This is a genomic window from Terrabacter tumescens, from assembly GCF_014646815.1.
Taxonomy (GTDB): Bacteria; Actinomycetota; Actinomycetes; order Actinomycetales; family Dermatophilaceae; genus Terrabacter; species Terrabacter tumescens.
In genome coordinates this window covers 56,456-111,915 of record NZ_BMNZ01000008.1, presented here as the reverse complement: position 1 = coordinate 111,915, position 55,460 = coordinate 56,456, and the positions used below count along the sequence as shown (strand labels likewise).

Annotated in this window: 53 protein-coding genes and 3 riboswitches (2 of these 56 running past the window's edge); of the genes, 19 read left to right on the top strand and 34 right to left on the bottom strand. The window is 73.2% G+C overall.

Annotation, left to right across the window (positions count from 1 at the left end; genetic code table 11):
- The 4 genes from IEY30_RS18825 to IEY30_RS18810 all read right to left on the bottom strand — a co-directional run.
- Positions 1-539: the 5' portion of an NHL repeat-containing protein gene (locus tag IEY30_RS18825; RefSeq protein WP_052358927.1), read on the bottom strand. Its footprint begins 466 nt before the window's first position; the window shows 539 of its 1,005 coding nt (coding positions 1-539); the start codon lies at positions 537-539; its stop codon lies beyond the left edge, outside the window.
- Positions 540-755: 216 nt separating this feature from the next.
- Positions 756-1,076 carry a DUF2853 family protein gene (locus IEY30_RS18820; protein ID WP_030202442.1) on the bottom strand — a complete coding sequence of 107 codons (321 nt, stop codon included), beginning with the start codon at positions 1,074-1,076 and terminating at the stop codon, positions 756-758.
- A 115-nt stretch (positions 1,077-1,191) separates the two neighbouring features.
- Positions 1,192-2,193 (bottom strand): peptidoglycan-binding protein, encoded by a 1,002-nt coding sequence (locus IEY30_RS18815; RefSeq protein WP_030202445.1) that lies wholly within the window; start codon positions 2,191-2,193, stop codon positions 1,192-1,194.
- 57 nt (positions 2,194-2,250) lie between these two features.
- On the bottom strand, positions 2,251-3,246 hold the full coding sequence (locus IEY30_RS18810) for an ArsR/SmtB family transcription factor (RefSeq protein ID WP_052358929.1): 996 nt from the start codon (positions 3,244-3,246) through the stop codon (positions 2,251-2,253).
- A 57-nt stretch (positions 3,247-3,303) separates the two neighbouring features.
- Between IEY30_RS18810 and IEY30_RS18805 the strand changes: the two genes are divergently transcribed.
- The gene (locus tag IEY30_RS18805; RefSeq protein WP_030202455.1) at positions 3,304-4,524 is read left to right on the top strand and encodes an MFS transporter; all 1,221 of its coding nucleotides are present in this window, start codon (positions 3,304-3,306) and stop codon (positions 4,522-4,524) included.
- Here the strand turns inward: IEY30_RS18805 and mgtA are convergent.
- The 4 genes from mgtA to IEY30_RS18785 all read right to left on the bottom strand — a co-directional run bounded on the left by mgtA (position 4,451) and on the right by IEY30_RS18785 (position 11,292).
- Entirely contained in the window at positions 4,451-7,171 is a 2,721-nt protein-coding gene (mgtA, locus tag IEY30_RS18800) for a magnesium-translocating P-type ATPase (protein ID WP_081920640.1), read from the bottom strand. The genes IEY30_RS18805 and mgtA overlap by 74 nt on opposite strands.
- A 100-nt stretch (positions 7,172-7,271) precedes the next feature.
- On the bottom strand, positions 7,272-10,331 hold the full coding sequence (locus IEY30_RS22195) for a helix-turn-helix transcriptional regulator (RefSeq protein WP_030202460.1): 3,060 nt from the start codon (positions 10,329-10,331) through the stop codon (positions 7,272-7,274).
- The gene (locus tag IEY30_RS18790; protein ID WP_156035468.1) at positions 10,328-10,486 is read right to left on the bottom strand and encodes a hypothetical protein; all 159 of its coding nucleotides are present in this window, start codon (positions 10,484-10,486) and stop codon (positions 10,328-10,330) included. The genes IEY30_RS22195 and IEY30_RS18790 overlap by 4 nt, the downstream gene beginning before the upstream one ends.
- 209 nt (positions 10,487-10,695) lie before the next feature.
- The gene (locus tag IEY30_RS18785) at positions 10,696-11,292 is read right to left on the bottom strand and encodes a LysE/ArgO family amino acid transporter (protein WP_030202462.1); all 597 of its coding nucleotides are present in this window, start codon (positions 11,290-11,292) and stop codon (positions 10,696-10,698) included.
- 69 nt (positions 11,293-11,361) lie between these two features.
- Here IEY30_RS18785 and IEY30_RS18780 point away from each other — a divergent pair, with 69 nt between their 5' ends.
- Entirely contained in the window at positions 11,362-12,288 is a 927-nt protein-coding gene (locus tag IEY30_RS18780; protein WP_043417308.1) for a LysR family transcriptional regulator ArgP, read from the top strand.
- Here the strand turns inward: IEY30_RS18780 and IEY30_RS18775 are convergent.
- Together IEY30_RS18775 and IEY30_RS18770 are read right to left on the bottom strand one after the other, a co-directional pair.
- Complete coding sequence (locus tag IEY30_RS18775; protein WP_043417310.1) at positions 12,206-12,631, bottom strand: rhodanese-like domain-containing protein; 426 nt, start codon at positions 12,629-12,631, stop codon at positions 12,206-12,208. The genes IEY30_RS18780 and IEY30_RS18775 overlap by 83 nt on opposite strands.
- Positions 12,628-13,125 (bottom strand): cysteine dioxygenase, encoded by a 498-nt coding sequence (locus tag IEY30_RS18770; protein WP_052358932.1) that lies wholly within the window; start codon positions 13,123-13,125, stop codon positions 12,628-12,630. The genes IEY30_RS18775 and IEY30_RS18770 overlap by 4 nt, the downstream gene beginning before the upstream one ends.
- A gap of 256 nt (positions 13,126-13,381) precedes the next feature.
- Here IEY30_RS18770 and IEY30_RS18765 point away from each other — a divergent pair, with 256 nt between their 5' ends.
- Both IEY30_RS18765 and IEY30_RS18760 read left to right on the top strand, forming a co-directional pair.
- Positions 13,382-14,320, top strand: coding sequence for a DMT family transporter (locus IEY30_RS18765; RefSeq protein ID WP_229675093.1), 939 nt, complete (start codon positions 13,382-13,384; stop codon positions 14,318-14,320).
- 119 nt (positions 14,321-14,439) lie between these two features.
- Complete coding sequence (locus IEY30_RS18760) at positions 14,440-16,080, top strand: HNH endonuclease signature motif containing protein (protein ID WP_030202474.1); 1,641 nt, start codon at positions 14,440-14,442, stop codon at positions 16,078-16,080.
- 10 nt (positions 16,081-16,090) lie between these two features.
- Here the strand turns inward: IEY30_RS18760 and IEY30_RS18755 are convergent, their stop codons facing one another.
- Together IEY30_RS18755 and IEY30_RS18750 are read right to left on the bottom strand one after the other, a co-directional pair.
- The gene (locus IEY30_RS18755) at positions 16,091-16,483 is read right to left on the bottom strand and encodes a VOC family protein (RefSeq protein WP_030202477.1); all 393 of its coding nucleotides are present in this window, start codon (positions 16,481-16,483) and stop codon (positions 16,091-16,093) included.
- Between the two features lie 115 nt (positions 16,484-16,598).
- The gene (locus IEY30_RS18750) at positions 16,599-16,778 is read right to left on the bottom strand and encodes a hypothetical protein (RefSeq protein ID WP_030202481.1); all 180 of its coding nucleotides are present in this window, start codon (positions 16,776-16,778) and stop codon (positions 16,599-16,601) included.
- 91 nt (positions 16,779-16,869) lie between these two features.
- On the opposite strand from IEY30_RS18750, the gene IEY30_RS18745 reads away from it, so the two are divergent.
- Complete coding sequence (locus tag IEY30_RS18745; protein WP_030202484.1) at positions 16,870-17,832, top strand: GlxA family transcriptional regulator; 963 nt, start codon at positions 16,870-16,872, stop codon at positions 17,830-17,832.
- Between the two features lie 178 nt (positions 17,833-18,010).
- Positions 18,011-19,240 (top strand): lipase family protein, encoded by a 1,230-nt coding sequence (locus IEY30_RS18740; protein ID WP_030202486.1) that lies wholly within the window; start codon positions 18,011-18,013, stop codon positions 19,238-19,240.
- 9 nt (positions 19,241-19,249) lie between these two features.
- Here IEY30_RS18740 and IEY30_RS18735 read toward each other — a convergent pair whose 3' ends face one another.
- Genes IEY30_RS18735 through IEY30_RS18710 form a run of 6 tightly spaced genes read right to left on the bottom strand, consistent with a single transcriptional unit; the run spans position 19,250 to position 26,091 of the window.
- Positions 19,250-20,647, bottom strand: a complete 1,398-nt coding sequence (locus IEY30_RS18735) for a tryptophan-rich sensory protein (RefSeq protein WP_030202487.1) — start codon at positions 20,645-20,647, stop codon at positions 19,250-19,252.
- A 4-nt stretch (positions 20,648-20,651) separates the two neighbouring features.
- Complete coding sequence (locus tag IEY30_RS18730; protein ID WP_030202489.1) at positions 20,652-21,371, bottom strand: CPBP family intramembrane glutamic endopeptidase; 720 nt, start codon at positions 21,369-21,371, stop codon at positions 20,652-20,654.
- A 19-nt stretch (positions 21,372-21,390) separates the two neighbouring features.
- Positions 21,391-22,752 carry a cryptochrome/photolyase family protein gene (locus IEY30_RS18725; protein WP_030202491.1) on the bottom strand — a complete coding sequence of 454 codons (1,362 nt, stop codon included), beginning with the start codon at positions 22,750-22,752 and terminating at the stop codon, positions 21,391-21,393.
- Positions 22,752-24,062 (bottom strand): SAM-dependent methyltransferase, encoded by a 1,311-nt coding sequence (locus IEY30_RS18720; RefSeq protein WP_030202494.1) that lies wholly within the window; start codon positions 24,060-24,062, stop codon positions 22,752-22,754. The genes IEY30_RS18725 and IEY30_RS18720 overlap by 1 nt, the downstream gene beginning before the upstream one ends.
- Positions 24,059-24,814 carry a DUF1365 domain-containing protein gene (locus tag IEY30_RS18715; protein WP_043417311.1) on the bottom strand — a complete coding sequence of 252 codons (756 nt, stop codon included), beginning with the start codon at positions 24,812-24,814 and terminating at the stop codon, positions 24,059-24,061. Before IEY30_RS18715 ends, IEY30_RS18720 begins: the two co-directional genes overlap by 4 nt.
- On the bottom strand, positions 24,811-26,091 hold the full coding sequence (locus IEY30_RS18710; RefSeq protein ID WP_030202500.1) for an NAD(P)/FAD-dependent oxidoreductase: 1,281 nt from the start codon (positions 26,089-26,091) through the stop codon (positions 24,811-24,813). The genes IEY30_RS18715 and IEY30_RS18710 overlap by 4 nt, the downstream gene beginning before the upstream one ends.
- 147 nt (positions 26,092-26,238) lie before the next feature.
- On the opposite strand from IEY30_RS18710, the gene IEY30_RS18705 reads away from it, so the two are divergent.
- From IEY30_RS18705 to IEY30_RS18685, 5 genes are read left to right on the top strand one after another with little or no spacing between them, the layout of a single operon-like run.
- Entirely contained in the window at positions 26,239-26,703 is a 465-nt protein-coding gene (locus IEY30_RS18705; RefSeq protein WP_030202502.1) for an SRPBCC family protein, read from the top strand.
- 3 nt (positions 26,704-26,706) lie between these two features.
- Positions 26,707-27,642, top strand: coding sequence for a MerR family transcriptional regulator (locus IEY30_RS18700; RefSeq protein ID WP_030202503.1), 936 nt, complete (start codon positions 26,707-26,709; stop codon positions 27,640-27,642).
- A 2-nt stretch (positions 27,643-27,644) separates the two neighbouring features.
- Entirely contained in the window at positions 27,645-28,382 is a 738-nt protein-coding gene (locus IEY30_RS18695; protein WP_030202505.1) for a cobalt-precorrin-6A reductase, read from the top strand.
- A gap of 29 nt (positions 28,383-28,411) precedes the next feature.
- Complete coding sequence (locus tag IEY30_RS18690) at positions 28,412-30,220, top strand: SulP family inorganic anion transporter (RefSeq protein ID WP_156035469.1); 1,809 nt, start codon at positions 28,412-28,414, stop codon at positions 30,218-30,220.
- 9 nt (positions 30,221-30,229) lie between these two features.
- Positions 30,230-30,694, top strand: a complete 465-nt coding sequence (locus tag IEY30_RS18685; protein WP_052358934.1) for an MOSC domain-containing protein — start codon at positions 30,230-30,232, stop codon at positions 30,692-30,694.
- Here the strand turns inward: IEY30_RS18685 and IEY30_RS18680 are convergent.
- The 7 genes from IEY30_RS18680 to IEY30_RS18655 form a co-directional block, all read right to left on the bottom strand.
- Complete coding sequence (locus IEY30_RS18680) at positions 30,660-31,619, bottom strand: cobalamin biosynthesis protein (protein WP_052358936.1); 960 nt, start codon at positions 31,617-31,619, stop codon at positions 30,660-30,662. The two genes, IEY30_RS18685 and IEY30_RS18680, sit on opposite strands and share 35 nt — an antisense overlap.
- Positions 31,616-32,626, bottom strand: a complete 1,011-nt coding sequence (gene cobA, locus IEY30_RS18675) for a uroporphyrinogen-III C-methyltransferase (protein ID WP_030202515.1) — start codon at positions 32,624-32,626, stop codon at positions 31,616-31,618. Before cobA ends, IEY30_RS18680 begins: the two co-directional genes overlap by 4 nt.
- Positions 32,616-33,686 (bottom strand): Rv2231c family histidinol phosphate aminotransferase CobC, encoded by a 1,071-nt coding sequence (cobC, locus tag IEY30_RS22025; protein WP_229675092.1) that lies wholly within the window; start codon positions 33,684-33,686, stop codon positions 32,616-32,618. The genes cobA and cobC overlap by 11 nt, the downstream gene beginning before the upstream one ends.
- Positions 33,683-35,107 carry a cobyrinic acid a,c-diamide synthase CobB gene (locus IEY30_RS22020; RefSeq protein WP_229675091.1) on the bottom strand — a complete coding sequence of 475 codons (1,425 nt, stop codon included), beginning with the start codon at positions 35,105-35,107 and terminating at the stop codon, positions 33,683-33,685. Before IEY30_RS22020 ends, cobC begins: the two co-directional genes overlap by 4 nt.
- The gene (cobO, locus tag IEY30_RS18665; protein ID WP_229675090.1) at positions 35,104-35,715 is read right to left on the bottom strand and encodes a cob(I)yrinic acid a,c-diamide adenosyltransferase; all 612 of its coding nucleotides are present in this window, start codon (positions 35,713-35,715) and stop codon (positions 35,104-35,106) included. The genes IEY30_RS22020 and cobO overlap by 4 nt, the downstream gene beginning before the upstream one ends.
- Positions 35,715-37,817, bottom strand: a complete 2,103-nt coding sequence (locus IEY30_RS18660; RefSeq protein WP_030202524.1) for a VWA domain-containing protein — start codon at positions 37,815-37,817, stop codon at positions 35,715-35,717. Before IEY30_RS18660 ends, cobO begins: the two co-directional genes overlap by 1 nt.
- A gap of 57 nt (positions 37,818-37,874) precedes the next feature.
- Positions 37,875-38,000, bottom strand: a riboswitch (cobalamin riboswitch).
- 81 nt (positions 38,001-38,081) lie between these two features.
- A complete protein-coding gene (locus tag IEY30_RS18655) occupies positions 38,082-38,741 on the bottom strand; it encodes a hypothetical protein (protein ID WP_030202527.1) in 660 nt (219 codons plus the stop codon).
- 174 nt (positions 38,742-38,915) lie between these two features.
- Here IEY30_RS18655 and cbiE point away from each other — a divergent pair, with 174 nt between their 5' ends.
- The 5 genes from cbiE (at position 38,916) to IEY30_RS18630 (ending at position 42,630) form a co-directional block, all read left to right on the top strand.
- A complete protein-coding gene (gene cbiE, locus IEY30_RS18650; RefSeq protein WP_229675089.1) occupies positions 38,916-40,205 on the top strand; it encodes a precorrin-6y C5,15-methyltransferase (decarboxylating) subunit CbiE in 1,290 nt (429 codons plus the stop codon).
- Complete coding sequence (locus IEY30_RS18645; RefSeq protein ID WP_030202533.1) at positions 40,202-40,975, top strand: cobalt-precorrin-4/precorrin-4 C(11)-methyltransferase; 774 nt, start codon at positions 40,202-40,204, stop codon at positions 40,973-40,975. Before cbiE ends, IEY30_RS18645 begins: the two co-directional genes overlap by 4 nt.
- A 50-nt stretch (positions 40,976-41,025) precedes the next feature.
- Positions 41,026-41,201: riboswitch (cobalamin riboswitch) on the top strand.
- A 31-nt stretch (positions 41,202-41,232) separates the two neighbouring features.
- A complete protein-coding gene (locus IEY30_RS18640; RefSeq protein ID WP_030202535.1) occupies positions 41,233-41,439 on the top strand; it encodes a CbtB domain-containing protein in 207 nt (68 codons plus the stop codon).
- A gap of 1 nt (position 41,440) precedes the next feature.
- Positions 41,441-42,226, top strand: a complete 786-nt coding sequence (locus tag IEY30_RS18635; RefSeq protein ID WP_043417314.1) for a CbtA family protein — start codon at positions 41,441-41,443, stop codon at positions 42,224-42,226.
- On the top strand, positions 42,223-42,630 hold the full coding sequence (locus tag IEY30_RS18630; protein ID WP_052358940.1) for a hypothetical protein: 408 nt from the start codon (positions 42,223-42,225) through the stop codon (positions 42,628-42,630). The genes IEY30_RS18635 and IEY30_RS18630 overlap by 4 nt, the downstream gene beginning before the upstream one ends.
- 9 nt (positions 42,631-42,639) lie before the next feature.
- Here IEY30_RS18630 and IEY30_RS18625 read toward each other — a convergent pair whose 3' ends face one another.
- A complete protein-coding gene (locus IEY30_RS18625; protein WP_030202545.1) occupies positions 42,640-42,930 on the bottom strand; it encodes a DUF1905 domain-containing protein in 291 nt (96 codons plus the stop codon).
- Between the two features lie 29 nt (positions 42,931-42,959).
- Here IEY30_RS18625 and IEY30_RS18620 point away from each other — a divergent pair, with 29 nt between their 5' ends.
- Entirely contained in the window at positions 42,960-43,331 is a 372-nt protein-coding gene (locus IEY30_RS18620) for a hypothetical protein (protein WP_030202548.1), read from the top strand.
- Positions 43,332-43,351: 20 nt separating this feature from the next.
- On the opposite strand, the gene IEY30_RS18615 is transcribed toward IEY30_RS18620, so the two are convergent.
- From IEY30_RS18615 to IEY30_RS18605, 3 genes are read right to left on the bottom strand one after another with little or no spacing between them, the layout of a single operon-like run.
- Positions 43,352-44,878 (bottom strand): precorrin-2 C(20)-methyltransferase, encoded by a 1,527-nt coding sequence (locus IEY30_RS18615; RefSeq protein ID WP_030202550.1) that lies wholly within the window; start codon positions 44,876-44,878, stop codon positions 43,352-43,354.
- Positions 44,875-45,525: a precorrin-8X methylmutase gene (locus tag IEY30_RS18610; RefSeq protein WP_030202552.1), complete on the bottom strand. Its 651-nt coding sequence runs from the start codon at positions 45,523-45,525 to the stop codon at positions 44,875-44,877. The genes IEY30_RS18615 and IEY30_RS18610 overlap by 4 nt, the downstream gene beginning before the upstream one ends.
- Positions 45,522-46,481 carry a 4Fe-4S domain-containing protein gene (locus IEY30_RS18605; RefSeq protein WP_229675088.1) on the bottom strand — a complete coding sequence of 320 codons (960 nt, stop codon included), beginning with the start codon at positions 46,479-46,481 and terminating at the stop codon, positions 45,522-45,524. Before IEY30_RS18605 ends, IEY30_RS18610 begins: the two co-directional genes overlap by 4 nt.
- 210 nt (positions 46,482-46,691) lie before the next feature.
- Positions 46,692-46,825: riboswitch (cobalamin riboswitch) on the top strand.
- Positions 46,826-46,865: 40 nt separating this feature from the next.
- Between IEY30_RS18605 and cobN the strand changes: the two genes are divergently transcribed.
- Positions 46,866-50,534, top strand: a complete 3,669-nt coding sequence (gene cobN, locus IEY30_RS18600; RefSeq protein WP_030202556.1) for a cobaltochelatase subunit CobN — start codon at positions 46,866-46,868, stop codon at positions 50,532-50,534.
- Between the two features lie 6 nt (positions 50,535-50,540).
- Here the strand turns inward: cobN and IEY30_RS18595 are convergent, their stop codons facing one another.
- Positions 50,541-50,999, bottom strand: a complete 459-nt coding sequence (locus IEY30_RS18595) for a DUF2510 domain-containing protein (protein ID WP_052358942.1) — start codon at positions 50,997-50,999, stop codon at positions 50,541-50,543.
- Between the two features lie 159 nt (positions 51,000-51,158).
- The gene (locus IEY30_RS18590) at positions 51,159-51,752 is read right to left on the bottom strand and encodes a helix-turn-helix domain-containing protein (protein WP_030202558.1); all 594 of its coding nucleotides are present in this window, start codon (positions 51,750-51,752) and stop codon (positions 51,159-51,161) included.
- 61 nt (positions 51,753-51,813) lie between these two features.
- Here IEY30_RS18590 and IEY30_RS18585 point away from each other — a divergent pair, with 61 nt between their 5' ends.
- The gene (locus IEY30_RS18585; RefSeq protein ID WP_030202561.1) at positions 51,814-52,389 is read left to right on the top strand and encodes a dienelactone hydrolase family protein; all 576 of its coding nucleotides are present in this window, start codon (positions 51,814-51,816) and stop codon (positions 52,387-52,389) included.
- Positions 52,390-52,399: 10 nt separating this feature from the next.
- Here IEY30_RS18585 and IEY30_RS18580 read toward each other — a convergent pair whose 3' ends face one another.
- The 3 genes in view from IEY30_RS18580 to IEY30_RS18570 are tightly spaced (at most 9 nt apart) and all read right to left on the bottom strand, a layout consistent with a single transcriptional unit that may run on beyond the window.
- Positions 52,400-53,038 carry a hypothetical protein gene (locus IEY30_RS18580; protein ID WP_030202562.1) on the bottom strand — a complete coding sequence of 213 codons (639 nt, stop codon included), beginning with the start codon at positions 53,036-53,038 and terminating at the stop codon, positions 52,400-52,402.
- A gap of 9 nt (positions 53,039-53,047) precedes the next feature.
- The gene (cobF, locus tag IEY30_RS18575) at positions 53,048-54,430 is read right to left on the bottom strand and encodes a precorrin-6A synthase (deacetylating) (RefSeq protein WP_081920642.1); all 1,383 of its coding nucleotides are present in this window, start codon (positions 54,428-54,430) and stop codon (positions 53,048-53,050) included.
- Positions 54,427-55,460: the 3' portion of a cobyric acid synthase gene (locus IEY30_RS18570; protein ID WP_052358944.1), read on the bottom strand. Its footprint extends 517 nt past the window's final position; 1,034 of the gene's 1,551 nt are visible here — the last part of the coding sequence; the start codon falls outside the window, past its right edge — the gene reads right to left on this strand; it ends in the stop codon at positions 54,427-54,429. The genes cobF and IEY30_RS18570 overlap by 4 nt, the downstream gene beginning before the upstream one ends.

The window sequence follows — 55,460 nt, the reverse complement described above, 5'->3', positions numbered from 1 at the left end:
GTCGCGTGGTCGTGCGTGATGACGGTCAGCCGGTCGACCCTCGAGTCCGTCACCCAGACGGCCGAATCGGTGACGACGAGGTCGTTGAGGAAGCCCGCTCCCGGGACGACGACGTCGTGCATGACCGCGCCCGTCGTCGCGTCGACGCACCACACGTGGCCCTCGGTGACCGAGCCGGTCGTGATGCCGCCGACCGCCCAGACGACGCCGCATTGGTCGTCGTGGAAGAGCCCGCGCAGGGCGCGCCCGGCGGCGCCCGGCAGCAGGGTGGCCACGGTGCCCGCGAGCAGGTCACCCGTGACGATGCGGCCGTCGGCGAGCGACCCGACGTAGTAGGTCGTCCCGGGACCCGACGTGATGCCCTCGGGGCGTATGCCGTCGGGCAGGGCCACCGTCTCGGGCGCGGGCGAGCGCCCACCGGCGGCGGCAGACACCGCCGGGGCGGTGAGGGCGACGAGGGCGCCGGCGGCTGCTGTCGTCAGCACGGCACGGCGGGTGGGGCGGGGCAGTGGTCGGGGGCTGGGCGTGTGAGTGTCCATTCCCCATCCTGCGCACACGACCGCCGTCCTCGGAAGGGGCGCTCGGGCGTTGTCGAGGGTCGCGCCGCGCTCGGCATCGAGGTCGGCGTCGGGGTCGCGTCTGCCTCACAGCCCTCGTTCCGTGTTCCGTTGGCGGCCCCTGACGGTCACCACGCGCGGGTATGCCGCCGGGCTCGGACCGGCGGCATACGTGCTCTCGCGTCCTGCGAGACGGGATCAGCGGAAGAGGTCGAGCTTCCCGTGCTTCTCGGCGAGCAGGTAGTAGACGGTGACGCGGTTCTTCGTGCGGTCGCCCTTGAGCGTCTGGCCGACCTCGGCCAGCGAGGCGTCGAGCTCGGCGTCGGAGTCGGTGAGGCCGAGCTTCTTCTTCATGAATCCGTCACGCACGCGGTCGGTCTCGCTCTTGTCGCTGAACGACACGAGTGCCGAGTCGCGCTTCTGCAAGGCGATGCCGCAGTGTCGGACGATGCCCTTGATGGCTGCGTCGTCGGCGTCGGTGGAGTACTTCTTCACGTCTGCTGCCCAGTCTTCTGCCATGTGCCGTGCCCCTCTTCGTTGATTGGCTGGAACACGAGCGACGCTAAACCCGCGCGGCGCCGATGAGAAGAGCCTCGGGGTGGGCGTTCACCCCGAGGCTCCTGTGCGACCGCTGTCAGGCGGTGAGCTTGGCCCACGTCCGGGCGCCCACGACGCCGTCGGCCGTCAGGCCGCGGGACTGCTGGAAGGCCTGCGTCTTCGTCGCCGTCATGGCTCCGAAGACCCCGTCGGCGGTGAGGGAGTAGCCGCGATGGGTCAGCAGCTTCTGGGCCGCGACCACCGCCTGGCCGTTCGACCCCCGCTTGACGGTGACGACGAGGGCCGACCACGTCTTGGCGCCGACGATGCCGTCCGCGCCCAGGCCCTTGGCGCGCTGGAAGGAGATGACCTGGCTCTGCGTCGTCGGGCCGAACGAGCCGTCCACCGTGAGGCTGTAGCCGCGCTGGCGCAGCAGGTGCTGGATCGCCGTGACCCGGAAGCCGCTCGCGCCGCGCTTGACCGTGGTCCAGGCGACCGGGGCCGGCGCCGGTGTGCCGCCGCCTCCGCCGCCGATGCGCTTGGCGAGGGCCGCGAGCCGCGCGTCGCCCGGACGCACGTTGATCTCGAAGTGCATCTCGTCCTTGCGGCCCGAGTAGTCGCCGCCCCAGCGCACGACCCCGTTGCAGGAGTTGAGGATCGAGCGGATGTGCGAGCGCTGCGTGGCGCTGAAGGTGCCGGACTTCCCGAGCGGGTGGCGCGGTGCGTTGAGGTCGATGGCGGTGCCGCTCGAGTGGTTCGACAGCGAGGTGCTGCCCGAGATGACGCGGTAGCTGTGGCCCCAGCACCATCCCTTGACGAGGGCCTCGACCTCGCGGTCGAAGCGGCGGGCGACGTAGCCGAGGACGATGTGGACGTCGCCGCGGCGCACGCCGGCCGGGAAGGTTGCCGCACCGACGGACAGGGTGCTGAGCGGCACGACGGACGACGAGCCGGCGGACCAGCCGTTCTGCGAGGTGGCGGCCTGGGCGGCCGTGGCGGTGGCGGCGACGAGCCCGCCACCGATGAGGAGGCCGCTCGCGCCACGGATCAGCGTGCGGCGGCCGACGGAGGGACTGGTGGTTTCCTGGAGCTCACACATGACGACCCCTGATCGCGTGTCGATGGCGTGGACGCGGGCGCGTCCGCAGCGCCGACGCTAGGGCCGGGCGCCGTTGCGGTACATGGGGAGAACTCCCCGGCCCGATGCCACGAGCGCGTCGCCCAGCGCGGTGCGCCAGTAGAGCACCTCGCGCCCCGAGCGCCGGCGCAGCACCGTGCCGGCCGCGAGCAGCACCTTGAGGTGGTCGCCGACCGAGCCCAACGGCATACCCGTGCGGGCGACGAGGGCGCTCGTGCTCGACGGTTCGTCGATCGTGCGCAGCAGGGTGGCCCTCGCGCTCCCGACGAGCCGCTCGAGCCCGTCGTCGGCCTGCCCGTCGACCTCGGCGAGCGCGCCGGTGACGGGGTAGTAGATGGCGTAGCGGCTCGGCAGGTGCCAACCGACCCACGTCGCGGTGCCGTGGGCAGGCACGAAGTAGAGGTCGGCGTCGTCATCCAGCACGCGCGAGGGCAGGTCGTAGCGGTTGATCCGCAGCTGCCCGTCGCCGAGCCACTCACGGTCCCGACCCAGGTCGCGCAGCACCGCCGCCCAACCGTGGGTGGCGAGTCTCGCTGTGCGAGAGACGATGTCGGCGCGCAGGATGCGTTCGCGGCGGGCCCAGTCGGTGGCGAGCGCGTGCGTCCACACCCACTCGAGGAGCTGAGCCGCGTGCTCTGCGACGCCCGGTCGGGTCAGGCTGTGCGGCAGGGCTTGCTCGGGCGTGCTCTCCCTCAGGTGGGCACGAACCTGCTTGTCCCCCAACGCCCGCACGTCCTGGATCTCTTCGGCGAAGGTGCGTCCCGGACCGTCGGGCGGCAGCGCGAGCCAGTCGGAGATCCAGCCGGGGCGCCAGCTGTGCTCGAGCACGGCACGGCGTCGAGGGTGCTCGGCGAGCATCGCCTCGAAGGACTCCCGGTGTGCGGCGGCGAAGGCACGTCCGGCCGCGTCGCTGGGTCGCACGAGGTCGTTGAGGGCGGCCACGGTCTCGATGCGTGGGGACACGACGAAGCGGCTCCGCGCCAGCAGGTCGGCCGAGATCCGCCACGTCCCCATGTTTCGCCTCCGTCCGAAACATTAGCGTGGGTGACGTCAGGCCGTCAGGGTGACCGGGTGAAGACCTACCGCCAGCTGTTCGCCGTCCGTGAGTTCCGGGTCCTCTTCGTCGTCCAGTGCCTCAACGTCGGGTCGTATGCCGTCGCGTCCCTCGCGCTGGGCACCATCACCTTCGCGGCCACCGCGTCGCCCGTCCTGACGGCGCTCGCGATGTTCGGCGCGCCCCTCATGCGCCTCGTCGGGCAGACGCTCTTCGGCTCCGGGTCCGACCTCGTGCGGCCGCGCACCGCCCTCGTCCTCGTCGCCAGCACGACGATGGTGACCGACCTGCTCCAGGCACTTCCCGGGCTCGGATGGGGCTGGCGTTTCGCGCTGCTCGCGGTCGGTCCGCTCATCACCTCGGCGCTCGGCGGCAGCATGATGGCTCTCGTCTCCGACATCCTCCCGCCGGACGGCTTCATCCTCGGCCGAGCCACGATGAACATCGCGGTCGGCGGCATGCAGATCGTCGGCTACGGCATCGGCGGCCTGCTCCTCATCACCTTCACGACGACCCAGCTCTTCCTCGGTGCGGGCGCAGCCCTCTTCGTCGCGGTGCTCCTGCTGCGCCTCGGCCTCTCGGACCACCCTCCGCGCCACGCGGGAGCCTCCCTCGTCCGCCGAACGCGCGAGGTGAACCGCGCCCTGCTCGGCTCGCGCGTGGTCCGTCCGCTCCTGCTGACGATGTGGGTCCCCAACGGCCTGATCGTCGGCTGCGAGGCGCTCTTCGTGCCGTTCGCGGGGGAGGGCGCCGGCTACCTCTTCGCCGTGACCGCAGCCGGCATGCTCATCGGCGACGTCGTCGTCGGCCGCTTCCTCGACGTCGGGGTGCGCGACCGACTCATCGGCCCGTTGCGCCTGCTGCTCGCCGTACCCTACCTCGCGTTCTTCCTCGTCCCGTCGCTTCCGTATGCCGCGTCGCTCGCCTTCGTGGCGTCCGTGGGCTACTCGGCGAGCCTGCCCCTGCAGGAGCGGCTCGTCTCGCACACCGACGGTCAGGCCCGAGGGCAGGTCTTCGGTCTGCAGGGCACCGGCCTCATGGTGGGCCAGGCCCTGGGCGCCCTGCTGGGTGGCGCGGTGGCGAGTGGCCTGGGGGTCGGCCCTGTCGCTGCGGCGCACGCGATGGGGGTCATGGCCGTGGCGTCCGTCGTCGTGTCTCTCGCCGTCACGCCCGGGCTGCGTCGTTCGCGCCCGGGGGCCGGGGTCCTCGTGGGTGCCTCGACCTCAGCGGTCGGCTGAGCGGTCGGGTCGGGGTGGCGGCGACGCTGAAGCGTGCGGCGCGGCGCCGGACGAACCGGTTGCCCAGGTCGGTCGGCACTCCCGAACGCGGCGGCGCGGCGGGCCGGTAGAACCACCGTTTGCCGAGCTCGACGAGCACGAGGTAGGCGACGACCATGACGACGAGCGCCGCGAAGAAGCCGCCGGGCAGGGGCGCGAAGCCCAGGGTCGCCGCCAGCGGGGTCGCCGGCAGCACCGCCCCGACGAGGACGACGCCGAGGGCAGCGAGGGTCAGCGGGAGGCTCGGGTGGCTGCGGAAGAAGGGGACCGCGCGCGTGCGGATCGCGAAGATGACGAGCGTCTGCGTCGCGAGCGACTCGACGAACCAGCCCGACCGGAAGAGGTCGGGGCCGGCCTGGAAGACCCAGAGCATGACGCCGAAGGTGAGGAAGTCGAAGAGCGAGCTGAGTGGTCCGAAGAGCAGCATGAAGCGCCGGATGAAGGCGATGTCCCAGTGCGACGGCCGTCGCAGCTGCTCCGGGTCGACGTGGTCCGTCGGGATGGCGAGCTGGCCGGTGTCGTAGAGCAGGTTGTTGAGCAGGATCTGCGAGGGCAGCATCGGCAGGAACGGCAGGAAGAGCGAGGCCCCGGCCGCCGAGGCCATGTTGCCGAAGTTGCTCGACGTGCCCATGAGGACGTACTTCAGCGTGTTCGCGAAGATGCGCCGGCCCTCGACGACGCCGTCCGCGAGCACGTCGAGGCTCTTCTCGAGCAGGATGACGTCGGCCGCGTCCTTGGCGACGTCGGTGCCCGAGTCGACCGAGATCCCCACGTCGGCGGCGTGCAGCGCGACGGCGTCGTTGACCCCGTCGCCGAGGAACGCGACGCCCCCTCCGCCGTGTCGGTGCGCCCGGACGATGCGCGCCTTGTGCTCCGGGCTGACCCGGGCGAAGACGGTCGTGGCGCTGACGGCGTCGATGAGGTGCTCGTCGTCGAGGGCGTCGAGGTCGCTCCCGGTGAGGACCGCGTCGCCCGGCAGGCCCAGGTCCCGGCACACCTTGGCCGCGACGACGGCGTTGTCGCCCGTCACCACCTTGACCCGGATGCCGAGGGAAGCGAGCCGGCCGAGCGCCGCCGCGGCGTCCGGCTTCGGCGGGTCGAGGAAGACGAGCAGTCCCCGTAGGCGCAGGTCGTGCTCGTCCGCGGGCTCGGGGGCGCGGGGTGAGCTGACCGGACGGCTCCCGACGGCGACGACGCGGTTGCCGGCCGCGAACTCCGCGTCGAGGGCGGCACGTGTCTCGGGCGCGACGTCGACGCAGCGTTCGAGCACCGTCTCTGGTGCACCCTTCGTGACGAGGTGCAGGTCCCCGGCCCCGTCGCGGACGACGACGGAGAGCATCCGGCGCTCGTGGTCGAAGGGCAGCGCACCGAGCACCTCGTGGGCGGTCAGAGACTCCCGGACCGCGGCCGTGGCGGGAGACTCCCACAGGGCCTCGTCCAGGGGGTTGCTCCCGACGGCCACCGTGCCGCCGGCGCCTGCCGGAGCGCTCTCGGCGCAGAGCAGGCCCCACCGCAGCACGTCGTCCGAGCGCTGCCCGGCCGCGGGCACGGCACGTGCGTAGTCGATGCGGCCGGCCGTCAGGGTGCCGGTCTTGTCGGTGAAGAGCAGGTCGATGTCGCCGAGGTCCTCGATGCAGACGAGCCGCTTGACGAGGACCTTGCGCCGGCTCATCTGGCGCGAGCCCGCGGCCAGGCTCGTCGAGACGACGGCCGGCAGCAGCTGCGGGGTGATGCCGACCGCGATGGCCAGCGAGAACAGCAGGGCGTCGAGGAGGGGTTTGTGGAGCAGCACGTTGATGACGAAGATCGAGGTCGTCAGGGCGCCGGCGACTCTGACGAGCAGCATCGAGAAGCGGTGCAGCCCGACCTGGAACTCGGTGTCGAGCTGGTGGGTGCCGAGGCCGGTGGCGATGGCGCCGAACTCGGTCCGCGAGCCCGTGGCCACGACGACGCCACGCCCGCTCCCGGCGTGCACGACGGTCCCCATCAGCGCGCACCCGGTGAGGTCGGCGAGCGTGGCGCTCCCGTCGACCACCTCGGTGGACTTCTCGACCGGCTGGGACTCGCCGGTCAGCACCGACTCGTCGCACTCGAGCCGCACGACGGACACGAGACGGATGTCGGCCGGCACGACCTCGCCGAGGCTCAGCTCAACGACGTCGCCGGGCACGAGCGAGGTCACGTCGACGCGGCCGAACGCGCCGCCGCGCAGGACGACCGCCTCGTGGCTGACCTGGGAGTGCAGCGACGCGGCGGCCTGCTCGGCGCGGTACTCGTTGACGAAGCCGAGCCCGACCGAGACGACGACGATGACCCCGATGATGACGGCGTCGCTCTTCTCCCCGACGAAGTAGGACGCCGTCGCCGCGACGAGGAGCAGGCCGAGCAGCGGCGAGTTGAGCTGGTGCCACAGCACGGTGAGGACTCGCGCGTGGTGAGTGGCGATCGCGTTAGGGCCGTACGTGACCCGCCGTCGAGCCACCTCGTCCGCGCTGAGACCGGCAGCCGGGTCGACCCCGAGCGAGCTCAGCACCTCGGGTGCGGGTCGGCCCGCGGCGGCCCGGACGGACGCCGCCGCGCTGCTCGGTGCCAGCACCCCGGAGCTCACCCCTTCATGGTGCTCCTCGAACCGGGGCGTGGCTCACGATCTGTGTCACACCGAGGGCGAGGTCACGTCAGCGGGTCACGTCAGCAGGCCCGTCCGCGGATCACGTCACGAGGCCGCGCCGGCGGGCGATGGCCGCAGCCTCGGTGCGACCGGAGGCGCCGAGCTTGGCGAGCAGGTTGGACACGTGGACGCTCACGGTCTTGGTGCTGATGTAGAGCTGCTTGCCGATCTGGCCGTTGGTCAGGCCCTGGGCGAGCAGCGCCAGCACCTCGAGCTCGCGCGGCGTCAGCTCGGCCGCACCCTCGTCGTCACCGACGGCCGCCCGACCCGTCCCCGTACGGCCGGCGCCCGGGCCCGGTCGCACGTCGTCGAGCTCGGCGAGCAGCGGCTTGGCCTCGAGGCGGACCGCGACCTCGCGGGCCTGCTCGGCGACCTCGCTCGACGCGGCGACGTCTCCGGCGGCTCGCAGCGCGGCGGCCAGCCGGGCCCGCGACCGGGCGGTCTCGAAGACGTGCCCGTAGCGCTCGAACGCCGCGGCGCTCTCGCGCCAGGCGTCGACGAGCTCCTCGACGGGGGGTGGGTCCTCGAGCCCGGCGACCCGCTGCAGGCGCAGCACCTCGGCCTCGAGCCGGGCGATCCACGCCCAGGTCTCGCGGCTCGTGTCCTCGAGCGACTGCCGGGCCGAGCGCTCGAACTTGGGCCGGCTCGCCTTCTCCACCGCCGGCCGCAGCTGGCCGATGCGGCGGGCCCGGTCGGCGAGGTCGTCGACGAGCGCCACGGCGCGCGCACGCAGATCAGGGTCGGCGTGGGGCACGAGGGCCGCCGCCTGGCCCGCGACGACCGCGGCGAGCCGCGCGACGGCGTGGTACTCGCCCCAGGCGGCGTCGAGGACGCTCACGGCGGCCTCGGTCAGGTCGAGCACGGCGGCGAGGTCGCCGGCCTGCCCGAGCACGTCGACGCCCGGCATCACCGTGAGCACGACGCAGAGGCCGTCGACGTGCCACCACTCGCGCAGCGCCGCTATGAGGTGGGGGTCCACGGGCTCGCCGCGACCGGCCCGCACGGACAGCGCGGCCGCCGTGAAGATCGTGCGCCCCGGCTGGGGCGCGGGTCGTCCTGCGAGGTCGAGTCGGCGCACGGCGCCGTCCCAGTCACCGAGCTCGTATGCCGTGAGGCCGCCGAGCAGGCGGCACTCCTGTCCCCACGGGGCCCACTCGCGGTGCAGGTGCCGGGCCACGTCGGCGCCGCGGTCGTAGAGCGCGAGCGACCCGGGCAGGTCGCCCCGGCGGTGCGCCAGCGACGCGAGCTGGTGCAGGGCCCGCAGCAGGAGCGGGTCGTCGGGCGGGATGTCGGCGACGACCGCGTGCAGGTGCGCCTCGACCGACTCCAGGTCCTCCTGCGCCTCGAGCACCCGGGCGAGGATGGTGCGCACCTCGGCCAGCGCGACCCCGAGGCCGAGCCGCTCGGCGAGCAGCGACACCTCGTTGCCGACGACGGCCGCCTCGACGAACGAGCCGTTGTCGACGAGGGCCTGCACGCGCGCGACGAGCACCCGGACGCGGCGCTCGTCGGCCTCCTCACCGATGAGCGAGAGGGCCTCGTCGGTCAGGGCGATCGAGTCGACGGGCAGGTCGAGGATGCGCGAGCGGATGACGAGCGTCGCGAGCAGGTCGGCGCGCGCGCCCGGGTGCTGGGACGTCCCGGGGTGGTCGAGCCGGTCACGCAGCAGGTCGATGGCGCGGATCGAGTCGCCGGCGACCATCGCCGCGCGCGAGGCGCCGAGCGTCACCTCGTCGCGCTCGAGGTCGTCCTCGCCGAGCCACGTCAGGGCCCGCTCGAGGTGGAGCAGGGCCTCCTGGGGGCCACCGACGGCCATCGCCGACTCGGCTGCCGCGCGGCTGGCCCGGACCGCCGTCGGCAGGTCGCCCACCGCAGCGGCGTGGCGGGCGAGCTCGGACGCGGGGGCGAGGTCGGGGCGCTCGGCCAGCACGGCGGCATACGCCCGGTGGAGGCGCAGGCGCTCGCCCGGGAGCAGGCTGTCGGCGACGGTCTCGCCGAGGAGGGCGTGGCGGAAGGTGTAGGCCGGGGGCCAGCGCGCCTCGAGCACGTGGTGCTCGACGGCGGCGGCGAGGGCCGCCTCGAGGGTCTCGTCGGGCAGGGCGAGGACGCGCGAGAGCAGGTCGTGGCCGATGAACTGGCCGCCCTTGAGGGCGATGGCGCGCAGCACGCGCTGAGCGGTGTCGTCGAGCTGCTCGACACGGGCGCGAAGGACGCGGCTGAGGCCGCCGGTCAGCGCCTGACCCGCCGCGGCGCTCGCGACGAGCTCCTCGGCGAAGAACGGGTTGCCCTCGGCACGTCGCGCGATCTCGGAGCTCGTGGCGGCGTCGGTCGGCGCGCCTTCGACGCCGGAGACGAGCTCTCGGACGGCGTCGTCGGTCAGCGGGGCGAGCTCGACGTGCTCGAGCCCCGCGATGCGCGCCCAGACGGCGAGCGTGTCGTGGAGAGGGTGGCGGCGGAAGAGGTCGTCGGAGCGGTAGGTCACGACGAGCCCGACGGCCCTGGTGAAGCCGCGCGTGAGCAGGAGGGTGATGAGGTCGCGCGACGAGTGGTCGGCCCAGTGGACGTCCTCGACGACGACGAGGGAGGGCTGCTCGTCGCCGAGCGCCGACAGGAGCGCGTGCACGGCCTCGGCGACCTGCCCGGGGTCGGTGGCGCGTCCGGCTCGCTCGGGATCGTGCGCGTCGGCACGTGCGGGCAGGAGGTGACCGAGGCTGGGGTGGGTGTCGAGCACGCGCTCGACGACGTCGGGGTGGCCGGCGTCGATGGTGCCGACGAGCTCGACGAAGGGGAGGTAGGCGAGGCTGCTGCCGGCCTGCCCGACGCAGTGGCCGATCGCGGTGAACCACCCGACGTCCGTGGCGTCGGTGACGAGCTGGCCGACGATGCGCGACTTGCCGATGCCTGCGTCGCCCGACAGCACGACGACGCCACCGGGCTGGACGCCCCCGGTGGGGCGCAGTCCGATGGCGTCGGCGAGCCGGGACAGGTCGGTGTCCCGCCCGATGATGGGGCCGGTGCGCAGCGGCATACGCGGCATCATCGCGTACTCCACCGACATCGGTGCGGCTGGCGGGGACACGGCCTCCGTCGCCGTGGTCACCTCCGGCGACCCTGGCCGTTCTCCTCCCGGGTGTTGCGTGCCATCGTGCGGCGGATGACCTCCAGCGACGAGTCGCGACGGGTGCGACGGCGCTGGGGGTAGCGGGACTCGATCTCGGCCTGGACTGCCCGGAGGTCGCTGTAGTGCTCGATCATGGTCTTTCCTCTGCTCGTGCCTTTCTGGACTCCTCCAGACTCGGCCGCTGAGGTAGGGCCCCACATCGGACGACCTCCCTATCCGCGCGCACCACCTACCTCAGATCCGATGGCGTATGCCGTGTGGCGCGTCTGAGGTAGGCGCTCGCCGCCGCCTCAGGCGGGTGGAAGGACCGGCGGGGCTGCGCAGGCCAACGGCCAAGTCAGTCCTAGCCGAGGACGAGGGTGGCGGCGATGGCGAACATGACCACCGCGATGGCGACGTCGAGGACGCGCCACGTGGCGGGGCGGGCGAAGAGCGGCGCCAGCAGCCGCGCACCGTAGCCGAGGGAGGCGAACCAGGCGAGGCTCGCGGCAGCGGCGCCGGCTGCGAACCACCAGCGTCCGTCGGGGCCGTGCTGGTTGGCGAGCGACCCGACGAGCAGCACCGTGTCGAGGTAGACGTGCGGGTTGAGCCACGTCAGCGCGACGACGGTGGCGAGCACGCCGCTCCGGGACGCCTGGGCGCCCTCCGCCTGGAGTGCCTTGGGGTGGCGGGCGTTTCGCAGGCAGAGCACGCCGTAGCCGACGAGGTATGCCGCGCCGACCCACCGGACGACCGTGAGCAGTCCCGGGTGGGCCGTGACCAGACCACCGACGCCGAGCACCCCGGCCATGACGAGCACCGCATCGCTGACGGCACAGACGGCGACGACGAGCCCGACGTGGTGGCGCGCCAGCCCGGTCCGGAGCACGTAGGCGTTCTGGGCCCCGATGGCCACGATGAGCGAGGCCATGGTGAGGAAGCCGGGCAGGAGGGAGGTCACCCGCCGACGGTACGGGCGGACGCTGCTTCAGTGAAGCGAAGGTTCCTACAGCATCATTAGCATGGCTTCATGCGGTTGCAGCCCGAGCACCTCGCCACCCTGCTCGCCATCGTCGATGCCGGCACCTTCGACGCGGCCGCCCGGCGGCTCCACGTGACGCCGTCAGCGGTCAGCCAGCGCGTCAAGGCGCTCGAGGCGGAGGTCGGTCAGGTCGTCGTCGTGCGCACCGCACCCTGCCGCGCGACACCGGCCGGTGAGGCGCTCGTCCGGCTGGCCCGGCAGCAGAGCCTGCTCGAGTCCGAGGCGCTCGCAGGCCTCGCCACCGGAGAGGGGGACCGGGTGGACCTGCCGATCGTCGTCAACGCCGACTCGATGTCGACGTGGTTCACCGGGGTGCTGACCGATGCGGCCGGCTGGGACGACGTGGTGCTGCGTGTCCGTGTCGAGGACCAGGATCACTCGGCCCGGCTGCTGCGTTCGGGTGAGGTGCTCGGTGCGGTCACCTCGGACCCCACACCGGTCCAGGGCTGCTCCACCGAGCCGCTGGTGACGATGCGCTACCTGCCGGCCGCGACGCCGGAGCTGCTCGACCGTCACCGTGCCGGCCGCGGGTTCGACTGGGCCACAGCGCCGCTGGTGCGTTTCAACGGCAAGGACGACATCCAGCAGCGCCTCCTCGACCGGCACGGGGTGGCCAGCGCGCCTCCGACGCACGAGGTGCCCGACGGCGCCGGCTTCGTGGCCGCCGTCCGTGCCGGCCTCGGCTGGGGTGCCCTGCTCACCACACAGCTCGCTCCGCTCCTCGAGGCGGGCGACGTCGTGCGCCTCGGCTCCCGGGACCACGTCGACGTCCAGCTCTACTGGCAGCGCTGGCGGCTGCCCTCCGCGCACCTGGACCGGCTGAGCGAGACCGTCAGGACGGCGGCGTCGTCGGCGGCCCCGCGCTCGACGGTGCGTCGTCCAGCAGAGCGCGCCACGCGGCATACCCCCCGATGACGTCGGTCGCACGGTGGATCCCCAGCTCCTGCAAGGCTGCTGCCGCGAGACTCGACGTGTAGCCCTCCTGGCAGAGGACGACGACCTCGAGGTCGTGGCTCGCGTTCGGCAGTGCGGCGTCGCTCGAGGGGTCGAGGCGCCACTCGAGGACGTTGCGCTCGATCACCGTCGCGAAGGGCAGCTCGCCCTCGGCGTCGCGCTGCGCGGCCGGGCGGATGTCGACGACGAAGGCGCCTCTGCCGCGGGCCTGCTCGGCGTCCTCGGGGGTGAGGCGGTGCAGACGACTGCGTGCCTCGGCCAGCACCTCGTCGATCGTGCGGGGACGGTCAGCAGGCGGCGTCACCAGTCGACCCCGACCTCGGCCTGCTCCTCCACCTCGAGCACGCCGTCGACGGCGCGGTAGTTGGTCATGGCCGTCAGCTTGGGCGCATAGACGTGCAGGCTCACGGCCGGGTCGGAGCCGGCGTTGGTCACCCGGTGCAGGTGACGGGTGCCGAAGGTCCGCTGGTCGCCCGGGCCGAGCAGCACGCCGGGCCCCGTGACCCGCCGGACGTCGTCGAGGTCGACCGCCGTGCGGTAGCCGGCGACCTCCTCCGTGAGCACGCCCTGGAGCACGACGAACGAGCCGGCGCTGCCGCCGTGGTCGTGCCACGGCGTGCCCTGGCCCGGCAGCCAGGTGAGCAGCCACGCCTCGTGGTCGTGGTCGGCGAGCAGTCGCGCGTAGTAGCGCGTGATGGGGTCGAAGTCGACGAGGCCCTGCCAGAGCGTGCGCTGGCGGGAGAGTCGGCGGGCGGTGTCGGCGAGGTCGACGGAGGTGCGCTGGGCGCCGCGGGACATGGTCGTGCCTTTCGGTCGGGTCGGGTCTGTTGCAGGACGTCGGGGCCGCTCGGGAGCGGGGCGCTCAGTGCGCGCACATCGTCCCGAGCAGTCGACAGCGAAGCCAGACCAAGACATAACCATGCATTGCCATAAAGCAAACGTTAACTTATGTGGTTGGTCCTCGACAACGACGGGTCTGCGGTGGCGGGAAGTCGCGGGGTTCTGGCCGAAAAGGGCGCGGCGCGGTGTCGGTCCCCACGCCTAGGGTTCGGGGGTGACCGTGGACAGCCGCACTGCCAGTGACGCCCCGACGACCGCCCGCCGCACGCGGTGGCTCGTGCTCGGGGCGGTGGCCGTCACGCTGCTTCTCTGGGCGTCGGCCTTCGTCGCGATCCGTCACCTCGGACACGACATGCCGCCGGGTGCGCTGTCGCTCGGTCGCCTGCTCGTGGCCTCGGTCGCGCTGGGAGTCCTGGTCTTCCGCCGGCCGCGCACGTGGCCCGCCCGGCGTGACTGGCCGCTGCTGCTGCTCTGCGGCGTGGGCTGGTTCGGCGTCTACAACCTCGCCCTCAACGAGGCCGAGCGCCGCATCGATGCCGGCACGTCCGCGCTCATCGTGCAGATCGGCCCGATCATCGTGGCCCTGCTCGCCACCGTCTTCCTCGGCGAGAAGATGAGCCGCTGGCTCCTCATCGGCATGGCCGTCGGCTTCGCCGGAGTCGTCGTCATCGCCCGCGGCTTCTCGTCCGGGGACTCGGGCGACATGGTGGGCGTGTGGCTCGCCGTCCTCGCCGCGATCACGTATGCCGTGGGCGTCCTCGCGCAGAAGCCTCTCCTCGGGCGGTTGCCCGGGCCGGAGGTCACGTGGATCGCGTGCATCATCGGCGCGGTCGTCTGTCTGCCGTGGAGCGGTGAGCTCGTGACCGTCGTGCGCGACAGTGATGCGAGCACCTTGTGGTGGATCGCCTACCTCGGCATCTTCCCGACGGCCATCGCCTTCTCGACGTGGGCCTACGTGCTGGCGCGGAGCGACGCCGGCACGCTGACGCTGACGACGTTCCTCGTCCCGTTCATCGCGACGCTCATCGCCTGGGCGCTGCTCTCCGAGGTGCCGCCGCCGCTCACCTTCGTCGGTGGCGCCCTGTGCATCGCCGGCGTGCTCCTGACGAGGCGCAAGTCGCCGAGCAGGCAGCGGCCTGAGGTCGACGGCTGAGTGGATCCCGCTGGGGTCCAAGCGAATCGGCTGCCACTGAGGTGTGGACAGGCCTTCCTCCCAGTTCGAACATGTGTTCTAATTGAGAAGTCGGCGACCCGGGTGGGAGGAGTGAGTTCGTGCCATTCCTCGACTCCGGGCGCTCGGCTCCCGACGCGACTGACGGCGGGCTCAACCCGCGTGTCGTCTGGCTGCTGAAGCACGCGAAGTCCGTGTCTGGACAGGTGCCCAGGGCGCGGCCGGAGCCGCGTCCACCGCGCTCGTTGCTCGACGAGGCGGAGGCGGAGCTGTCGCAGATCGAGCGACTCGAGGTCCACAAGGGCCGCCTCGAGGGCCGGATCGTCGACGCCTACGCCGCGCTGCACTCCGTCGAGGAGCAGCACCTCTCCCAGCTGGTCACGAGCTCGCCGGTACCCATCACGGCCGACCAGGTCGTGACGCAGGAGGTCGCGTGCGCGACCGGGGTGGGCGCGTCGGAGGTCGCGCGTCGGCTCGAGCTGGCGACGGCGCCCCGGCGCCACCGCGTGCTGCGCGAGCGGCTGCGCGCCGGCTCGGTCAGCCTCCAGCGGGCGCTGCGCATCGTCGTGGAGACGAGGATGCTCGACGACGACGCCGTCCCCGATCTCGAGGCGACCGTCCTCGCGCCGGCTCGCGACGGGTCGATCCCGTCGCACCGTCTCTTCGGTGAGCGGCTGCGGCGGTGCGTGCGAGCGGCGGACCCGCGCGGGCACGAGGAGCGTCGACAGGCTGCCAAGGTCAGGCGCACGGTCTTCGGCCGCCTGGTCGAGGACGGCATGGGCACGTTCACCGTCGTGGCGCCGGCCGAGCGGGTGGTCGGGGTGCTCGACCGGGTGGACGCGATGGCACGGGCCGCCCGTGCGGCCGGTGACGCCCGCACCCTCGACCAGCTGCGCAGCGACCTCCTCTGCGACCTCGTCCTCTTCGGCATCGTCCCGGACCCCGAGGGCAACCCGTCCGCGGGTGGCCCGTCCGCGGGTAACCCGTCCCGGGGTGGCCCGACCCGGGGTGGCCCGTCCGAGGGTGGCCCGTCCGAGGGTGGCCCGTCCCAAGATGGCCCGTCCGCGAGCGGCTTGGGCTGGTCCGGCCTCTCGGACGCCCCGCCCGCGGCGGTTCGCATCGTCGTCCCCTTCGAGGTGGCCGTCGGTCTGTCCGACGCACCGTGCGAGCTGACCGGCCACGGCTGGGTCACCGCAGCGCACGCTCGCCGGATCATCACGGCCCCCGGCTCGGTGTGGCAGCGTCTCGCGGCCGACGTCGACACCGGCCGCGCCCTCGAGCTCTCGACCGACCGCTACACCCCGACGCCCGAGATGATCGAGCACGTCAAGGCGGTGGACGGCGTCTGTCGCGGCCCGGGGTGCCAGGTCCCGGCCGACCGGTGCGACGTCGACCACCTCCAACCGTGGCCGGCCGGCCGCACCCACGTCTCCAACCTCGACTCGCTGAGTCGCGGCTGTCACAACGGCAAGACCGCGAGGGTCTGGCGCGTTCGCCAAGCGGCCGACGAGGGGATCTCGTGGACCTCGCTGGCCGGCCGGGAGTACATCACCTACCCGAAGGACTGGCGCGAACCGCTGCGCGACCGGGGCTCGGGTCCACCGGGGCGGGGCGCCCCACCGGGCGCTTCGGTCGACGATCACGCGCACGACGCGCCGGGTGTTGTGCCGGCCGACCTGCCGGACGACGTGCCGGACGACGGGCCGGACGCACCGACGTTGGACGACCTGCCCCCGTTCTGAGCGGGGGCGGTCAGTCGCCGGTGACGGTCGTCAGGCAGAAGGGGTGACCGACGGGGTCGAGCAGCACTCGCCAGGCCGACGGCGCCGGCTGGTGGGCGGCCTCGGTGGCGCCGAGGGCGATCGACCGCTCGACCGCGTCGTCGAGGTCGGTGACGAGGATGTCGAGGTGGAGCTGCTGCTGCTGGCCCGGCTCCGGCCAGGTCGGCCGCACGTGGTCGGTCGCCCGCATCATCGTGACGGCCATGCCACCGTCGGACAGCGACACGACGCCCCCGTCCGGGCTCTCGTACGCGCGCGGCAGGCCGAGCAGCGCGCCGTAGAAGTCGGCGAGCGCGGACGGGTCCGGGCAGTCGAGGGACACGGAGGCGAGCCAGCCGACGGCGGGTGCAGGTGAGGTCGTCATGCGCACAACCCTTGCATCGGGCTCTGACGTCCACGCCAAGGAGGTCCTGTCGCGGACGCCCGTCACCGGTTCGGCCCGCGGTTCGGTCCGAGGTGAATCCGAGGTTGTCCGAGGGTCAGTGGGCGACCCGGGTGTCGTGCGCCAAGGGCGCGTCGTGGAGCACGCGGTCCATGTCACGGTCGAGCTCGGCGTCGGCGCCGAAGGGGGCGCGCGGCAGTGAGAACGTCCGGCGGTGGTGCGGCCCGGCGGCCGCGACGAGAGCAACGATCATGGCGATGAAGAAGATGATGTCCATGGCAGAAAGCCTGCGCTCATCACGATCCTGCCACGAGTGGCAGAACTGTCGATGATCGACAAGATTCTGCCAACAGTGTCATGCTGGTCGGATGCTGCGCACCATCGCCGTCATCGCCCAGGAGCCCGTCGCGACGTTCGAGCTCGGGGTGCTCTGCGAGGTGTTCGGCATCGACCGCACCGACGACGGCGTCCCCGCCTTCGACTTCCGCGTCTGCTCGGCCCGCCCGGGGGAGCCGCTCCGCACGACGACCGGCCTGAGCGTCATCGCGCCCCACCCGCTCGAGGCCGCCCGCGGCGCCGACCTCGTCGCCATCCCCGGCGGCGCCGTCGACGGTCCCTACGATCCCGAGGTCCTCGACCTTCTGCGCGACACCGCAGCGCGCGGGGGTCGGGTCCTCTCGGTCTGCTCCGGCGCCTTCCAGCTCGCCGCAGCCGGCCTGCTCGACGGGCGTGAGTGCACCACCCACTGGAGGTATGCCGCCCGCCTGGCCGAGGAGCACCCGCGCGCCTGCGTGGACCTCGACGTCCTCTACGTCGAGGACGGCCCGGTCCTGACGAGCGCGGGCACGGCTGCCGGCATCGACGCGTGCCTGCACCTCGTGCGCACCGAGCTCGGCTCGGAGGTCGCGACCCGCATCGCCCGTCGCATGGTCGTCCCGCCGCACCGGTCCGGTGGCCAGCGCCAGTTCGTCGAGACGCCGGTGCCGACCGAGCCGTGCGAGGGGCTGCAGGACGTCATGGAGTGGGTGGCCGAGCGCCTCGACGAGGAGCACTCGATCCCGTCCCTGGCGCGCCGCGCCGCGATGTCCGAGCGCACGTTCGCCCGCCGGTTCACGGCCGAGGTCGGCACCACGCCTCACAAGTGGCTGACGAGCCAGCGCGTGCTCCGGGCCCGCCACCTGCTCGAGTCCACCGACCTCGACATCGAGCGCATCGCCCGTGAGAGCGGCTTCGCGACGGCCGCCGTCCTGCGCCACCACTTCCAGCGCCAGATCGGCATCCCGCCCGTCGCCTACCGTCGCGCCTTCGCCCGGCAGCCCGCCACGGCCTAGCACTCCACCCTCGCGAGGAGAGTCTGCGCCGCTATCGGACCAACGCTAGACACCGCTAGCAATGCCGAGAGCGCTCGTGGACCCGCGGATCTCGCCGCGACAGGCGTGGTTACCGCTAGTAGGTTACTGGCCAGTGGACGCCACCGACGCCGTCCCGCTGCCCTAGGAGCCTGCCGTCATGCCGCGATCGACCCTCCGCCTGTCCCGGACCCGCCGCATCGTCGGTGTCGTCGTCCTCGCCCTTGCCGCCGCGGTCATGGCGCCGTTCACGACAGCTCGGGCCGACGGGTTCTACGACCCGCCGTCGTCCATTACCGCGGTGCCCGGCACGGTGCTCGAGGCGGAGGCGATGACCTTCTACCTCGACCCGCTCCGCACCATCCGCTCGACCGCTCGGGCGACCCGAGTCATGTACGCGACCCGCGACCGCAGCGGCGTCCCCGTCGCCGTCACCGGCACGGTCCTCGTCCCGCCCGTCCCGTGGATCGGCGCAGGTCAGCGTCCCGTCATCGGCTACGCCGCAGGCACCCAGGGCATGGGCGACCAGTGCGCGCCGAGCCGACAGCTCGCCGCGGGGTCGGAGTACGAAGGCGCTTTCGTCTCAGGCCTGCTCGCGCGTGGCTATGCCGTCGCCATGACCGACTACCAGGGCCTCGGCACGCCCGGCACGCACACCTACATGGTCCGTGAGGCACAGGCCCACGCCGTCCTCGACATGGTGCGCGCGGCCCAGCGCCTCCCCGGCACCGGGCTGCCCACCGCCGGCCCGGTCATGCTCGCGGGCTACAGCCAGGGCGGTGGCGCGAGCGCTGCCGCCGCCGAGCTCGCGCCCACCTACGCTCCCGAGCTCAAGCTCAAGGGCGCCGTGGCCGGAGCCGTCCCCGCCGAGCTCGGCGCCGTGGCCGCGCACCTCGACGGCAGCCTCTACTCCGCCTTCGCGCTCTACGCCGTCGCCGGCCAGTCCGCCGCCTACGGCCTCGACCTCGACAGCTTCCTCAACGCCCGCGGCACGTCGGTCATCAACGCCGTCAAGGGCGAGTGCGTCGCCCAGTCCATCGCCCTGCACGCCTTCACGCGCTCGAGCGACCTGACCAGGGACGGCCGCTCCCTGACCGAGCTCGCGGCGGCCGAGCCCTTCCGCTCGATCATCGCCGACCAGCGCCTCGGCCGGCTCAAGCCCACCGTCCCCGTCCTGCTCACGCACTCGGTGCTCGACGACGTCATCCCGTATGCCGTGGGGCGAGGTCTCGCCCACGACTGGTGCGCCCGCGGCGCCAACGTCGCCTTCTCCGCCAACGTGACCCCCACCCACGTCGGGGGTGCGGTGCCGTCGTTCGCGAAGGAGTACGCCTTCCTCGAGGCGCGGGTCGCCGGTCTCCCGCAGGTCTCCGACTGCTGGTGGCTGTGAGGAGCGGCGTCAGGAGTTGCGGCGGGCGATCGCGGTCGAGAGGGCCGTCGCGAAACCGCACCACACTGCATACGGCGACAGGGCGATCCCGGCCCCCTTGCTCGCGGTGCCGGCGCGCCGCGCCAGGTCGGCCGAGCTCGCCGTGAGCAGGGCGGCCTCGGCCGCGGCGACCCACGGCCTGCGGGAGCGCCAGAAGAGGACGCTCCACGCCGCGTTGAGCGCGAGGTTGGTCCCGAACGCCTTGAGGTAGGCGTCGCGGCCCGTGGTGTCGCCGGCCTTGTCGTACGCGTTGAGCGCGGTCGCCGAGCTCGCCGCGATGTCGGCGTAGAGCGCGGTCCACACGACAGGGAAGGCGATCGTCGGCGGCTGCCAGTCGGGCAGGTCGAGCGAGCGGTACCAGGTCGAGTCGGGCTTGGTGGCAAGGCTGCCCACGACGACGGTCGCCACGGTCGCGGCACTCGTCAGGGCGAGGTTGCGCATGGCCGTGTCGGGCTTCGCCGTGCGCATGGCCGACCGCACGGCGGTGTCGAAGTCGGTGAAGCCACCGGGCACGTCGACGTAGTCCACGAGGTCGTTCTCCTTGGCGACGACCTCGTGGACGAGGCTGCCGACGAGCGGCTTGGCCAGGCCGGCCGAGATCGGCGTGACGAGCCCGACCCAGTGGCTCGCGAGGCGCGGCGTCAGCACCGGCACGGTCACGACGACGGGACGGCGGCGGCCCGTCGCGTCGGAGAAGCGCCCGATCATCTCGCGGTAGGTCAGCACCTCGGGGCCGCCGATGTCGAAGGTGCGGTTGACCTCGGGAGGCAGGCTGCCGGCGCCGACGAGCAGCGTCACGACGTCGTCGATGGCGATCGGCTGGATCTTGTTGTCGAGCCACTTCGGCGCGACCATCGCGGGCAGCCGAGTGGTGAGGTAGCGCAGCATGTCGAACGACGCCGACCCGTCACCGAGCACGACCGCAGCCTGGAGCACCGCCGTGGGCACGCCCGAGTCGAGCAGGATGCGTCCGACCTCGACGCGCGAGGCGAGGTGTGGCGAGAGGACGTCGTCGTCGGGGTGCAGGCCGCCGAGGTAGACGATGCGCGAGACCCCGGCATCCTTGGCCGCCTCGGAGAAGATCGTCGCCGCCTCGCGGTCCCGCTCGGCGAAGTCGGGCTTGTCGTCCATCGAGTGCACGAGGTACCACGCGGCGTCGATCCCCTCGAGGGCCCGGCGCATGTCGTCGGCCGAGCCGACGTCACCCTCGGTGACCTCGACCCGGTCGGCCCACGGCTTGCCGTCCATCGAGCTGCGGTGGCGGGTCAGCACACGCACGGTCCAGCCCTCGTCGAGCAGCCGCGGCACGACCTGCCCCCCGATGTAGCCGGAGGCTCCGGTCACGAGGGCGTTGCGGGAGGAGGTCATCGGATCACCTGGTCAGCTCGAGGGCGGGTGGGAGGAGGACGAGCATCCCGGTCGACCACACGACGTGCGTGATGATCGGCCCGAGGAAGCCGCCGGTGACGCGGCGCTGCAGCGCGGTCACGAGACCGATCACGGCGGCGGCGAGGACGAGCAGCGGGATGCCGCTGCCCACGGTCGTCAGGGCGTAGAGCACCGTCGTCAGTGTGACCTGGTGGCGGGGGAGCGCGGCATACAGGGCGCCGCGGAAGTAGAGCTCCTCGACGACGCCGTTGACGAAGGTGATGGCGAGGACGGCGGCGAAGGCGCCGAACCGGGCGTGGTCGAGCAGCTGGTCGACGGGCTCGCGCAGCACGGGGATGCGCGCGACGACGAGCGCCCCGACGAGGAAGACGAGCAGGAGCAGCACGCCGAGCACGAGCGACTGGACGATGGGCCGGGCCGGCTCGCCACGACGCGTGTGCCCCCAGCCGGCGTGCAGCGGCCCGGACAGCAGCGCCCCGACGAGCCACACCGCCGCCAGCGCGAGCGTCGCGACGTAGAAGAGGGGGTCTCCCGGCGTGATCCGGAGTGCCCACGCGAGCACGACGGTGCCGACGACGAACGTGATCGCGACGACCACCTGGCGGCGCCGGAAGACGTCGTCGGGGTCGTGGTGGTCGCGGTCCACCTTCTCGATGAGCGCCGCGTTGACGAACGCGCGCAGCTCGGCCACGGGGCCCCGCATGTCTCGTCTCCTCCGGTCGTCAGCGTCGGGCGCGCTCGTAGCGGGCCAGGGTCTCCTTGCGCTCGTCGTCGTGGTCGACGACCGGCTGGGGATACTTCTCGTCGTACCCGTTGTCGTGCTTCCACGGCTCGTGCGCGGCGCTGCCCTTCAGGTGGCGCAGCTCGGGCACCCAGCGCCGGACGTACTCCCCGTCGGGGTCGAACTTCTTGCCCTGCGTCACCGGGTTGAAGACGCGGAAGTAGGGCGAGGCGTCGGTGCCGGTGCCCGCGACCCACTGCCAGCCGTGGTTGTTGCTGGCGATGTCTCCGTCGATGAGGTGGTCGAGGAAGTGCTGCGCCCCGACCGGCCACCACACGTGGAGGTCCTTGGTCAGGAAGCTGGCCGTGATCATCCGCACCCGGTTGTGCATCCAGCCCTCCTCGAGGAGCTGGCGCATGCCCGCGTCGACGATCGGGTAGCCCGTGCGGCCTTCGCGCCACGCGTCGACGAGCCGGTCGGTCTCGGCGCCGGAGTCGTAGGGCAGCTTGGCGAGCTCGCCGCGCAGGTCGTGCCACGCCGAGTCCGGCTGGTGCCACAGCACGTCGGCGTAGAACTCGCGCCAGATCAGCTCGGTGACGTAGGTGTTGGCCGCCTGCGACCGCCCGGCCGAGTGCGCGGCGATGTCCGCGAGGATCGTCCGGGGGTGGATCTCGCCGTACTTCAGGGGCGCCGACAGTCGCGAGGTCGTGTCGAGGTCGGGTCGGTCGCGTTCCCTGTCGTATGCCGTCAGCCCGTCGCGCAGGAAGCTCTCCCACCGCTTGAGCGCGGCTGCCTCGCCGGCCTCGATCCCCGAGGGCGTCTTCGGCAGCGGGTCGCTGTGCACCTCGTCGCGCAGCCACGGGATGCGCTTCGGCCGGTCGGCCGGTGCCGGCCGGCCGTGCTGGTGCCACGCCTTGGAGAACGGCGTGAAGACCTTGTAGGGCGAGCCGGACTGGTTGACGATGCGACCCGGCCCCACGGCATACGGCGTGCCGGTCGCGACGAGCTCGCGTCCGTCGTCGGCGAGGGCCTTCTCGACGGCCTCGTCGCGGCGACGGCCGTAGGGCGTCGTCTCGCGCGAGACGTGGACCTGCGTCGCGCCGACCTGCTTCGCCAGCTTCGGGATGACCTCGACCGGGTCACCGCGGCGGACGACGAGGGCGCCGCGCGTGTCCTTGGACAGCGACGCCACCGAGGCGAGCAGCCGCCGCGTGCGCGGGGTCTCGTGCTCGAGCAGGCGCGGGTCGAGCACGAAGACCGGCAGCACGTGCGAGGCCGAGTCGACGGCGGCGAGCAGCGCCGGATGGTCGTTCAGGCGCAGGTCTCGCCGGAACCACAGGATCGACGTCGTCGCCGGAGCCATCAGGAGGCCGCGACCGCGGCGCCCTCCCGCTCGAAGCGCACCTGCGCCACGTCGAGGTAGCCCGTCGCGAAACCCGCCTCGCAGTAGGCGAGGTAGAACTCCCACTTGCGACGGAACGTCTCGTCGAAGCCGAGGGCGTTGACCTCGGGCCAGCGCGCGAGGAACGTCTCGCGCCAGCGGCGCAGCGTCTCGGCGTAGTCGGTGCCGAAGGCCTCGACGGCCGACATGCGCAGTGTCGTCGCGGCGTCGGTCGTCTCGCTCATCGCCTGCAGGCTCGGGATGAGCCCGCCGGGGAAGATGTGCTTCTGGATCCAGCCGTACGAGTGCTTCGTGGCCATGAGCCGCTCGTGCGACATGAGGATCGCCTGGATCGCGGCGATGCCCCCCGGCGCCAGGCGCTCGTCGATCGTGCGGAAGTAGGTCTCCCAGTACTCCTCGCCGACGGCCTCGATCATCTCGACGCTGACGACGGCGTCGTAGACGCCCTCGACCTCCCGGTAGTCCTGGATGCGGATGTCGACCGTGTCGGTGAAGCCGGCGTCGGCGACGCGCTGACGGGCCAGTGCCGCCTGCTCCTTGGAGAGCGTGACGCTCGTGACCGTGGCGCCGCGGCGTGCGGCCTCGAGGGCGAGCGTGCCCCAGCCGGTGCCGATCTCGAGGACGCGGCTGTCCTGGCCGACCTTGGCCATGTCGAGGATCGCGTGCACCTTGCGCAGCTGGGCCTCCTCGAAGGACTGCGTGCGCAGCGGCTGGTCCTCGTCGAAGATCGCCGAGCTGTAGCTCATCGTCTCGTCGAGGAAGGTCGCGAAGAGGTCGTTGGACAGGTCGTAGTGCGCCTCGATGTTGCGGCGCGAGCCGAGCAGCGAGTTGTTCTGGATCGTCGGGATGCGGCGGTCGACGAAGCCGCGCAGCCGCAGCCACCCGGCCGGCACGGCCGTCGTCATCCGCTCGGCGAACGGCATGAGCAGCTCGGCGAGGTCGGTGCCCTCGGCCGCCTTCCAGTCGCCGGCCATGTAGGCCTCGCCGATCCCGATCTTCGGGTGGTGGGCGAGGCGCTCGAAGAGGGCCGTCGGGCGCACGATCTCCAGGCCCGGGCGGCCGGCCTGGCGCGTGCCGCCACCGAGCAGCGACCCGTCGGGCATGACGACGTCGACCGGCACGCGCTTGGCGACCTGGGCGAGGATGCTGCGGGCCAGGCGGGCGCGGACGCAGAGGACCCGCAGGCTCGGCCGGCGCAGGCAGATGGGCTGGGCCATCGAGAGCGTCGGCGAGACGGGCGACGGGACGGGCTGGGTGGACTGGGCGGTCATCGGACGGCCTCCTCGGGGTGGTGGGGGCGGGGCATGACGGGCAGGCGACGCAACCACAGTCGTATGCCGTGTACCCGGATCAGGGCCGTCACCCTCTGGGTCATGAGGCCGTGACGGCGGACGAGTCGGAGCAGGGAGCGGGTCGTGGCGGGCTCCGGGGTGCCACGGGTGACGGCGGTCATGATGCGCTCGCCACCGCGGTCGAGGCCCACCGTCACGGCGACGGCGTCGGGCCGCAGGACGAGGCGGACGGCATACTCCCCGCTCGTGTCGTTGAAGGGCGAGACGTAGAAGGCCTTGGCGACGGAGGCCGTGCCGTCGTCCTCGACGTCGAGGAGGTAGGCGTGGCGCTCCCCGTAGGTGTTGTGCACCTCGAAGACGACGGCGAGCAGCGAGCCGTCGGGGCGCAGGCACCAGAAGACGCTGAGGGGGTCGAAGGTGTGGCCGAGGACGCGCGCGTTGGCGAGCATGAGCACCCGGTCGTCGGCGGCCAGGGTCACGCCACGTGCGGCGAGGAACCGCTGGACGTCACCACGGATCCCCCCGCCCAGCCGGCCGCCATCGAGGTGGTCGCGCGCATCGAACCGGGCGAGCAGCCTTGCGGGCCAAGGAAGTCGGGGAAGGTCGTCGATGTCGACGAGCCACTGGTACTGGCCGTGGGTGAAGCTGTGGTGCAGCGGCGTGCGACGCGAGTGCGCCACGGTGCCGTCGACGAGGGCAGGCACCTGCGGCGGCGTGAGGACGGCCGTCACCAGCGCACCCCGAACGACTCGGCGGCTTCCACGCCCGAGCGGCACCCGTCCTCGTGGAAGCCCCAGCCGAGGTGCGCGCCGGCGAAGGCCAGACGGTCGCCACCCGCACCTCGCAGGCGGCCCGCGGCCTCGACCGCCTCCTGGGTGAAGATCGGGTGGTCGTAGGACATCCGCGCCGTCACGAGTGACTCGTCGACGGTGCCGGCCGGGTTGAGCGTCACGACGTGGTCGTCGGCGTCGGTGATGCCGTGCAGGCGGTTCATCCAGTAGCTGACGGTGACGTCGGGCGCCGGGGCGTCGCAGGCGTGCATGCGGTAGTTCCACGACGCCTTGGCCTGGCGGGGCTTGGGCAGCACGGAGGAGTCGCGGTGCAGCCAGGTCTCGTTGCGGGAGTAGCGGATCGCCGACAGGTCGCGCTTCTCGTCGGGCGTCGCGTCGGCCAGCAGGTCGAGGGCCGAGTCGGCGTGGGTGGCCACCACCGCGCGGTCGAAGGTCGCGGTCTGCCCGTCGCGCACGAGCACGTCGACACCGTCGTCGTGCCTCGTCACCGCGGTCACCGGGCTCTCCTTGCGCACGTCGGGCAGTCGCGCGACGAGCCGGTCGACGTAGGTGGCCGACCCGCCGGTGACGGTGCGCCAGGTCGGCGAACCCGTCACCGTCAGCATGCCGTGGTGGTCGAGGAACCGGAAGAGGTGGCGGGCCGGGTAGGACGAGGCGTCGAGGTCGCCGCACGACCAGACGCAGGCGACGAGCGGGATGGCGAAGTGGCGCACGAAGTAGTCGGAGAAGCCCTGCGCGGCAAGGAACTCGCCCCACGTCGGGTTCTGCGACTCGTCGGCGAGGAGGGCGTGCGCGGCCTTGTGGAAGCGCGGCACGTCGCTCAGCATCTTGACGAACCGCGGGTCGGCGAGGCGGCGCTTCTGGGCGAACATGCCCTTGGGACCGCGGCCCCCGGCATACGACAGCCCACAGCCCTCGCACGTGATGCTCATGCTCATCTCGGTGGGCTGGGTCGGCACGTCGAGCTCGGCGAAGAGGCGGAGCAGGTGCGGGTACGTCTTCTCGTTGTGGACGATGAAACCGCTGTCGATGCGCAGGCTGCCGTCGCGTCCGGCGACGTCGTGGGTGTGCGCGTGGCCGCCGATGCGGCTGTCGCTCTCGTAGAGCGTGACGTCGTGCGTCCTGCTCAGCACGTGGGCTGCGGTCAGTCCCGAGACGCCCGCGCCGATGACGGCGGCGGTGGGTCGGGTGCTGTCGGATCGGTTCGGTCGAGTCACCGAGGCCTCCTGGCTGATGTGGTCCCGTGTGGTTCGGCGCGATGCCCCGACCGGATTGGAGGAGGACAGTGTGCGCGGCGCGCGTTGTCCATCCTTCGTCCACACCGTAGAGTGGCTGTTCAAGGTCTGTCAAAGGTTGGAGAAGGCATGGAGATCGAGCGCAGCGTCACCGTGGGAGTGCCCGTGGATCGCGTCTTCGCCTACCTCAGCGACTTCACCAACACGACCGAGTGGGACCCGGGCACCGTGAGCACCGAACGGGTCTCCGGTGACGGCGGCCTCGGCACGCGCTACCGCAACGTGTCGAAGTTCCTCGGCCGCGAGACCGAGCTCGACTACCTCGTCATCGAGCACGTGCCGGGCGAGCGGTTCGCGCTCAGGGGAGAGAACGCCACGGTCGTCGCCAACGACACGATGACCTTCGTGCGCACCGTGACGGGCGGCGCCGGCGACGGCGGGGCCGGCGCCGAGGGCACGACCGTCACCTATCGCGCCGACTTCGAGTTCAAGGGCGTCGCCAAGCTCGCCGCCCCCCTGCTCGCGCCGGCCTTCAAGAAGCTCGGCGACGAGGCCGAGCAGGGCATGCGAGACGCCTTGAACAGGTTGGGGTAGCCGATGTACACCATCAAACGTGCCGCGGAGCTGACCGGGATCAGCGTCGCCACCCTCCGCGCGTGGGAGCGTCGCTACGGCGTCGTCAGCCCGCAGCGGTCCGACGGCGGCTACCGCCTCTACGGCCCCGAGGACGTGCGCGCCCTCGCCATCATGAACTCCCTCGTCAACGAGGGGTGGTCGGCCCGCGAGGCCGCCGCGGAGACCATCCGCCGGCTCTCGAGCCGCGACGCCGCCGGTCGCGAGGTGCCCTTCGGCCGCGGCGACCGCGAGAGCCGCAGCTCGCGCGTCGCCCCGCTGCGCCCGGGTGGCCGCTACCAGTCCGAGGACGCCGAGGCCTTCATCCGGGCGGCCGAGCGGCTCGACTCCGCGTCGGCGAGCGCCGTCCTCGACGCCCGGTTCGCGCTCGGCACGTTCGAGCACGTCGTCGACGACTGGCTCATGCCCACCCTGGCCCTCGTCGGTGACGCGTGGGCGCACGGCCGGCTCACCGTGGCCGGCGAGCACCTCGTGTCGTATGCCGTGCAGCGACGTCTCGCGGCCGCCTACGAGGCCGCGTCCGGCCGGGTCGACGGCCCGACCCTGCTCATCGGCCTGCCGCCGGGCTCGCGCCACGAGCTCGGGCTGCTCGCCTTCGCCGTGGCGGCCCGCAGGGCCGGCTTCGCCACCGTCTACGTCGGCGCCGACCTGCCGGCCGAGGACTGGCTGCGCGCCATCGAGGCCCGACGGGCGGCCGGCATGGTCATGGCCGTGCCGCGCAACATCGACATCGCCATGGCCCAGGAGATCGTCGACACCGTGAGCCGCGCCCACCCCGAGGTCGTCATCGGGCTCGGCGGCAGCCAGCAGAACGAGATCACCGGCACCTGCGTGCACCTCGGCCACTCGATCACCGTCGCCGTCGGCGAGATGACGCGCCGCCTGCGCATCCCCGCCTGAGCGTGCGGGTCCTCGTCCTCGGGGGCACGGGCGAGGCGCGGGACCTCGCGGCCCGGCTCGTCGAGCGCGGCGACGTCGTCGTGTCGAGCCTGGCCGGGCGGGTCAGCGCGCCGGCCCTGCCCGTCGGCGAGGTGCGCACCGGGGGCTTCGGCGGCGTCGACGGCCTCGCCGCCTACGTCGACGGCTCCTTCGACCACGTCGTCGACGCCACCCACCCCTTCGCGGCGCGGATCACCGGCAACGCGGTCGCCGCGTGCGACCGGGTCGGCGTGCCGATCGTCCGGCTCCAGCGTCCCGGCTGGGAGGTGCACCCCCTGGCGGGCTCGTTCACGTGGGTCGAGGACATCGAGGCCGCCCGCGTCGCCGCCGAGGGCCTCGGGGTCCGGCCGTTCGTCACGACGGGGCGCCAGCAGCTCGACGCCTTCGCCGGGTGGGACGACCGCTACGTCCTGGCGCGCGTCGTCGACCCGCCCGAGTGGGAGGTCCCGGCGTCGTGGGAGGTGCTCCGAGCCCGCGGCCCCTACCCCTACGCCGGCGAGCGCGACCTGCTCGAGAGCCGCCGCATCGACGTGCTCCTGACCAAGGACTCGGGCGGTGCGCTCACCGAGGCCAAGCTCACTGCCGCGCACGACCTCGGCGTCCCCGTCGTCGTCGTCCGCCGCCCGCCGGTGCCCGAGGGGGTCCGCGTCGTCGCGACGGTGGACGACGCACTCGGAGCGGTGGGCGCGAAACCCGCCTGACGGCATACGTCGTCGCGTACGTTCGTCGCGTGACGGCGGGGCCGGCGGGACACGACGAACGCGCGCGGTGGGAGCGGCTGCTCCCCGGCATCGCCGTGCTGCGCCGCTACGACCGCGTGTGGCTGCGCGGCGACGTGCTCGGCGGGATCACCGTCGCCGCCTACCTCGTGCCGCAGGTGCTCGCGTACGCCGAGGTCGCCGGGCTCCCGGCCGTCACCGGCCTGTGGGCCGTGGGGCCGGGCCTGCTCGTCTACGCAGTGCTCGGCTCGTCGCGGCAGCTGTCGGTCGGTCCCGAGTCGACGACCGCCCTCATGACCGCGGCCGGAGTCGGAGCGCTCGTCACTGCGGGTGGCGGGCTCGCGATGCGCCAGGAGATGGCGGCGCTCCTCGCGATCGCCGTCGGGCTCATCTGCGTCGTCGGCTTCGTGACGCGGCTCGGCTTCCTGTCCGACCTGCTGTCCAAGCCCGTCCTCGTCGGCTACATGGCCGGCATCGCCGCGCTGATGGTCGTCAGCCAGATCGGCAAGGTGACCGGGCTGAAGGTTGTGGGCGACTCCTTCCTCCAGGAGCTGAGGTATGCCGTCACGCACCTCGGCGACGTCCACCTCCCGACGCTGTGGCTGGCGCTCGGCGTGCTCGCGGGGCTCTTCGCGTTCCAGCGCTTCGCGCCGCACTGGCCCGGGCCGCTCATCGCGATGCTCGGCGCGACCGTCGTCGTCTGGGCGGGCGGGCTCGTCGAGCGAGCCGGCGTGCACGTCGTCGGCGCGGTGCCGCAGGGGCTGCCGGCCGTCAGGCTGCCCGACGTCGCCGACGTCGACGTCTGGGCCCTGCTGCCGGCGGCGCTCGGGGTCGCCGTCGTCGCCTACTCCGACAACGTCCTGACCGGCCGGGCGTTCGGGGCGCGCCACCGCGAGAGCATCGACAGCAACCAGGAGTTCCTCGCGCTCGGCGGCGCCAACGTCGCCTCCGGCCTGCTCCAGGGCTTCCCGATCAGCTCGAGCGGCAGCCGCACCGTCATCGCCGACGCGATGGGGGCGCGCACCCAGCTGCACTCGCTCGTCTCGCTGGTCATCGTCATCGCGACCCTGCTCTGGCTCGGGCCCGTCATCGGCGCCTTCCCCACCGCGGCGCTGGGGGCGGTCGTCGTCTTCGCCGCGATCCGGCTCGTCGACGTCGCCGAGCTGCGGCGGATCGCGGCCTTCCGGCGCAGCGAGCTCGTGCTGGCGCTCGCGACGACGGCGGCCGTGCTGCTCTTCGGGGTGCTGCCCGGCATCGGCGCCGCGATCGCGCTGTCGGTCCTCGACCTGCTGCGGCGCATCGTCCACCCGCACGACGGGGTGCTCGGCTACGTGCCCGACGTCGCCGGCATGCACGACATCGACGACCACCCGAACGCCGTCCAGGTGCCCGGGCTCGTCGTCTACCGCTACGACTCACCGCTCTTCTTCGCCAACTCCGACGACTTCGTCAAGCGCGCGCTCGAGGTCGTCGACACGGCCTCGGGGCACGGGCAGGTCGAGTGGTTCCTGCTCAATGCCGAGGCCAACACCGAGGTCGACCTGACGGCGGTGGACGCCCTCGAGACCCTGCGCTCCACGCTCGCGGCGCGGGGGATCCGCTTCGCGATGGCCCGGGTCAAGGAGGACATGCGGATCTCGCTCGAGGCCGGCGGCTTCGTCGAGAAGGTCGGTGCAGACCTCATCTTCCCGACCCTGCCGACGGCCGTCGCCGCGTATGCCGCGTGGTACGAGCGCGAGCACGGCTCGGGGCCGCCGGGGCTGCGCATCCCGCCCGTGCCGGCGCAGCCCGAGCCCACCCCGCCGGAGCCCGACGCCTAGCCTTGCGGCATGGACACCGAGCGTGAGTCAGGCGACCCGACGCCGACCGTCGTCGCGATCCACGTCGCCAAGGGGCGCCGCCTGCCGACGCGCTCGGTTCCGAGCGTCGAGGCCGAGGCGGGGGCCGGGCTCGTCGGCGACCGCTACCACGGCAGCAAGCACCGGCACGTGACGATCCAGGCGCTGCCGGACCTCGAGGCGGCCGCCGCCGACCTCGGGCGGCCCGTCGATCCGGGCCTGACGCGGCGCAACCTGACGATCTCCGGCGGGACGATCCCGACGAGGCCGGGGGAGCGCATCACCATCGGCGACGTGGAGCTCGAGGTCGTGCGCGTCGCTGCGCCGTGCCGGCTGCTCGACGACAACCTCGGGCCGGGCGCCGCGCGGGCGCTGCACGCACGGGCCGGGACGGTGTTCCGGCTGCTGACGTCGGGGACGATCAGCGTCGGCGACGAGGTCGACCTCTCGCACTGAGCGCCTCGATCGCGACGGCCACTGCGACAGCCACGGCGAGCGAGCCCGCCGACACACGTCGCGCGAGGCGGCTCGCCGGGCCGATGTCCTGCACGGCGGCCGCCGGGCCGGTGCCGAGCGTGCCGCGGTCCTCGGTGCGTCCGTCGTAGGTGTTGGACCCGCCGAGACGCACGCCCAGGACTCCGGCGAAGGCGGCCTCGACGACCCCGCCGTTGGGGCTGGGGTGGGCCGGGGCGTCACGTCGGATGGCGTCCCGCGCCTGCGCTGCACGCTCTCGCGAGCCGCTGCTCGCGAGGGCCAGGGCCGCTGCGACCCTGGCCGGGACCCAGTTGGCGACGTCGTCGAGCCTGGCTGCGGCCCAGCCGAACTCGCGGTAACGCTCGTTGCGGTGGCCGACCATCGCGTCGAGGGTGTTGACGGCGCGGTAGGCGAGCAGCCCCGGGACGCCGAGCAGGCCGCCCCAGAGCAGCGGCGCGACGACGGCGTCGGACGTGTTCTCCGCCAGCGACTCGACGCAGGCACGGGCGATCTCGTCGGCGTCGAGCGTCGAGGTCTCGCGGCCGACGAGGTTGCGCACCTGCACGCGGGCTGCGTCGAGGTCTCCGCGGCGCAGCTGCCCGTCGATGGTGGCTGCCTCACGGGTCAGTGAGCGGCCTCCCAGGACCGCCCACGTCGCGGTCGCGGTGACAAGGGTGCGGGCAGGCTGACGGTGCCGCGTCGCCCGCTCGGCGACGACGCCGAGGGCGGCCGTCGCCGTCACCAGGAGCGCGACGTGGGCGACCCCGTTGGTCCGCGACGCGGCATACGTTCTCCGCTCGAGCGCCATTGCGACAGAGCCGAACCCGGCCACCGGGTGCCAGTGCCGCGGGTCACCGATCGCCTGGTCGAGCGCCCAGCCCAGCGCCAGGCCCAGGGCGCGGCTCATCGGAGGACGTCGAGTGCCGCGACCTCGCCGATGACGACGACCGCCGGGGCGCCGAGGCCCTCGCGGCGGGCCGTGGCGTCGATGTCGGCGAGCGTGCCGCGGGCCGTGCGCATGCTCGGCAGCCCGGCGTCGGCGACGACCGCCGCGGGGGTCTCGGGCGGCAGGCCCTCGGCCACGAGCGTCTCGGCGACGGCCCCGAGCGTGGCGACCCCCATGAGGATGACGATCGTCGTGCGACTGCGCGCGACGGCGCCCCAGTCGAGCGTGCTGCGCGGGTCACCCGGAGGCACGTGACCGCTGACGACGGTGAAGCCCTGCACCAGTGCGCGGTGCGTGACGGGGATGCCTGCGAGGGCCGGCGCCGCGATGCTTGACGAGATGCCCGGGACGACGACGACGGGGATGCCGTGGGCCGCGCAGGCCTCGGCCTCCTCGCCTCCGCGACCGAAGACGAAGTTGTCACCACCCTTGAGACGCAGCACGTTCCGGCCGGCGAGGGCGTGCTCGACGAGGATCTCGTTGATGCGCTCCTGCGGTGTGAAGTCCCCGCGAGGGATCTTGCCGACGTCGACGACCTGCACGTCGTCCCGGGCGTGACGGAGCACGCTCAACGGTGCGAGTCGGTCGTGGACGATGACGTCGGCGACCCGAACGGCCTCGATGCCGGCCACGGTCATCAGCCCGGGGTCGCCGAGGCCGCCGCCGAGCAGGGTCACGGTGCCGACGGCGGAGCCGCCCTGAGCTGCAGCGGTCTCCGGGGTCGGCACGGGTGCGGTCGACACGTCGCCACGCAGGACGACGTCGTGGGCCGTCGGGTCGGCGTCCGGGTCGAGGGTGACGAGCCCGCGCTCGGCGAGGTCGCGCAGCGAGGTGGGCAGGCCCTCGAGCGTGGCGGCCACGGTGACGCGCGCACCGTCCCGGAGCAGCGCGTGCACGGTCGCGACCGAGTGGGGTGCGACGCGCGCGATGAGGACCGACAGTCCGGAGAAGCTCAGCTCAGGCGACACGGCGACGTCTCCTCAGGTCGGCGAGGGCCGCGACGACGGCTCTCGAGGTCTCGGGGCCCCTGACGGCCATCCTGACCCAGGTGGGTCCGAGCCCGGGGAAGGTCTCACCCCGCCGGACGGCGAACCCCACCCGGGCGAGGTCCTCCCGGACCGATCCGGTGCCGAGCGGGCTCGTGTCGACGAGGACGAAGGGAGCGTGCGACGGTGCCGCCGTCGTCAGCCCGGCGGCCGCGAGCTCGCGGACGAGGACGTCCCGGTCGGCGGCATACGCCAGCGCCGCGGCCTCCGCCTCCGCGACGGCACGGGCCGACACGCAGGCGACCGTCGCCGCCACCGCCGGGCTCGACACCGACCAGGGCGGCTGCACGGCGCGCAGCCTCGCCACGAGGGCGGGGTCGCCGACGACGTAGCCCGCCCGCAGCCCGGCCAGGCCCCACGTCTTGGTCAGCGACCGGATGACGAGCACCCCGTCGAGGTCGGGAGCGACGAGCGACTCGGGCTCACCGGGCACCGCGTCCATGAAGGCCTCGTCGACGACGACGACGCGTCCCGGACGACGCAGCGCGCGCAGGTCGTCGGCCCGGTGCAGCACGCCCGTCGGGTTGGTCGGGTTGCCGACGACGACGAGGTCGGCGCCGGCGTGCTCGCCCCGAGGTTTGAAGGCGGCGGGATCGAGCCGGAAGCCGTCCTCGCGCCGGAGCACGTGCCGGGACACCGCTCGCCCGGCTGCGATGAGGGCGGCCTCGGGCTCGGTGAACTGGGGGTGGACGACCACCGGGTCCGCCCCGGGCACGGCGCGGGCGACGAGGGTGAACGCCTCGGCGCCACCGGCCGTCGGGAGCACGCACGCGGGGTCGACCCCGTGCCGCCGCGCGATGGCGAGGGTGGCCGGGGTCGGGTCGGGATAGCGACCGAGGTCGCGCAGCGAGTCCGCCACGACGTCGGCCAGCCACGGCGGGGGAGCGGGCAGCCGCACGTTGACCGCGAGGTCGACGAGCCCCGGGGCGGTGTCGCGGTCGCCGTGGTGGTGCAGGTCGACGAGACCCGACACCGCGCTCACGACGCCCTCCTGTGGTCGGTCGACACGGCATACGCGTGAACGGCCACGGCGAAGCGCACCGCGAGCTGCGGGTGGCCCGCCCAGTGGGTGTGGAGGTAGGAGGCGTGCAGCGTCCCGCGGCCGGTGCCGGCGGGGTCGAGCGCGAAGCCGTCGGGGGTGCCGTCGAGCAGCCACGCCGCCGAGCCCGAGCGGTCGTCGGATTCGACTGTCGTCCGGTGGAACTCGTGGCCCGTCACCCGGGTGCCGGCCGGGCCGAGCAGCGAGTCACCCGGCGCGATGGCCGTGCGGTAGCCGAGCGTGAGGCGGGGGCCCATCGTCCCCACCGTCGGGACGGCCCCGACCATCTCGTGGCCGTCGACGGACTCGGAGAGGTAGAGCAGTCCGGCGCACTCGGCGACGGTGGGCAGGCCAGTGCGCACGGCGGCCAGGATGTGCTGGCGCAGAGACGAGTTCGCCGACAGCTCGGCCGCGTGCACCTCGGGGAAGCCGCCGCCGAGGTAGAGGCCGGCGGTGCCGGCCGGGAGCGACCGCGCGTGCAGCGGGTCGAAGACGACGGGGTCGAGGCCGGCCGCACGCAGCAGCTCGTCGGTCTCGGCGTAGCGGAAGGTGAAGGCGCGGCCGCCGGCCACGGCGACGACAGGACGGTGGGCACCCGTCGTCGGTCGCGCCGCGTCCCCGAGTGCGGCTGCCGGGTCCCACGCGGCGTCGGCGAGGTCGGGGGCCGACCGTGCGATCGCGAGCACGTGGTCGAGGTCGACGTGCTCGGCCACGCGCTCGGCGAGCAGGCGCACCGAGCGGGCTGCCTCGTCGCGCTCCGCCGCGGGGACGAGCCCGAGGTGCCGCGAGGGCGCCTCGATCCCCGCGTCGCGCGGCAGCACCCCGAGCACCGGGACGCCGGTGGCCTCGAGCGCCGACCACACCTCGCGCGTGTGCCGACCGGACGCCGCCTTGTTGAGCACGACCCCGGCGACGCGCACGCCGGGCTCGAAGGTCGCGAGGCCGTGGACGATCGCCGCCGCCGTGCGCGTCATGTGGCTGACGTCGAGCGCGAGCACGACAGGGGTGCGCGTCAGGGTGGCGACGTGGGCCGTCGACGCATAGCCGTCGCCCCCGATGCGCCCGTCGAACAGGCCCATGACGCCCTCGACGACGGCGACGTCGGTCGGGCCGTCGGCGGTGGCGCCGTGCACGAGCAGCGGTGCCACCCGGTCGTGCCCGCAGAGGAACGGGTCGAGGTTGCGGCCCGGGCGTCCGGTCGCGAGCGAGTGGTAGCCCGGGTCGATGAAGTCCGGCCCCACCTTGAAGCCCGAGACGCCGAGGCCCCGGGCGCGCAGGGCCGCCATGAGCCCGGTCGCGACGGTCGTCTTGCCGTGGCCCGAGCCGGGGGCGGCCACGACGAGGCGGGGGAGAGGGGTGCTCACCACTCGATCCCCCGCTGGCCCTTCTGGCCCGCGTCGAACGGGTGCTTGACCTTGGTCATCTCGGTGACGAGGTCGGCGAGGTCGAGCACGGCCTGCGGGCAACGGCGGCCGGTGATGACGACGTGCTGGTGTCCGGGGCGGTCCCGCAGGGTCGTGACGACGTCGTCGACGTCGATCCAGCCCCACGCCATCGGGTAGGTGAACTCGTCGAGGACGTAGACGCCGTGCGTCTCGGCTGCGAGCCGGCGCTTGATCTCGGCCCACCCCTCGCGTGCCGCCTCGGCGTGGTCGTCCTCGGTGCCCTCCTTGCGGGTCCACGACCAGCCGGCGCCCATCTTGTGCCACTCCATCGGCCCGCCCCGGCCGGTCTCGCGGTGCAGCTCGGCGAGGGTCTCGACGGCGGTCTGCTCGCCGATGCGCCACTTCGCACTCTTGACGAACTGGAACACCCCGACCGACCAGCCCTGGTTCCAGCCGCGCAGCGCGAGACCGAAGGCCGCGGTCGACTTGCCCTTGCCGTCGCCGGTGTTGACGATGACCAGCGGCCGGTTGCGTCGCTGGCGGGTGGTCAGGCCGTCCTCGGGGACGGTCGTCGGCTGCCCGCGCATCAGGCGGCCCGCCCGGTGCTCGCCCGCGCCGCGTCGACGATGGCGGAGGCCGCGAGCTCGCCGACGGGCAGGTGCTCGGCACCGAGGTGCTCGGCGAGACGGGCGGCGAGCCCGAGGCGGAAGCGCGCCGACTCGCAGTCGACGACGACGCTCTCCACGCCCTCGTGCCGCAGCACGCTCGCGATGCGAGCAGCCCGCGCCAGCGCGTCAGGGCCGCTCGTGGCCCGGCCGTCGGTGACGACGACGAGCAGCGCCCGCCGGTTCGGGTCACGCAGCCGCTCCACCCGCAACGTGTCGTATGCCGTCTCGAGCCCTTCGGCGAGCGGCGTGCGTCCGCCGTGGGCCAGGTCGCGCAGCCGCCGGGCCGCGATGTCGACCGAGCCGGTCGGGGGCAGGGTGAGCTCGGCGCCCGCGCCGCGGAACGTCACGAGGCCCACCTTGTCGCGGCGCTGGTAGGCGTCGAGGAGCAGCGAGAGCACGGCCGACTTCACTGCCTCCATGCGCTTGCGGGCGGCCATCGAGCCGGACGCGTCGACGCAGAGCAGCACGAGGTTGGACTCGCGGCCCTGGAGCACCGCCCGGCGCAGGTCGCCGGGGAGCACGCGCAGTCGGCCCGCGCCCTGTCGGCGCGAGGCCGCGGCACGGATCGTCGCCGGGAGGTGGACCGGTCCGGTGCGGGCGCTCGTCGAGCCGACCCGGCGTCCGGTGCTCGTCAGGGCCGCCGAGCGGCGACCGGGGTCGCCGTGGCCGATGCCCTTGGCGCGCAGCAGCTTCGCGCGGTAGGGATCGTCCGCGGCACTGACACCCGCCGTCGCGGGCGCGCCGGCGGGAGCCTCCGTCGGCGCTGACCCACCGTCGTCGCCTCGGTCGCCTCGGTCGCCTCGGTCGCCTCGGTCGCCTAGGTCGCCTCCGTCGGCCCGCTGCAGCTGCTCGTCCGACGTGCTCGGCTGCGCCTCGCCGTCGGCCCCGCCTTCGCCGTCGCCCTTGTCCTCGCCCTTGTCGTCGCCCGGATCGCGATCAGGGTCGTGCTCGGGGTCGGGCTCCGGCTCGTCGTCGCCGAGCAGCTGGTCGAGGAGATCCTCGTCGAGGCCGGGGGAGTCGAAGGGGTTGCGCCGGCGGCGGTGCGGCAGGGCCAGGCGCGCTGCGGCGCGGACGTCGGCGACGGTGACACTCGTGCGCCCCGACCAGGCGGCGTGGGCGACCGCAGCACGAGCGGTGACGATGTCCGCGCGCAGGCCGTCCACCTCGAACCCGGCGCAGACGGTGGCGATCTTCGTCAGCATCGCGTCGGTGAGCGTCACGGCGGCCACGCGTGAGCGCGCGTCCGCGATGCGCCGGCGCAGCGCCTCCTGGTCGTCCTCGAACCTGGCCACGAAGGCAGCGGGGTCGCCGTCGAAGGCCAGCCGACGGCGTACGACCTCGGCGCGCAGCGCGGGCTCCCGAGGGGCGGCGACCTCGACGGTGAGCCCGAAGCGGTCGAGCAGCTGCGGGCGCAGCTCGCCCTCCTCGGGGTTCATCGTGCCGACGAGCACGATGCGGGCCGCGTGCGACACCGAGACACCGTCGCGCTCGACGGTGTTGCGGCCCATCGCCGCTGCGTCGAGCAGCAGGTCGACGAGGTGGTCGTGGAGCAGGTTCACCTCGTCGACGTAGAGGATGCCGCGGTTCGCGGCGGCCAGGAGGCCGGGCTGGTAGGCCGTCTCGCCGCGTCCCAGCGCCCGCTCGAGGTCGAGCGACCCGACGACGCGGTCCTCCGTCGCGCCGATAGGCAGCTCGACCAGGCGTGCGGCGCGCTGGTCGATCCCGGAGTCGTCGGCGTGGGGACCGTCGGGGCACCCGGCGCCGTCACCCGGCGCGCAGCCGAAACGGCAGCCGGCCACGACCTGCTGGTGCGGCAGCACGGCCGCGAGGCCGCGCACCATGGTCGACTTCGCCGTGCCCTTCTCGCCGCGCACGAGGACACCGCCGACATCCGGCGAGACTGCGGTCAGGACGAGCGCCAGGGCCAGGTCGTCCGAGCCGACAACCGCCGAGAAGGGGAAGGTGTCAGGTGGGGAGTCCTGCCGGACAAGGTTTTTCGAGTCGTTCGAGCCGTCGCGCATAGGACTGCGAGCCTCCTGCGGGTGCCTCGCCCGCGTCGGTGGACCGGACGCGCCCGGCGGGCGCGACCAGCGACGGGAGATGCCCTGGCTTCCCCCGACCGGGTGGTCGGAGGTTCACAGTGGCGGGACCGCCCCGGATTTGCACCGGATTCCTCTCCAGTCGCCATCGCGCAGTCTGCCAGACGACGGGCGGCCCGGCGCGGGGGTGTCAGGCCGTGGAGTCAGCAGCCAGCCAGCGGTGATGTACGAGGGCTCAGCGGGCGCTCAACGGGCGCACGACGGCAGCGTCGTGACGAGCGCCTCCCAGATGCACTCCGCCGACGTGCCGGCCAGGACCGGCGCGTGGGGGTAGCCGTCGACCCGCAGCACGCCCGCGGGGGTGTCGAGCCAGCTGAGCTGCTCGGTCTGCGTGCTGCCCGTCCGGCTGTCGGCGACGTCGACGACGCTCATTCGCCACGCCCCCGTCGTGAGGCACTGCGCGACGTCCGGCCACCGGACGGCTGCCGTCGCGAGGGCTGCCGCGGAGCTCGGGCGGCACGACAGGCTGGGACTCACGAGCGCGTCCAGGACGCTGCGGTCGACGGGTCCGCCCCGGCCCTCGAGCCGGGGGCGTGGTTGCAGCCTCGTGAGCCGGGCGATGGTCGCCGGCAGGAACGCGACGTCGACGTCGATCAGGTCGGCCCCCTGCGCCCCGCGGTCGACGACGAGGATGCCGGTGTGGTCGACCCACCCGTGGTGCAGCAGGACGGAGGCCGGGGTGCCGACCTCGACCGCCACCTGGGCATGAAGGTCCGCGCCGGCGTCGAGGCGCGCGAGCGCGCCCGCCACGTCGGCGTGCGTGCCGGGGCCGCGGCGTCCCGGGGACGCGTCGCAGTGCGACGCGCCGGACTCGCGCGCAGCCGTGGTCGAGAAGTTCGTGTGCATGCTGCCTGGCCCCGTCCCCCCGGGAGATCTCCATGTCGGGCCCACCCCCCGTGGACCCGGAGCCCATCATGGACGACGCGGACGCCTCTGCGGCGCGAAACGGACATCTCGATTCAGGAGGTCCACGTCGGACGGCAGGGCCATCGCCCGCGGCGCCCGGCTAGGGTCACCGGCGTGGCTTCGATCCGGGACGCGAGCAGCAGCGACGGTGCGGTGACGGCGGGCCGTCCACCGGTGCTCGAGGTGGTCGGGGTCGGCGCGTCGGGGGTCGACTCGCTCGATGCCACGTGCCGCCGGCTGGTCGAGGAGGCCGACGTCGTCATCGGGGGCGAGCGTCACCTCGCCATGCTCGAGACGCGTCCCGACCGGCGGCTCGTGCCGTGGCCGTCACCTCTCCTCCCTCGGCTTCGCGGCCTGCTCGCCGAGCTCGGCCCGCAGCGCGTCGTGGTGCTCGCGAGCGGTGACCCGCTGGTGTCGGGGATCGGCTCCACCCTCGTGCGCGAGCTCGGCGCGGACGCCGTGCGCATCCACCCCGGCGTGTCGTCGGTCGCCCTGGCCCGAGCCCGGATGGGTTGGGCCGCAGAGGAGTCCGACGTCGTCACCCTCGTCGGTCGTGACCTCGACCGGTTGCGACGCGACCTCGTGCCCCGTGCCCGGCTCGTCGTCCTGACGTCCGGTGCCGACGCCCCGGCCCGCGTCGCCTCCCTGCTCGTCGAGGAGGGGTATGCCGGCAGTCGCCTCACGGTGCTCGGTGACCTCGGGTCCCCGGACGAGTCGCGGACCGACGGGCTTGCCGCCTCGTGGGACGGCGGCCCCGCGCCACGGCTGCACCTCGTCTGCGTCGAGTGCGAGGCGCACCCCGGCCGCAGCGCGAGGTCGCTCGTCCCGGGACTGGGCGAGACGGCATACGACCACGACGGGCAGCTGACCAAGCGGGTCGTGCGGGCCGCCGCGCTGGCGCACCTGGCGCCCCAGCCGGGCGACGTGCTGTGGGACCTCGGCGCCGGAGCCGGGTCGGTCGGCATCGAGTTCGCCCGCCAGCACCCGCGCAACGAGGTGCACGCCGTCGAGCGCGACCCCGTCCGGGCCGAGCGGGTGCGCCGCAACGCACGAGCTCTCGGGGTGCCGGGGCTGCGGGTCGTCGAGGGCGCGTCCATGGACGCTGTGGCGACGCTGCCGCAGCCCGATGCCGTCTTCGTCGGTGGCGGGGCGAGCACCGACCTCATCGACGCCTGCTGGCACGCTCTGGCGCCGGGAGGGCGACTCGTCGTCCACGGCGTCACGGTCGAGACCGAGGTGCTGCTGCACGAGGCGCGCGGCCGCCTCGGCGGGTCGATGACGAGGATCGCCGTCGAGGACCTCGACACCATCGGAAGCCTCCACGGCTGGAAGCCCGCACGATCGGTCGTGCAGTGGTCGGTGGAGAAGCCTGTGCCCCAAACGGATCCGGAGGACCAGTCGTGACCGTGCACTTCATCGGAGCCGGCCCGGGAGCCGCCGACCTGCTCACCCTCCGTGCCGTCCGGATGGTCGGCGAGTCGCAGGTCTGCCTCTACGCCGGCACCTACATCGGTGCCGAGGTACTGGCGCACTGTCCCGACGGGGCCGAGCTCGTCGACACGCAGCACCTCGACCTCGACGCCATCACCGAGCGCTGCGTCCGCGCGCACGAGGCGGGTCACGACGTCGCCCGGCTGTGCTCCGGCGACCCGTCGCTCTACTCCGCGATCGCCGAGCAGACGCGGCGGCTCGACCGGGCCGGTGTGCCGTGGGACGTCACGCCGGGCGTGCCCGCCTACGCCGCCGCGGCGGCGCTCGTCGGGCGCGAGCTCACCGTGCCCGAGGTGGCCCAGTCGGTGGTGCTGACGCGCGCGCACCGCGACTCCACGCAGATGCCCGAGACGGAGTCGCTGGCGCACTTCGCCCGGTCGCGGGCCACCCTGGTGCTGCACCTCGCGATCCGCCGCACGCGCGAGCTCATGGCCACCCTCGTCGAGGACTACGGCGACGACTGCCCCGTCGTCGTCGTCGCCAACGCCGAGCAGCCTGACCAGCTCGTCCTGCGGGGCACCGTCGGCGACATCGCGGACCGGGTCGAGGGCGCCGGTCTGCGTCAGGCGGCGGTCATCCTCGTCGGTCACGCCCTGGGCGCGCGCGACAGCGACGACTTCGTCGAGTCGCACCTCTACGGCACACGGATCAGGGGTCTTGGGCGAAACACGCCGCGCGAGTGAGGGTTTCGGGTTAGGCGGCGGGTCCCCATGGCGCCGCGCCATCGGCTGTGTCAGGATGCGAGTGCCGCAGTGCACGGGAAGTCGGTGTGATTCCGACGTGGTCCTCGCCACTGTGACCAGGGAGCAAGTCCCCATCGTTCGCCACTGGTGACCTCAGGTCGCCGGGAAGGCTGGGGAGGCGTGACGATCTGGAAGCCAGGAGACCGGCTGCGGCGATGATCTGTCCACGAGGCATGGAAAGAAAGGGTCAATTCGCCATGACCACTGTTGCATCGGCTCCCGCCGCCCCGTCCGTCTCCGCCGTCCGTGTCCCCGTCTGGGCGTGGGCCCTGCTCGCGTTCGCGGTCTTCGCGCTCTACTTCGTCTCGCAGGAGAACGGTGCGCTGCTCAGTGCACCTGCTGCGCAGATGCTCCACGAGCTGACGCACGACGCGCGTCACGCTCTCGGCGTCCCCTGCCACTGAGGTGGGCCTGAGCTTCGGCTCCGTGCTGCGGCGCGGGGTCCTTGCAGGCATGCTCGCCGGCCTGGCGGCCGCGGTCGTCATCTGGCTCGTCGTCGAACCGGTCATCCGTCGGGCCCTCGTCATCGAGGACCGGCGGGGGATGCACGGGGGACAGGCCGCGGGCCTGCCGATGCACGGCGGTGAGGAGCCCCTCGTGTCGCGTGCGGCCCAGGTCGTCGGCGGCGCCGTGACCGCAGTGATCGTCGGCGTGGCCGTCGGCGTCGTCTTCGCCGTCGTCTTCGCCCGGCTGCGGGACCGCCTTCCCGGGAGTGGCGACTTCGGTCGCGCGCTCGTGCTGGCCGCGATCGGCTTCGCAGCCGTGAGTCTCCTTCCGGCGCTGAAGATCCCGGCCAACCCACCCGCCGTCGGTGACCCGTCGACCGTCGGACGACGCACGATGCTGTATGCCGTCACCCTCCTTCTCGGAGTGGCGATCGCGGTCGTCGTGCCGGCGCTCGATCGGCGGCTGGCCGGACGGGTGATGGCGCCGTCGACGCGCTGGGCCCTCGACGTCGTGGCAGTCGTCCTCCTCGTCGGACTCGTGATGGCCTTCGTGCCGGGGACGCCGGACCAGGTGCCGGCCGACGTGCCGGCCGACCTGGTCTGGGACTTCCGTCTCGCGTCCCTCGCGCAGCTCGCTGCCCTCTGGCTGACGCTCGGGCTCACGTTCGGGCTGCTCCTGGAGCGAGCCGGTGCGGCCCGAAACGACGACGTGCGCGCGGACACCGGTGCGCCCGTGTCGGCGTGACGGCATACGAGAGCCCTTGTCCTGACGACGATCCCGAGCGCACGTGCATCGTGCGCGTGTGCCGGGACTGCTGCTGCGGCACCGAGAGCAAGCACCCCGGGGTCGACCATGACGGGCTCCTCGCACGCCTCGAGGTCGGCACCCGAGGACGCGCCCGGGTGCTGCGCAGCGGGTGCCTGCTCGCGTGCGACGAGTCGAACGTCGTCGTCGTGACGCCGTCGGCCGTGGGTCGCCGCGCGGGAGGTCGGCCCGTCTGGGTGCGAGCCGTCCTCGACGGCGCCTCGGTCGACGCGATCACCGGCTGGGTCAGGCAGGGTGGGCCCGGTGTCGCCGAGCCCGGTGCAGAGGTCGCGGAGCGTGCGTTCACACCGAGTGGGCTGTCGCTGACCTGGTCGGCGGTCTGACGCGTCGCGTCACAGGTCCGCGCGCACGTCGAGCCCGATGCCGATGACGTCGCCGTCCTCGATGTCCTCGGCCCGGCGCACGGCGTCCTTGAGGGGGACGATGTAGCCGCCGTCCTTGGGCCACAGGGATGTCGTCCACTCGGTGCGACCCACGCGCGCGGTCACGGGGATCATGCCCCAGCCGTAGCTGACGTGGGCGACGTCGTGCAACGCCTCGGCCTCGGGCTCCGGGACGCGCACGAAGAAGTAGGGCGACGGCCCGCGCCACTGGTAGACGGATCCTTCGAAATCCAGCTCCATGCGGACAGGATGGCAGGCACACTGCGTCGATGAGCAGCAGTGACGAGCCGGGCCTGCCGCCGCAGCACGAGGGCTACCGCTGGCCGGCGGCGCCCGCCGGGGCGAGGCCGGCGTCGACGCGACCCCTGTCCGCGGCGGAGCGTCGGCGAGCGATCCGGACGGGGAAGCTCGTCGGTGTCGCCCACCTCGTCTGGGTGGTGGGTCTCACCCTCTTCGTGCGGATCGGCAGGGAGGTGCCCCTTGCGACGCTGCTCGTCGGGGTCGTGGTCGCGCTCGTCGCCCTCGGCCGGCCTCGGGCGCGGCCGCTCGCGCGTGGCTACCTCGTCACTGTGCTTGTGGGCAGCGTGCTGGTCGTGGTCGCCCTCTTCGCCCTCTTCCTCGTCACCTTTCGGGGACCGTGAGCGTCAGCTGGCGCGACCCCTCACGGTACGAAGCGTGGCGTCCACACCTGGCCGGCGTCGGTGACGCGGGTGCCGGAGGCGCAGACCATGACGAGACACAGCATGTCGATCGTCGCGGGGTCGAGGTCGACCAGAGTCGTCACCGTCAGCGACTCCTCGGCCCGGCCGACGTCGCGGCCCACGACGACGACGGTCCCGGGGTCGCGCTCCTCGAGTAAGACCTCCTTGGCACGGGCGATCTGCTCGGTGCGCGAGCGTGAGGCGGGGTTGTAGAGCGCGACGACCAGGTCGGCGGCGGCGGCCGCGCGGAGGCGTCGCTCGATGACGGCCCAGGGCTTGAGCCGGTCCGAGAGCGAGATGACGGCGAAGTCGCCACCGAGCGGTGCGCCGGCCCGGGCGGCGACGGCCTGGGCCGCCGTCAGGCCAGGGAGCACGCGCACGGGCACGTCCGCGTAGCCGTGGGTCTCGGCTGCCTCGAACACCGCCGATGCCATGCCGAAGACGCCGGCATCCCCGCCCGACACGACCGCGACGCGCTCGCCCGTGCGGGCCAGCTCGAGGGCGTCCCGCGCCCGGTCCACCTCGACGGTGTTGCCGGACGCGCGCCGGGTCAGGCCCTCCCGCTGCGGTACCCGGGCCACGTAGGGCGCGTAGCCGACGACGTGCGAGACCTCGGCGAGGGCGGCCGACACCTCGGGCGTCAGCCAACGGTCGGGTCCCGGTCCCAGCCCGACGACGACGACCTCGCCGGACGGCATAGGCGACGGGTCCTGCTGGGTGGCGGGCGATTCCGTGGTCGCAGGCTGCGCGCGGCCGGCAGCGTCGGCGCGCAGGTCCTTGCCCGGCACGACGACCATCGACATGTAGGGCACGGTCGACGCATCGACCTCTGCGACCGGCAGCACGCGCTCCGCGTCCGAGCTGGCCCGCTCGACGTAGCGAGCCTCGTCGAGCCGGCCGGCCTGGCGGAGCGCCTCCCGCACGTTCTCGAAGGTGCGGCCGAGCTTCATGACGACCGCAGCCTCCGTGTCGGCGAGGCGGCGGGCGAGCTCGGGCACCGGCAGCGTGCCGGGCAGGATGGTGAGCACGTCCTCGTGTCGGCACAGACCCGTCGCGACGGCAGCCGCGGACCCGCTCACCGACGTGACGCCGGGGACGACGGCCGTGTCGTAGCGGTCCGCGAGACGGTCGTGGAGATACATGTACGTGCCGTAGAAGAGCGGGTCGCCCTCGGCGAGCACGACGACATTGCGGCCCGAGTCCAGATGCGCCGCAAGGCGATCCGCGGACTCGTCGTAGAAGTCGGCCATGAGCCCGTGGTAGCCGAGCGGGTGGTCCGTCGTGCCGGTCGTGACGGGGTAGGCGAGCAGCTCCTCGACGACGCCGTCGCGGAAGTACGACGCCGCGATGCGCCGTGCGATCGAGTCGCCGCGCGGCCCGCTGTGGAAGGCGACGACATCGGCCTGTCCGATGAGCCGGGCCGCCTTGACGGTGACGAGCTCGGGATCGCCGGGGCCGACGCCGACCCCACGCAGCCAGCCGGTCACAGCTCCTGCTCCCGAGCCAGGGCGTTGACGGCCGAGGCCGCCAGCGCGGAGCCGCCACGGCGGCCGTGGACGACGAGCCATGGGACGTCGAAAGGGTTCTCGGCGAGAGCGACCTTGGACTCGGCCGACCCGATGAAGCCGACCGGGATGCCGATGATCGCAGCAGGCCGTGGGCCGCCGTCGGCGATCGACTCGAGCAGGTGGAAGAGGGCCGTGGGGGCGTTCCCGATGGCGACGACGGCGCCCTCGACGCGATCGCCCCACAGCGACACCGCTGCCGCGGATCGCGTGGTGCCCCAAGCCTTTGCGAGGGCGGGGACCCGCTCGTCGCGCAACGTGCAGACGACCTCGTTGTCGCGCGGCAGCCGGGCGCGGGTGATGCCCGAGGCGATCATGTGGGCGTCCGTGAAGACGGGTGCGCCGGACCGCAGGGCGGAGCGGGCCGCGCCCACGAGGCCGGGGTGCACGGCGATGTGCTCGGTCAGGTCGACGTCGCCGCTCGCGTGCACCATGCGCACGGCGACGACGCGAGCGTCCTCGGCGAGGTGGTCGAGGCGGGCCTCGGCGCGGATCGTCGCGAACGACCGGCGATAGATCTCCGCCCCGTCCGTCTCGTAGTCGTAGCGCCGGGTCGGTGGCGTGCTCATCTGGGCTCCGGGGTGGCGTGGATCGTGGTCAGGGCTGCCTCGAGCGAGGGCGGCGCGAGCAGGTCGACGTACGCCGTGGCGGGCGTCCCGCACCGGCGCTCGCACCCGCTGACGTGGACGGGAAGGCGCCCGGCGGGCAGCACGGGGGCGAGCTCACGAGCGAGCGCTCGGGTGTCGAGGGTCGAGCGCGAGCAGCCGGGCAGGCCGGTGCAGGCGTGCAGCCGGTGCCACGGCGACCCGACGTGCGTCGCGAAGCCCGCCGCCTCGAGCTCGGCGAGGAGGGCTGCGCCCCGCTCGACGACGAGCGAGCGCCACGGCGTCACGCGTACGGCATCGGTCGTGCGGGCGAGGGCGTCGACGTGGTGGGGCCGGAGCAGCCCCAGTGGCACGCCGACCATCGCGTGCTCTCCGACCGCTCCCAACGGGTGCGGGGGAGCGGGGCTGCGTGCCGCCACGGCGGTCCGCTCGGGCCCGAGCGGGTCGGCGAGATCGTCGACGTGCCAGACCGACTCGTCGCCGCCGGCGCGGTCGACGAACTCGCGCGCCAGGCGGACGATCAGGTCCACCGCCTCGTCGAGCGACACGTCCCAGCCGTGGCCGCTGCCGCCGGCGAGGACAACACCGCGGTCCGGCCCGGTGGCGAGGAAGGCCAGGTCGGCGGTCATGCCGCTGACGTCGCCACGTCCGTCGTCGACGACGAAGAGGAACCGTCCGCCCAGGCCCGACAGTCGGGGATCGGCGCACACGGCGTCGTCGAGGTCGGCCACGAGGGGCCGCACGTCGCACCGGCCGACACCGTCGAGGCCCGAGAGCGGCGACGCGACGACGTTGCGGACGAGCTCGTGGGTGTCGGACGGGACGAGCCCGGTGGCCCGGATCGCGGCGACGGTGACAGGCGGGAGCGGGTCCGGGAGACCACGCAGCTGCAGCGCGGCCCGTGACGTCAGTTGGATCACCGGATCCGCTTCTCCTGCAACGAGATCCAGAAGCTTCCGTAGGGCGGTCACCGGCACCGGTCGGGCCGCCGGGCGCAGCCTCACGATGGAGCCGTCAGCCGCCGAGAACGGTCGCGCGACACCCGGGCAGGCGTCGGCTGCCGGGCGCGGTCGGCTCGTCGGGGCGGTCACGCGGCACAGGATAGGCCCGGACCTCGCGTCGTCAAGGCGCCCGTCTCGGGCTATGGTGGGCCCAGCGTCGTCGACCCAGGAACCCGGTGAGAATCCGGGACGGTCCCGCCACTGTGAGCCGCCACCCGTGAGGGAGACGGTGAGTCAGGAACTGCCGGCAGCGCTTCGTTTCCTTTCGACCGCGGGGCGCGGATACCCCGCCGAGGAGTTCCAGTGACGCGCATCGCGCTGCTCTCGACGTCTGACACCGACCTGCTGTGTGCCCGCGGCAGCGGTGCCGACTACCTGCTCGCCAACCCGTCGCGACCCGGCCACACCTCGATGGCCGAGGCGATCGAGGCTGCCGACGTCGTCGTGGCCCGCATCCTCGGCGGCCCCCAGGACCTCTGCGACGGCTTCCGCCGCATCCGGGGCGCCGGCAAGCCGATGGTGGTGCTCGGCGGGGAGCAGACCCCGAACGCCTCGCTCATGGACCTCTCGACCGTCGCGCCCGGCGTCGTCGCCGAGGCCCACCGCTACCTCGCCGAGGGCGGGGCCGCGAACCTGCGCGAGCTGCACGCCTTCCTCGGCGACACGCTGCTCATGACCGGCGAGGGCTTCGAGCCGCCGGCCCCGCTGCCGGCCTGGGGCGTGCTCGACCGCCCCGAGCCCGCGGCCACCCAGATTTCCGACGTCGCGGGCGACACTCCCCGCCCGCGCGTCGGGATCCTCTTCTACCGCGCCCAGTTCGCCGCGGAGAACACCGCCTACGTCCACGCGCTGGCCGACGCGGTCGACGCAGCCGGCGGCATCGGCGTCCCGGTGCACGTGTCGTCGCTGCGCGAGGCGCCGGCCGACCTGCTCGAGCACCTCACGGCATACGACGTCCTCGTCACGACCGTGCTCGCCGCCGGCGGCACCAAGCCCGGCACTGCGAGTGCCGGCGAGGACGACGAGGCCTGGGACGTGCAGGCCCTCGCCGCGCTCGACGTGCCGATCATCCAGGGCCTGTGCCTCACGTGGGGCCGCGACCAGTGGGAGGCGAGCGACGACGGGATGAGCCCGCTCGACGTCGCGACGCAGGTGGCGGTGCCCGAGTTCGACGGCCGGATCATCGGGGGCGTGTTCTCCTTCAAGGAGATCGACGGCGACGGACTGCCGCACTACGTCCCCGAGCCTGAGCGTTGCGCGCGACTGGCGACGCTCGCCGTGAACCACGCCCGCCTGCGGCACACCCCGACCAGTGAGCGCCGCATCGCGATCGTGCTGTCGGCGTACCCCTCGAAGCACTCGCGCATCGGCAACGCCGTCGGCCTCGACACCCCGGTCTCGATCATCCGGCTGCTGCGCGCCATGCGCGACGCCGGCTACGACCTCGGCGCCCCGGGCGACATCCCCGGCACCGGACCGCTCGAGCCCGTCGACGGCGAGACCGCAGACACCACGGCCGGAAACGCCCTGATCCACGCGCTCATCGAGGCCGGCGGCCAGGACGAGGACTGGCTGACGCAGGAGCAGCTGACCGGCCAGCCGGTGCGGATCCCCGCCGCCCGCTACCGCGAGCACTTCGACGCGCTGCCTGCCGCGCTGCGCGACGCCGTCACGAAGCACTGGGGCGAGGCGCCGGGCGAGGTCTTCGTCGACCGGCACACGGACGCCGAGGGCGAGCTCGTCGCCGCGAGCCTGCGCGCCGGCAACGTCGTCATCCTCGTGCAGCCGCCGCGCGGCTTCGGCGAGAACCCCATCGCGATCTACCACGACCCCGACCTCCCGCCGACCCACCACTACCTCGCCGTCTACGACTGGCTCGCAGCGGATTTCGGCGCCCACGCGATCGTCCACATGGGCAAGCACGGCAACCTCGAGTGGCTGCCGGGCAAGAACCTCGCGCTCTCCGCATCGTGCGGACCCGACGCGACGATCGGCTCGATCCCGCTCGTCTACCCGTTCCTCGTCAACGACCCCGGCGAAGGCAGCCAGGCCAAGCGCCGGGCCCATGCGACGATCGTCGACCACCTCGTGCCGCCGATGGCGCGCGCCGAGTCCTACGGCGACATCGCCCGGCTCGAGCAGCTGCTCGACGAGTACGGCAACGTCTCGGTCATGGATCCGGCCAAGGCGCCGGCCCTGCGCGCCGAGATCTGGACGCTCATCCAGGCCGCGCAGATGCACCACGACCTCGGGCTCGACGAGCGTCCCGACGACGAGGCCTTCGACGAGTTCGTCATGCACGTCGACGGCTGGCTCTGCGAGGTCAAGGACGTCCAGATCCGGGACGGCCTCCACGTCCTCGGCGAGGCCCCCGCGGGGGAGGGCCTCGCCAACCTCGTGCTCGCGATCCTGCGGGCCAACCAGGTCTTCGCCGGCGCGGTCGGCGCGGTGCCTGGTCTGCGGACGGCGCTCGGGCTGAGTGAGGGGCAGTCCGAGCGCTCGTCCGTCGACGACGCCGAGGAGCAGGCCGTCGCGCTCGTCGCGGCCCTCGCCGAGGCCGGCTGGCAGGAGAGCGCGGTCTCCGGGATCGTCGCCGATCAGCTCGGTGACCTCCCGCACGTCGACAGGGAGGGCGTATGCCGTTCGCTCGCCTTCGCGTGCCGCGAGGTCGTCCCGCGGCTGCGGGCGACGACGGGCGAGATCGACGCGGTGCTGCACGCCCTCGACGGCGGCTACGTGCCCGCCGGTCCCTCCGGCTCGCCGCTCCGTGGCCTCGTCAACGTCTTGCCCACGGGCCGCAACTTCTACTCCGTCGACCCCAAGGCGATCCCGAGCCGGCTCGCCTGGGAGACCGGACAGCGGCTCGCCGACGACCTGCTCGCCCGGCACCGCGCCGACACCGGCGAGTGGCCGCGTTCGGTGGGCCTGTCGGTCTGGGGCACGTCGGCGATGCGCACGTCGGGCGACGACATCGCCGAGGTGCTGGCGCTGCTCGGCGTGCGGCCCCGCTGGGACGAGATGTCGCGCCGCGTCGTCGGGCTCGACGTGGTGCCGCTCGCCGAGCTCGGTCACCCTCGCATCGACGTCACGGTCCGCATCTCCGGCTTCTTCCGCGACGCCTTCCCCCACGTCATCGCGATGCTCGACGACGCCGTGCAGCTCGTCGCCGACCTCGACGAGTCACCCGACGAGAACTACCTGCGCGCCCACGTTGCCGGCGACCTCGCCGACCACGGCGACGCCCGGCGCGCGACGACCCGCATCTTCGGCAGCAAGCCCGGCTCCTACGGCGCCGGCATCCTCCCGCTCATCGAGTCGGGCACCTGGCGCTCCGACGCCGACCTCGCGGAGGTCTACGCCACGTGGGGCGGCTTCGCCTACGGGCGCGAGCTGGACGGCATACCTGCTCGGGCCGACATGGAGCGCACCTACGCGCGCATGGACGTCGCAGCCAAGAACATCGACACCCGCGAGCACGACATCGCCGACAGCGACGACTACTTCCAGTACCACGGCGGCATGGTCGCGACGGTCCGCGCGCTGACCGGGCGCGAGCCCAAGGCGTACGTCGGCGACTCGACGACACCCGACGCCGTGCGCACCCGCAGCCTCACCGAGGAGACGGCCCGCGTCTTCCGCGCCCGCGTCGTCAACCCCCGGTGGATCGCGGCGATGCGCCGGCACGGCTACAAGGGCGCCTTCGAGCTGGCCGCCACCGTCGACTACCTCTTCGGGTTCGACGCGACGGCCGGCGTCGTCACCGACTGGATGTACGAGCAGCTCGCGCAGACGTACGTGCTCGACAAGGAGAACCGCGACTTCCTCCAGCACGCCAACCCGTGGGCGCTGCACGGCATGGTCGAGCGGCTGCACGAGGCCGTCGATCGCGGGCTCTGGGCCGAGCCGGACCCGCAGCTGCTGGCAGACCTTCAGCAGGTCTACCTCGACGTCGAGGGCGACCTCGAGGACTGACCGGCGCTAGCTGAGGATGCCGTGGCGCGCGTTCCAGCGCCTCGCGCCCTCGGCGGCATCGACCATGCCCCACACCCAGAAGCCGAAGACGCCGACGATCCCGACGAGGACGATGACGAGCACCCAGCTGATGAAGTAGCCGACGAGGATCCCGATGCCCTTGGCGACGTCGCCGTTGATCATGCTGCCGAGGCCGGGCAGGAAGAACGACGCGAGCGCGGACAGGGCGGGACTCTTGGGGGCGACCTGGGTGATGTAGACGGGGGCGTTCACCGGTGCCGGGCCGCTGCCCGGTGGCGGCCACGACGCGCCGGACACCTGGTGGGGCAGCCCGTGCGTGTCCCGCGCCGCGACGGGCGGGGCCATGGGCGGGCGCACGTGCGGGGTCCAGGCGCGACCGTCCCAGTAGCGTTCGCCCTCGCCCGCCGGGTACCAGCCCGGGGGCGCCGAAGGTGCGTCATCCATGCCCGACTCCTCGTTGCGTGACAGGGCACGAGGGTATGCCGCGAAGCTGGCCGGTCTCGGTGTTTTGCGTCGTTCCGCGCCCAGATCCGGCGCGAGATCGCGCACCCGGTGTCGCCCAGCAGCAGCTCCTGCGCGATCAGGCGCCCGATCAGCGCGCGCTCAGGCGCGCTCGTCCCCGGTGTCCGACGGCTCGGGGAGGACGGGCTGGTCGGTGGGGTAGAGCCCGACGGCCAGGCCGTAGACGGTGTCGCCCGACCGGGGGAGCGCGGTGAACTCGCGGACCAGACCCTCGACGCGCTGCCAGAACTCCGACGCCTGCTCGCGCGGGATCCGCACGTGGCGCAGCGTCGAGTAGAGCGTGTCCTCCTCGTGCGCCGGGACCGACTCGGCGGCCGCCACCGAGAGGCCGTTGACGCAGACGGGGACCGTCGGGTCGCCGGGGTGGCGGGCGATGGCGATGGTGACCGTGCGACCGGTGCGGCCGTAGTAGCGCTCCTCGATGGCGCGCACCCGGCGCGTCCGCACGACGCGGAGCATGCCGGCGTCGACGAGCACGCCGACGTGGTGGGCCACCGTGCTCCGGGGGCGACCGACGGCGGCGGCCAGCTCGGCCACGGTGGCCGCGCGCTCGAGCACGAGGTCGAGCAGCGACGAGCGGAGCGGGTCGGCGATCGCCCGCAGCTGGGCAGGGGTCGTCAGCTCGACCGCGTCGGGGAGGTCGTAGTCGGGGAGCTGCTGGCTATTGATCGACATTGTTGGATCAGTCTAGATTGATGGATCAAAGCCGCGGGAAGCCTCGAGCACAGGAGCAAGCATGGCCGACGTCCTCCTCTTCCACCACGCGCTGGGCCAGACCGACGGGTTCCTCGCCTTCGCCGACGCCCTGCGCTCCGCGGGCCACACCGTCCACGCGCCGGACCTCTACTCGGGCAGGAGCTTCGCGACGCTCGACGAGGGCATGGCCAACGCGCGCTCCATCGGTTTCGGCGCTCTGCTCGAGCAGGGTGTCGCCGCTGCCGAGGGGCTGCCCGACGACCTGGTGTATGCCGGGTTCTCCCTGGGCGTCATGGCCGCCCAGCGTCTGGCGCAGACCAGAGCGGGTGCGCGTGGCGCCGTCCTGCTCGACTCGGCGATCCCGCTGGGGGAGTTCGCGCCCGACTGGCCGGCCGGCGTGCCCGTGCAGGTGCACGGGGGCGAGGCGGACGAGTTCTTCATGGACGAGGGCGACGTCGACGCGGCGCGCGCCGTCGTCGAGGCCGGCGGCGACGGCGAGCTGTTCCTCTATCCCGGCTGCGGGCACCTCTTCGCCGACGCCAGCGCGCCGGCCCACGACGCCGATGCCGCCGCCCTGGTGCAGCAGCGCGTCCTCGACTTCCTCGCCCGGGTGTAGCGGGAGGGGTCTACCCGCCCACGCCCGTCTCGTGGGCCACGACCTCCGCGCCCCGGGTGAGCCGCACGACGGTCGTGCACCAGAGGGTGAAGGTGGCCACGGTGAGCGCCACGAAGCCGCAGGCGTCCGCCGGGTCGGGCGTGACGCCGGGCGGCCGGGACCCGTAGAGCTGTGCGGAGAACGGCACCCACAGGACGGCCCAGACGATGGTGGTCCAGGAGCGCTGTCCGTGGATGGCCTTGTCCCAGCGTGAGATTCGCACCGCTGGCAGGATCCAGGAGAGGATCGGGAGGCCCCACATGATCCACAGCCCGATGTCCGGCGACACCGATGGCAGGCGTCCGGCTCGGCCGAGCAGCCCCTGCAGGCGCACGAGCCACACGCACGCGAAGCACCCGGCGCCGAAGAAGAGGGCGGCGGCGAGGTTGACCGTCCAGCCGGACTGGGCCGAGCCCGACGAGAACAGGAGCTTCTCGGGCGGCAGGAAGGCGTTGAGCGACAGCGGGATCACGGAGGCTGCCCCGAGCCCCAGGGACCACCGCGCCGGGCGCCTCAGTCGCGGCAGCTCCAGACGCCTGGGCCGGTCGTCGGGCACGACGACGCCGACCGGGCTCGCGCCGTCGGCGAAGCTGTGGCCCCGACCGTCCATACCGGGACCCTAGCCCGTGGGAGGCGTCCGGTCGTGGGCATCGCCCCGCACGAGGGCGTAGTAGATCTCGTCGGAGCGGGTGCCGTCCGGGTTGGGCAGGCGCTGGCGCAGCCGACCCTCGGGGCTGAAGCCGGCCTTCGCGGCCGCGCGGCCCGAGGCGACGTTGTCCGCCTTGTGCCCGAGCTCGAGCCGGTCGATGCCTGCCTCGTCGAACGCCCACCGGGACACCAGCCTCAGCGCCCGCGTCGTGAAGCCGCGTCCCCGGAAGGCGGGCAGCACGCCATAGCCGATGAGTCCGAGGCCGGGCGGCCCCATCCGCATGACGTTGATGACGCCGGCCCCCTGGCCTGTGGCCGCGTCGACGATGACGAACCGTGCGGCCCGACCGAGCCGCCACTCGCGCCGTGCCTGGGCCGCGAGCCGTCTGGCCCGCTCGTCGGTGTGCGGCCGGCCGGCGAAGTCCCAGCGCAGCGACTCCTCGTTGTTGTGCTCGTCGCGCACGACCTCCCAGTCGGCGGCGGTGACCGGCCGCACCGTGACGACGCCGTCGCCCAGCGGCTCGGTGTCCGGGAAGCCGCTCGGGCCCGAGCTCTCCGCAGCTCCGACCGGTGGCCGCAGCAGGTAGGTGTCCATCACCCACCCGTGACGCTCGCGGGCCTCCGCACGCAGCCGGCGCACCTCGTCGACGACGTCGGCGAGCCGGCCGTGCACGAGCAGCTCGTCGGGCGTGCCGAGGTAGGCGCCCCAGTAGAGCTCGATGTCGGGGAAGGCGTCGGCGAGCTCCGCGCAGGCGAGCTGCCCGTCGAGCATGACCACGACGTCGCCGAGGGCCGGGTCGTACTCGTCGACGAGACGGCGTCCGGTCGTGACGTGGATCGGCGCGCCGATGCGGTTGAGCGGGATGCGGTGGCGGGCTGCGAGCAGCTGCGGTGCGCTGATGCCGGCGATGACGTCGAGGTCGACGTCGAGTCCCTTTGCGGCCCAACGCTGCACGAGCGCGTCGACGACCCGGATCGTCGAGTCGTAGAAGGCCGGGTCGCCCCACACGAGGAAGCCGACCGTCGTCTCCCCGTCACGGAGCGACTCCATGACGTCGGCGTAGGCATCCACGCGCGCCGCGTGCCAGTCCCGCACCCCGCGGTCGTATGCCGTGTCGTCGCGTTCCGCGTCGGGCCCGCGCCTCGGGTCGGGGACCTCGACGACCCGGTAGGCGTGGTCGGCGGGGATGAGGGCCTCGCAGACGGCCTGGCGTGCCGCGACGAGGTCGGACTTCGCGTCGCCCTTGTCGGCGACGAGGAAGACGTCGACGGTGCCGAGCGCGCGGGCGGCCTCGCCGGTGACCTGCAGCGGGTCACCCATCCCGATGCCGATGATGCGGATCCGGTCGATCACGTCGTGGCTCCGATTCGGGTGAGCGCGAGGAGGGCGTCGATGTCGACGTGCTCCTCGAGGGCGTCGGCGAGCGTGTCGAGCATGCGCTCGCGCCGCTCCGCGAAGCCCGGCGCATCGGCGTGGGGCTGCCACTGGGAGCCCGCCGCTCGCGCGACCTGCGCGAGCCAGGCGCGACGGAAGCCGTCGCTCTCGAACGCGCCGTGCCACATCGTCCCCCAGACCGAGCCGACGCTCCAGCCGTCCAGGAACGGCTCGGGCGCGGGTTCTTGGGGGGCACCCGTGGGGCGGAGCCCCCCGAGCGTGGCGATGCCGTGGTGGATCTCGTAGGCCGTGTCGACCGGGTGCCCGTCCCACGAGCCGGCGGGGCGCGCGAGCACCTTGGCCTGGCCGAACTCGGTGCGCACGGGCAGGTGCCCGAGCCCCGGCACGACGCCGACCTGCCCCTCGACGTCGTCCTCGATCTCGTGACCGAGCATCTGGTAGCCGCCGCAGACCCCCAGCACCGGACGGCCGGCAGCCACGCGTGCGGCGACGACATCGGCCAGCCCCCGCTCGCGCAACCACTCGAGATCACTTGCCGTCGAACGTGATCCGGGCAGCATGAGCAGGTCGGCGGACTCGGCGACGGCCGCGTCGACCGTGACGAGGACGTCGACCCCCGGCTCGGCCGCAAGGGCGTCGACGTCGGTCGCGTTGGAGATGCGCGGCAGCCGGATGACGGCCACCTTGAGCCGGTCGCGGGACGTCGCGGACAGCGCGGTCGAGGCGCGCCAGTGACCGACCTCGAGGGTGTCCTCGCTGTCGAGCCAGACGTCGAGCAGCCACGGGATGACCCCGTGGAAGGGCACGCCGGTGCGGTCGGTGATCTCGTCGAGCCCGGGCTCGAGCACCGAGGCGTCGCCTCGGAACTTGTTGATGACGAAGGACTTCAGCAGGGCACGGTCCTCCTCGCCGAGGAGCGCCCACGTGCCGTAGAGCGAGGCGAGGATGCCCCCGCGGTCGATGTCGCCGACGACGACCACCGGCAGCC

What these genes read in the sequence shown, in the direction of transcription:
- IEY30_RS18705 (WP_030202502.1), top strand. Translation starts at nt 26,239, where the DNA reads ATGGAGATCGAGCGCAGCGTCACCGTGGGAGTGCCCGTGGATCGCGTC.
- IEY30_RS18625 (WP_030202545.1), bottom strand. Translation starts at nt 42,930, where the DNA reads ATGGAGCTGGATTTCGAAGGATCCGTCTACCAGTGGCGCGGGCCGTCG.
- IEY30_RS18820 (WP_030202442.1), bottom strand. Translation starts at nt 1,076, where the DNA reads ATGGCAGAAGACTGGGCAGCAGACGTGAAGAAGTACTCCACCGACGCC.
- IEY30_RS18640 (WP_030202535.1), top strand. Translation starts at nt 41,233, where the DNA reads ATGACCACTGTTGCATCGGCTCCCGCCGCCCCGTCCGTCTCCGCCGTC.
- IEY30_RS18680 (WP_052358936.1), bottom strand. Translation starts at nt 31,619, where the DNA reads ATGAGCCGCGCCCTGGGCCTGGCGCTGGGCTGGGCGCTCGACCAGGCG.
- IEY30_RS18780 (WP_043417308.1), top strand. Translation starts at nt 11,362, where the DNA reads ATGCGGTTGCAGCCCGAGCACCTCGCCACCCTGCTCGCCATCGTCGAT.
- IEY30_RS18620 (WP_030202548.1), top strand. Translation starts at nt 42,960, where the DNA reads ATGAGCAGCAGTGACGAGCCGGGCCTGCCGCCGCAGCACGAGGGCTAC.
- IEY30_RS18585 (WP_030202561.1), top strand. Translation starts at nt 51,814, where the DNA reads ATGGCCGACGTCCTCCTCTTCCACCACGCGCTGGGCCAGACCGACGGG.
- IEY30_RS18810 (WP_052358929.1), bottom strand. Translation starts at nt 3,246, where the DNA reads ATGGGGACGTGGCGGATCTCGGCCGACCTGCTGGCGCGGAGCCGCTTC.
- IEY30_RS18610 (WP_030202552.1), bottom strand. Translation starts at nt 45,525, where the DNA reads ATGAGCACGCCACCGACCCGGCGCTACGACTACGAGACGGACGGGGCG.
- IEY30_RS18815 (WP_030202445.1), bottom strand. Translation starts at nt 2,193, where the DNA reads ATGTGTGAGCTCCAGGAAACCACCAGTCCCTCCGTCGGCCGCCGCACG.
- IEY30_RS18755 (WP_030202477.1), bottom strand. Translation starts at nt 16,483, where the DNA reads ATGACGACCTCACCTGCACCCGCCGTCGGCTGGCTCGCCTCCGTGTCC.
- IEY30_RS18725 (WP_030202491.1), bottom strand. Translation starts at nt 22,752, where the DNA reads ATGGCTCCGGCGACGACGTCGATCCTGTGGTTCCGGCGAGACCTGCGC.
- IEY30_RS18590 (WP_030202558.1), bottom strand. Translation starts at nt 51,752, where the DNA reads ATGTCGATCAATAGCCAGCAGCTCCCCGACTACGACCTCCCCGACGCG.
- IEY30_RS18655 (WP_030202527.1), bottom strand. Translation starts at nt 38,741, where the DNA reads ATGCACACGAACTTCTCGACCACGGCTGCGCGCGAGTCCGGCGCGTCG.
- IEY30_RS18750 (WP_030202481.1), bottom strand. Translation starts at nt 16,778, where the DNA reads ATGGACATCATCTTCTTCATCGCCATGATCGTTGCTCTCGTCGCGGCC.
- cobO (WP_229675090.1), bottom strand. Translation starts at nt 35,715, where the DNA reads ATGCGCGGGCAGCCGACGACCGTCCCCGAGGACGGCCTGACCACCCGC.
- IEY30_RS18730 (WP_030202489.1), bottom strand. Translation starts at nt 21,371, where the DNA reads ATGCGGGGCCCCGTGGCCGAGCTGCGCGCGTTCGTCAACGCGGCGCTC.
- IEY30_RS18720 (WP_030202494.1), bottom strand. Translation starts at nt 24,062, where the DNA reads ATGACCGCCCAGTCCACCCAGCCCGTCCCGTCGCCCGTCTCGCCGACG.
- IEY30_RS18595 (WP_052358942.1), bottom strand. Translation starts at nt 50,999, where the DNA reads ATGGATGACGCACCTTCGGCGCCCCCGGGCTGGTACCCGGCGGGCGAG.
- IEY30_RS18740 (WP_030202486.1), top strand. Translation starts at nt 18,011, where the DNA reads ATGCCGCGATCGACCCTCCGCCTGTCCCGGACCCGCCGCATCGTCGGT.
- IEY30_RS18685 (WP_052358934.1), top strand. Translation starts at nt 30,230, where the DNA reads ATGGACACCGAGCGTGAGTCAGGCGACCCGACGCCGACCGTCGTCGCG.
- IEY30_RS18660 (WP_030202524.1), bottom strand. Translation starts at nt 37,817, where the DNA reads ATGCGCGACGGCTCGAACGACTCGAAAAACCTTGTCCGGCAGGACTCC.
- IEY30_RS18580 (WP_030202562.1), bottom strand. Translation starts at nt 53,038, where the DNA reads ATGGACGGTCGGGGCCACAGCTTCGCCGACGGCGCGAGCCCGGTCGGC.
- IEY30_RS18770 (WP_052358932.1), bottom strand. Translation starts at nt 13,125, where the DNA reads ATGTCCCGCGGCGCCCAGCGCACCTCCGTCGACCTCGCCGACACCGCC.
- IEY30_RS18790 (WP_156035468.1), bottom strand. Translation starts at nt 10,486, where the DNA reads ATGATCGAGCACTACAGCGACCTCCGGGCAGTCCAGGCCGAGATCGAG.
- IEY30_RS18700 (WP_030202503.1), top strand. Translation starts at nt 26,707, where the DNA reads ATGTACACCATCAAACGTGCCGCGGAGCTGACCGGGATCAGCGTCGCC.
- IEY30_RS18745 (WP_030202484.1), top strand. Translation starts at nt 16,870, where the DNA reads ATGCTGCGCACCATCGCCGTCATCGCCCAGGAGCCCGTCGCGACGTTC.
- IEY30_RS18735 (WP_030202487.1), bottom strand. Translation starts at nt 20,647, where the DNA reads ATGACCTCCTCCCGCAACGCCCTCGTGACCGGAGCCTCCGGCTACATC.